Genomic DNA, 51130 nt, shown 5'->3' with positions numbered 1-51130 from the left:
AAGTTTTGCAGAAAATGGTTGTGTTCGGAAAGAAAGTATGGTATGATATATAGATGTTAAGTGTATGCGGTTTTGAAGGTATATCTAGCGTAGGGGATTGGTCAAATGGTATGATAGGGGTCTCCAAAACCTTTGGTGGGAGTTCGATTCTCTCATCCCCTGTATTAGGAAAGAGTGAAGATACAAAATCTTCACTCTTTTTTCGTATTGTTTAAAAGAAAAGTCTAACAGAACAGGATTTACAGAATTTTAAGATATTTTTGTAAAGCAGGACTGTTTTTTATGGTGTAAATAAGGTACAATAGAGCCACAGAACATATTCAAAAATAATGAAAAATGAAACATGAGAAGGGAGTGGGTGTAACGTGAGCAGAGAAAAAAATGGAAGCCGCGGCACGGTAAAAGCTGTCATTTATCTTCTGATCGTAGTAATCCTTGCTGGAATGGTTGTTTATCTGACGCAGTCGCTGCGGCGGGACCGGGAGCCGGAGATTACGGGGACGTTTATTGACAGTAAGCTGGAGGCGGCGGGGGAGCTGACGTCGGCGAAGATGATTTATAACGGGCTGATTCATTACTCGGACGGGTCGATTCCGTTTCTGACGCAGAAGGCGTTTAATATGACATACCGTGCAGAGGTACGTGCGGGCGTGAATCTCGCGAAGGCGAATACGGAGGTGACGGATTCAGAAGTAACAGTTACACTTCCGGCAGTGGAGATTTTTGATATTTCCATCGACAATGATTCCATCCAGTATTACGATGAGAAGGCAGCGCTTCTGAACTGGGAGCGGAAGGAAGATGCGATGGATGCAATCGCGAGTGCGAAGGAGGATGTAGAGCAGCAGACGAAAGAAATGGATGACCTGGAAACGATGGCACAGGAACAGGCGAAAACACTGATTACCGGAATGCTGTCCGAGACGGTCGGGGACAAGACATTGGTTATAAAATTTGAAGAATAGTACATAGACGGGATGTCGGCACTTCTTTTTGGGGGATAAAAAAAGGAGGGCCGGTATTTCTTCTGGCAGAAACACCGGCATTATGAAAAAGAAAAATCTATATAAATTGGAAAGAATATTAGGTTGGGACAACGGTTGAAAGATAGAGGAAGATGATTTGTTGTCCCTTTGTTTTGATACGTTTAGTATAGTTGTCATATGTGAGGAAAGTGTGAATGGAGTTTGAAGAAACTTTGAAAAGATTTGTGAATGGCGCGGGTGAACATCGGAACATCCCAACGCCCGGATATCGCCAAATTTGCATAGAATTAACTTGAAAGTGAACACTGCTTCATGGTACAATCGTTTGGCATGTGTGAAATATGAGTTACATTTGAGAGGACAAAAACTATGGACTATAAACTGCTGCTGGACACCGCGGTCATGGCGGGAGAAATCCTGCTGGAGAGCGGGGCGGAGACGTGGCGGGTGGAGGATACCATGCTGCGGATGCTGCGCATGTCCGGCCTGAAAACAGCGGATGTACTGGCGCTGACGACCGGCTTTGTGGTAACACTCGACGACCCGTCGATGGATTCCATGACTGTTATGCGCAGCGTAGAGAGCCGTGCAACGGATCTGAACCGGATCCATGCGGTCAATCAGCTTTCCCGCGATTTCTGCGAAGGAAATATCGACCTGGATGCGCTGTTCCACCGGGTGCGGGATATCTATCGTGCCAAGTCGGAAATTAAAAAAAATCTGCTCGCAATGATGGCGACGACCGCAGGCTTTGCAATCATGTTCGGAGCTGGGTTCTACGAAGTGCTGGCATCTGCACTTGCAGGTTTTATATCAGGAATCGGTGTTTACGGAGGAAAAAAAGCCGGGATGCAGTCGTTTCTTGTGAACTGTATCGGGTCATTTTTGCTGGCGGTCACATCTATTCTCTGTGTTTATTACCTGCCGGGGACCATGGATCTGAACGTCATTATCATTGCATCCATCATGCCCCTCGTACCGGGTGTGGCGATCACGAATGCAGTGTATGATACCCTGCACGGCGACTACATTTCCGGTGCGGCACGGATGCTGGAGGCGTTTGTAACCGCTGCGGCCATCGCAATCGGCGTGGGACTTGGCATGCTGTTGCTCCGTCCGCTGGTGCGGTAGAGAAAACCGATACGGAAAAAAAGATGAGGTTAAAGCAAAAATATGAGAATAGCAGGTGAAATCATCCTGAAATCCCTTGGAGCCTGGGTTGCAATCTGGGGATTTTCAAGACTGTTGAACGCACCAAAAAAGCTGGAATGCTACACGGCCGGTGTCGGTATGATCGGCTGGGCGGTCTATCTGATCGTGGAAGTATTCAACGACGGCATTCTGATGAAAAACTTTCTTGCCGCCGTTGCCGTCGCTCTGGTTTCCCAGGCAATGGCGCGCCATTTCAAAGCGCCGGTGATCCTTTTCGTGATCCCGGGCATTCTCCCGATGGTGCCGGGAGCCGGTATGTACCGCATCGTCTACTCGATCGTTATGGGACCGGAAAACATGGTTGGAACGTATCTTTTAGAGACAGCGACCGCGGCAGGCGCAATTGCCCTTGGAATTTTCCTCGGAGAAGCGCTGCAGAAGATATTTTTTTACGAAGTCCACAGGTGATTTACGAAAAAAAGTGAGAAATTTGCCAAAACCAAATTTTTTGCTTTTTTTTGTCGAATTTTATGATATACTTAACAGTGTATGTGCCCTTGGACAAAAGAAGAAATCTATAGGGGCATTTTTAACATCAGTAGACAAGAAGTCCCCCGCTTCTAAAGTGGTGGGATGAATTGTTAAAAGAAACATAACGGTAGTGGCGGGCGGAGAGAAATCGGTATCCTCCACTGACATGAGGTAAGTCACAGTCGAACTATTTTCGACATGTCAGACTCCGTGAAAATACCGACTGTGAGTTGAAACAAGGAAAAAAGAAGAGAAGTAAGTAAAGTGCAGACACAGAACTATGAGGAGCAAAAAATATGAAGTTTGAAGATGATGATTTAAAGGACGGTAAACTTTGGGCTGCCCTGCAAAAAGAGATTGACCGTGACCTGGCGGAAAAGGAGAGCGGTGAAACATTCCAGGAAGAACTGGCAGACATCGAAGACTCCATTGAATTTGAAAGCAAAGAAACAAAAAGCGAAGATCACATCCCGGATGAGACTGCAAATTTAAGTAATCTGCGAAGTGTCCTTGAGGCAACTGAGCGTGCAAAAGACGAAGAAGCGAAGCAGAAAATGAAGCAGAAAATGAAGCAGACCAAAGTGGAGCCTGTGACGCAGGACATCGAGATTCCGGAATTTACAGAAGAGGAAGAAGAAATCGAAGAGACGCCGGCTGAGACACCGAAGAAAGTCTCACGTGTAAGCCAGACAACCGAAAAACTGGAAGGTCTCGTTGATTTTGATGACGATCCGGCGGAGACAAAAACAGAATCGGAACCGGAAGAAGTGATGGTGGATGATGATCTGATCATCAACGATCCATTCGCAGATGAGGATGATCTGCTGGGAGAAGAGAAGACAGAGACCAAGGGTTCGGAGAAAGAAGTGCTTGGTGATCAGGTGGAAGCCGCAATGGAGCGCCTCGTCAGCGACACGGTAGGCCATATCCCAATGCCGGAAATAGACGATGAGGATGATGACTACGACGGTTATGAGGATGATGACGAAGAGTACATTCCGCATGGCGCAAAACCGCAGAAGAAAAAGGGAAAAGGCGGTGCGGTTATCGCCGTTGCAGCCGTTGCTGTTATTGCTGTGGGAGGCTTTTTCTATGGAAGCAAAATGTTCCATTACCAGAATTATTTTTTCAACGGAACAACCATCAACGGAGTAGACTGCTCGGATATGACGGCCAAAGAGGCAGAAACGAAAATCAAAGAGCAGGCTGCAAGCTATACCTTAAATGTAAAATTCAAAGACAATGATACGAAGAGTGTCAGCGGAAAAGACATCGACTACACCTACGCCGGAGACGGCAGCGTGGAGAGCGTGTTAAAGAAACAGAACAGTTTCCTCTGGTTCCTGGGAAATGGCGGAAAAGAGAAAGATTCCCAGGTCACCATGCAGTACAGTCAGGAAAAACTGGATGCGGTGATTGATGGATTTGACGAATTCCAGTCCGCAGACGGTGAGAATGCACCGGCCAGCGCCTACATTACCTTCCAGAACAATGAGTTTGAGATTGTGGATGCTGTTATGGGTGAGGGAATGGATCTTACCCTTGCAAAACAGTGCATCGAAAACGCGCTGATCAATGCGGATACCGAAGTGGATCTTGAAAAAGCAGGCGTTTACGACGGAACCTTGGTAACAGCAGATGACGAAACACTGAATGCACAGAAGGATCAGTTAAATGAACTGGTACGCGCAAGCATCACATACAGTATGCCGGATGGAACAACACAGGTTCTTGACGGAAATACCATGAAAGACTGGCTGGCGGTCGATGCGGATGGAAATTATTCCAAAGATGAAAACCAGTGGAATGAAAGAGTAAAAGAATATGTGGCAAATCTTGCGGCAGCGATTGATACCGATGGCAAGGATCACACCTTCCCGGCAACCGGTATCGAAGGCGGCGTGACCATCAGCCAGGAAGGCTACGGATGGAAAGTGGATCAGGAGCAGGAGATAGCAAAGATCGCAGAAGAAGTAGATGCTCACGCAGCAGATGCAAGAGAGCCGCAGTATGCGCAGAGAGAGTTTGCTGCTTCCACAGAGAACAACGGATTCGGCAAGACGTATGTTGAGGTTGATGCCAGCCGTCAGCATATCTGGCTCTACAAAGATGGAAATCTGGTTGTCGACGGTGACTGTGTAACCGGTCTGATGGAGCAGAGCAGCTACACGAAGCCGGGTATCTACACAACCGCAGCAAAAGAAAGCCAGAAAAAACTGCACGGAGAGCTTCAGGCAGACGGCAGCTATTCCTGGGAAAGAGATGTGGATTCCTGGATTCCGTTCAACGGAGAGATCGGTTTCTACGATGCTTCCTGGAGAAGCAGTTTCGGCGGAAACCTGTATCTGACTGCAGGATCGACGACAGGATCTGTTGCACTTCCGACTGCAGTGGCACAGGCATTATATGACAATGTCGATGACGGAACACCGGTTATCGTTTATTATTCCGAAGCTTATGAGGTAAGTGAAGATACGCTTACTGTGACACAGGCACCGGAAGCAGATGACGAAAATGTCGATGATACGACGAATACCACGACAGTAACGCCGACGAGAACGCCATCCTACACGTACGATGATTACACGCCGTCAACTCCATCAACCCCATCAACTCCATCAACCCCATCAACTCCATCGACCCCGTCTACGCCGGAACCGACCGCAGCACCGACCGAGATCCCGTCTACGCCGGAGCCGACCGTAGCACCGACCGAGACCCCGTCCACACCGGAACCGACCCAGGAGCCGAGCGCACCGGATCAGGGAGACCATACGGGTGACGATGATTATCCAGGTAAGGGCGAGAGCTGAGAAAAGAAGAAATAGAACATAAAAAATACGCATTCCGTTATCAAAACAGGAATGCGTATTTTTTATGAGAAAGAAACTGTTAAAAATTAATTTTCCGGTACGAACAGTGTGACAAGATCCATCGGGGAAGTGATGGTGTAGTCCGGGTTTTCGGTCTGACCAAAACCGTATGCGGCATGGACAAACGGGATTCCGGCCTCGTGTGTCGCCTTGTAGTCGCCGTCGGTATCGCCGACATAGACCGCGTGCTGCAGATGGTTCTGTTCGATGATTGTACGGATGTTGTCTGCCTTTGCCTTTCCGGTATCGCCAGGACAGAGATGGCCTTTGAAATAGTGACCGAGGCCTGTGGCTTCCAGAAAAACTTCGATATAGCCCGCCTGGCAGTTGCTTACGATATAAAGCGGGTAATGTCTGGAAAGAATAGAAAGTGCATCGACAAGTCCCGGATAAACAGGAGCCGGTGTCGCAAGAAGTGCCTCATGCTCTTTGGCACAGCATGCCTCGATCAGTTCTAACTGGCGCTCCTTTGGATATTCGTGGAAAATGACGGCGGCGATATCCGGGAGCAGGCGGCCGAACAGGCCTTTTAACACGGCTCCGGTGAGGTTTGGTGTCATATCAGTTTCTTTTTCCATAATCTGATTCCATGCGTCGGCAACAACGTCTGTGGAGTCCCACAGGGTGCCGTCCACATCAAAAATAATACTGTCGATCAAGAGTTTTTCCTCCATATCTTAAGGGTTTTGGTTATTCTTTTAAAGTATTTATTAATTTTAATCAAAAACACGTGAGAGCGCAATGTTTATTTTGCATTTTGGAGGAAAATGTGGCAAAATAAGAATGATATATTAACAGGAGATTACTATGCAGGACACAATCACAAAGCCATTATTGAAATGGTATGGCGAAAATAAAAGAGTGCTGCCGTGGAGAGAAAAAAAGAACCCGTATGAAATCTGGGTTTCCGAGATTATGCTCCAGCAGACGAGGGTGGAGGCGGTCAAGCCGTTTTATGAGCGGTTTATGCGTGAACTGCCCAATGTCGCAGCACTTGCGGTCTGTCCCGAGGAAAAGCTTTTGAAGATATGGGAAGGCCTTGGTTACTATAACCGTGTGCGGAATATGCAGAAGGCCGCACAGAAAATTATGGAAGTGTATGACGGTGTATTTCCGGCAGATTACGAAGCCTTAAAAGGACTTCCGGGAATTGGAAATTACACAGCGGGAGCCGTTGCATCGATCGCGTTTTGCATTCCGGTGCCGGCGGTGGACGGAAATGTGCTTCGTGTGATGGCACGCCTCCGGGAGGACGGTGAGGACATTTTAAAGCAGTCCGTGAAAAACCGCGTGGAAGCGGAATTGACCGAAATCATGCCGGCAGAAGATCCGGGAGCCTTCAATCAGGCGATGATGGATCTCGGCGCAATGGTCTGTCTGCCGAACGGCGCACCAAAATGTGAAGTCTGTCCGCTTTTTGACCAGTGTCTGGCGGGACAGCATCAGACCTGGACGGAATATCCGTTTAAAAAGAGCGCAAGGCCGCGCAGAATCGAAGACAGAACTGTTCTGTTATTTCTGGACGGTGCGCACACAGCAGTGCGGAAACGGCCGAAAAAAGGACTTCTGGCGGGACTTTACGAGTTCCCGAACTTCGATGGCGTGCTCTCCGAACAGGAAGCACTTGAAGAGGCAGAAAAATTCGGCGTGACGCCGCTTCATATTCAGGCATTGCCGCCGTACAAGCACATTTTTTCCCATGTCGAGTGGCATATCACAGGATACGCCATTAAAATTGCAGGAAACGATGTGGAGCAGGAAGGGGAAGAAAAAGCCGGATTGATTTTTGCGGATGCGAAAACTGCGGCTGAAAGATATGCCATTCCGTCTGCGTTTGCGGAATACGCAAAATACACAGATCTGGAACGTGCCTGAAACGGCAGAAGAGCAAAAAAGAGCAGGGAGAAAAAAGATGAAGATTTTATCAATTGCAGTACCATGCTATAATTCAGAAGCATATATGGAGAAATGTATCGATTCGCTGCTGGTCGGCGGAGAAGAAGTAGAAATTCTGATCGTGGACGATGGTTCCAAGGACGGAACCACAGAGATTGCAGACCGCTATCAGGAAAAATATCCGACGATTGTAAAAGCGATTCATCAGGAAAACAAGGGCCACGGCGGAGCAGTCAACACGGGTGTGGAAAATGCGACGGGTCTGTACTTTAAGGTTGTGGACAGTGATGACTGGGTAAACCCAGAGGCATACCAGAAGATTTTAAATGTTCTGGCAGAAGTCGTACGCGGACCGAAAACACTCGACCTTCTGATCAGTAACTATGTGTATGAAAAAGAGGGCGCCAAGAGAAAACGTGTGATGCGCTATGCGAAATCGCTGCCGGAAGGCCGCTTTTTCGGATGGGATGAGGCGAAAGCTCTCGGCAAAACACATTATCTGCTGATGCATTCGCTGATTTACCGGACTTCTCTTTTAAGAGAGTGCGGCATGAAGCTGCCGGAGCACACCTTCTATGTGGATAATCTGGTTGCGTTTATTCCGCTTCCGTACGTCAAAACGATGTATTATCTCGATGTCAATTTCTACCGCTACTTTATCGGAAGAGCCGACCAGTCGGTTAACGAGAAAGTCATGATCGGCAGAATTGACCAGCAGATCCGTGTCAACAAGCTGATGATCGATTACCTTGGTGAACGGAAAGGGCTGTCGAAGCACCTGCGGAAATATATGATCAGCTATCTGACCATTATTATGACGGTTTCTTCCGTGATGATGATGCGCTCTGGAACGGAAGAAAATCTCGAGAAAAAGAACGATCTGTGGAGATACCTGAAACAGGAGGATGCAGCCGATTACTTCCGCATCCGCCACGGCATTTTCGGAACTGTTATGAGCAGCAAATCAAAACCGGGACAGAAAATTGCAGTCTATGCCTACAAGGTAGCGCAGAAACTGTATGGATTTAACTAGAAAGTAACGAAGCGGAGGAACGAACAATGCGAGTAGGAATGGGTTACGATGTGCATAAACTGGTGGAAAACCGGAAACTGATTCTGGGCGGTGTGGAAATCCCGTATGAATATGGCCTTCTGGGACATTCCGATGCGGATGTGCTGGTCCATGCCATTATGGATGCGCTTCTCGGCGCTGCAGCACTGCGGGACATCGGACGCCATTTTCCGGACAATGATCCGGCGTATGAGGGCGCAGACAGCATCGAACTGCTGAAAAAAGTGGGTGAGATGCTCGAGGAGCGGATGTATCTGATTGAAAATATCGATGCAACCGTTATTGCACAGAAGCCGAAGCTCCTGCCATACATCGACACGATGGTGAAAAATGTGGCGGAGGCGCTTCATCTCGAAGAGGATCAGGTCAATATCAAGGCAACGACCGAGGAAGGACTTGGCTTTACCGGAAAGAAAGAGGGAATTTCCGCACAGGCGATCTGCTGCATTTCCAAGGCACTCGACCTGATGCCGGACGACCGGATCGCAGGCGGATGCAGCGGCTGCCCGGGATGCGCAAAGAACGCAGAAGAATAAAAGAGAAATGCGATTGCACAAGGCCGGAAGATGTGGTAGACTGGAAGAAGAATAAGGGAGTAGTCGGCGGCATACGTGACGCTATAAGGCCAACAACCGAAGAAAAAGCATTTCTTCTGGCTTTGTATGAAATGACAAGACTTATCTGTATCAACAAATATGGTGCGGATAGGTCTTTTTCTATATAGAAAGAGACCGGTGTACCAGTGGGAACTTATCACAGGAACGCAAAAAGCGTTTTCAGAAGAAAGGACGGATGGAAATGAAAGAGTATCTGGAAAAAAGTTCGAAGATTCTTGATGAGTTACAGACAACGGAGCAGGGACTTTCCGAGGCGGAAGCTGCGCGGCGGCTTTCCGAACACGGACCGAACCGGCTGGCGGCGGGAAAAAAGAAGAGCAATCTGCAGCGGTTTTTCGAAGAACTGAAAGACCCGATGATCCTGATCCTGCTCGCCGCAGCGCTGATTTCCGGCATCACATCGGCGTATGAAGGCGAATCGTACGCTGATGTGGTCATTATTCTCGCCGTTGTCATCATTAATGCGGTGCTCGGTGTTCTGCAGGAGAGCAAGGCAGAGAAAGCGATTGAAGCTCTGCAGGAGATCGCGGCAGCCACGTCGAAGGTGATGCGCGGCGGGAAAATGGAAGTGAAAAAGAGCGAGGAGCTCGTACCCGGTGATATTGTAATTCTCGAAGCGGGCGATGCTGTTCCGGCGGATGGCCGTATTTTAGAGAGTGCCAGCATGAAAATCGAGGAAGCAGCGCTGACCGGAGAATCTGTCCCGGTCAATAAAACAGCGGATGTTCTGAACGCCGGCGCAGCCAGCGAGGTTCCGCTCGGGGACCGGAAAAACATGGTCTATATGGGAAGCACCGTTGTCTATGGCCGCGGCCGCGCTGTTATCACCGGAACGGGTATGAAAACCGAGATGGGAAAAATCGCCCATGTTCTGACGCAGTCGGCGGATGAGAGCACACCGCTGCAGAAGCGGCTGAACCAGCTCAGCAAAATCTTAAGCGTGATGGTGCTCGCCATCTGTGCCGTGATTTTCGTTGTCGGCATTTTAAAAGAGGGCGTGACGCCGCAGAACATCTTAAATACCTTTATGGTAGCCGTCAGCCTTGCCGTAGCGGCAATTCCGGAAGGACTTGCAGCAGTTGTCACAATCGTGCTTTCCATCGGTGTGACCAAAATGTCAAAGCGGAATGCGGTGATCCGGAAACTGACGGCCGTCGAGACGCTCGGCTGTACACAGGTGATCTGCTCGGATAAGACAGGAACGCTGACCCAGAATAAGATGACCGTGGTAAAACATGAGGGAAGCGATATAAAACGTCTCGTATCCGTCATGGCACTCTGCTCCGATGCGGAGCCGGACGAAAACGGCGAGGCAGTCGGAGAACCGACGGAATGTGCGTTGGTCAACGATGCGCAGAAAGAGGGATGCCCGAAGAAGAGCCTGTCCGTCCAGTATCCGCGTGTCGGGGAAGCGCCGTTTGATTCGATGCGGAAACGCATGACAACGATCCACCGCGCAAACGACGGAACGTATTTTTCCTGCACAAAAGGCGCACCGGATGAGATTCTGAAGCGGTGCACCTCCGTTTGGCGTGACGGCAGAAAACAGCCGATGACAGAAGCATTCCGGCAGGAAATCCTGTCGCAGAACAAGGCGATGGCAGACCAGGCACTCCGCGTGCTGGCGGCAGCAGGAAGAGCGTGGAACCAGATGCCGTCCTCCCAGGAGCCGGACTTTCTGGAGCAGGATCTCTGCTTTTTAGGACTTTGCGGTATGATTGATCCGGTGCGGCCGGAAGTAGTCGATGCGATCCGGGAATGCCGCGGGGCAGGCATCCGTCCGGTGATGATTACGGGTGACCACAAAGACACAGCGGTTGCTATTGCAAAAGAGCTGGGTATTCTGGAGGCGGGCTGGAAAGCGGTAACGGGAGCCGAGATTGACCAGTTAAGCGATGAGGAGCTTGACCGGAGAATCGAGGAATATGCTGTTTACGCACGCGTCCAGCCGGAGCATAAAGTGCGGATCGTCGATGCGTGGAAGCGGAAAGGCAGAATCACCGCGATGACAGGAGACGGAGTCAACGATGCGCCGTCGATCAAGCGTGCGGATATTGGCATCGGAATGGGCATCACGGGAACGGATGTGACGAAAAACGTGGCAGATATGGTGCTCGCGGACGACAACTTTGCGACGATCATCGCGGCGGTTGAGGAAGGAAGACGAATCTACGATAATATCCGTAAGGCAATTCAGTTCCTTCTGGCATCGAACCTTGCCGAGGTGCTGTCGATTTTCTGCGCGACGCTGATGGGCTTTACGATTTTAAATCCGGTGCATCTGCTCTGGATCAACCTGATTACGGACTGCTTCCCGGCGCTGGCGCTCGGTATGGAGGACGGTGAGGCAGACATCATGAAACGCCCGCCGAGAAATGCGGATGACGGTATTTTTGCGGACGGCCTCGGCTTTGATGTTGCGTTTCAGGGCATCGTGATTACGGTGCTGACGCTGGCGTCCTACTTCATCGGCCATTATCTGGAAGCCGGCCGCTGGGAAATCGTCAACAGCCCGGACGGCATGTCAATGGCGTTTCTGACACTCTCCATGGTGGAAATTTTCCATTCCTTCAATATGAGATCACGGAAAGGTTCTATTTTCCATATGAAGCATCAGAACAAGTATCTGTGGGGCGCGATGGCACTCTCATTTGTCCTCACATCCGCCGTCATTTACATCCCGGTACTGTCGAGTGCGTTCGGTTTTGAGCGGATCAGCGCGTTGGAATATGATGTGGCGATCGGCCTTGGACTGCTTGTCATTCCGGCGGTCGAAATCAGCAAGTGGATCCGGCGGAAATTTGCTTGACAAACGAGAAAAATTTGCATAAACTAGAACAAACGGAAACAGAAAAAGGCTTGGAACGGAAAAAGTAGAAAATCAGAATTGTTTCACAGAGAATGGCAGACAAATGGGGCTGGAAGCTGCCTGAAATGAGGATTTTTGAAGTGCGTCCGGAAGCAGGCCGGGTGAAGCGGAAAAAGTGGGTAGTCCGGCACGGGTCCTGCACGTTATGCAGAAGAAAAGAAGAGGGCATGCATGCCCTTAAAGTAAAGTGGAACCACGGAGCTATTTCGTCTTTATCGGAGATGAAACAGCTCCGTTTTTGAATATTACTGTTATGCAGAATGATGGTAAGAAATAAAAATCCGGAAAAGTCCCAGCAGGAGGCAAGGAGAGGAAAGATGAGTTTTTTCGCGTATTTTAAAGAGGAATTTCAGGTGATTCAGGAGCGGGATCCGGCGATACATTCTCCCATGGAAGTCTTGCTGTATCCTTCATTTCGTGTTATGCTGAAGTACAGACGGGCGCACAAGCTATATCTGAAAGGCCATTACTTTCTGGCCAGATGGATTTCACAGCGGGCAGCGAGAAAAACCGGTATCGAAATCCATCCGGGTGCGACGATCGGAAAGGGACTGTTTATCGACCATGGAGCAGGCGTTATCATCGGAGAGACGACCGTCATCGGAGACAACGTGACGCTGTATCAGGGCGTGACGCTTGGCGGTAATGGTAAGGAGACCGGGAAACGTCATCCGACGCTGAAGGACAATGTTATGGTCAGCGCCGGTGCGAAGATCATCGGATCGTTTACGATCGGGGAAAACTCCAAAATCGGAGCCGGATCGGTTGTGATCGAGGAGGTTCCGCCGAACTGTACCGTCGTCGGCGTGCCGGGGCACATTGTGAAGCAGAATGATGTGCGGATTCCGAGAAAAAGCATGGATCACATTCATCTGCCGGACCCGATTTTCGAGGATATCAAAGTACTGCAGCAGGAGAATACGGAGCTTACGAACCGTGTGCTCGAGCTGGAGGGCGAGCTGCGTCAGATGAGGAAAAAAGAAAGGACAGAACAGAAGTGACGGAAGTGGGCAAAGAGACAGAAAACGAGGAGCTTTTTCCAGAGGCGGTTTTCGGGGAGAAGGATTATCTTTCGGAGGTATTCGGACTGGAACAGCATGACATCCGCATGTATTCGCCGCTTACGCTGGCCTACATCGGGGATGCTGCGTATGAGATCGTCATCCGCACGATTCTGGTGCGGAAAGCAAATATGCAGGTCAACAAGCTGCACCGCCATGCAGCAGGGCTTGTAAAGGCGGAGAAACAGTCGGCGATGATTGAAATTCTGGAGCCGCTGTTTACCGAAGAGGAAAAACAGATTTATAAAAGAGGCAGAAATGCGAAATCCTATACCAAGGCAAAAAATGCGTCCACGATCGACTACCGCCGGGCAACCGGGTTTGAGGCCGTGATGGGGTATCTGTACCTGAAAGGGGATTACAAGCGGATGATCGACCTGATCCGGGCAGGACTTGGCGAAGTGTGAGAGCAGATAAGATTCAGAAAATAAAAAAGAAGCGGCAGGGCAGTGGGGTTTTTGAAAAAGCAAAAGTTCCCACTGCTTTTGGGACCGCGGAACAGGAATGATATGAGAGAAAACAACAGAAACGACAAGAGAAACTTTGAGAGAAGAGACGGAAAAAAACGTGACTTTAAGGGGAAACGAGATTACCGTGACAGAGACAGAAAACAGGAAGTACAGCAGGCGGATGAGGAGTTTACAGGCGGCATGGTAGAGGGAAGAAACGCTGTCATCGAGGCGTTCCGCTCCGGCAAGACCGTGGACAAGCTGTTCGTCCTTGCAAGCAGCCAGGACGGCCCGATCCGCACGATCATCCGTGAGGCGAAAAAACACGATACCATCATCAATTATGTAGAAAAAGAACGTCTTGACGAGCTGTCCACCACCGGAAAGCATCAGGGTGTCATTGCACAGGTGGCTTCCTACAGTTATGCAACCGTTGAGGACATCCTCGCGCGCGCAGAGGAGAAAGGGGAGCCTCCATTTATCCTTCTGCTGGACGGCATTGAGGATCCGCATAACCTCGGTGCGATCATCCGTACCGCAAACCTGGCAGGCGCACATGGTGTCATCGTGCCGAAGCACCGCGCAGTCGGCCTGACAGCAACCGTTGCCAAAACGTCGGCAGGTGCATTAAATTACACACCGGTGGCAAAGGTGACGAATCTGGTGCAGACCATGGAAATGCTGAAGGAAAAGGGCATCTGGTTTGTATGCGCGGACATGAACGGACAGAGAATGTATGATCTCGACCTCAAAGGACCGATCGGCCTTGTAATCGGAAATGAGGGAGAGGGTGTCAGCCGTCTGGTGAGAGAAAACTGCGACTTCACAGCCACAATTCCGATGAAAGGCGATATCGACTCTCTGAACGCTTCCGTGGCAGCCGGCGTGCTCGCTTATGAGATTGTAAGACAGAGAAGCTGCTAGAAATTGCGGAAAATCACATTACGCTCCGGCGGAAGAAAGATGAAGGATACAAGAGATATGATGGTGAAAGATTACGATACCTGTACGGATGAGGAGCTGATTGCGCGTCTGCGGGCAGGAGAACGCGAGATTACCGATTATCTGATCGACAAATACAAATCGCTGGTGCGGACCAGGGCGAGGGCGCTGTACCTGGTGGGCGGAGATCACGAGGATCTGATCCAGGAGGGCATGCTCGGACTTTTTAAGGCAGTGCGTGACTACAAACCGGGGAAGGAGGCATCGTTTGCCACCTTCGCCGGCCTGTGCATCGACCGTCAGATGTATTCGGCAGTGGCATCGTCCCAGCGCCAGAAGCATCAGCCGCTGAACAGCTTCGTCTCGTTAAGTGAACCGGTTTCCGAGCAGGAGCTGCGCCTGGTGGACGAGGAGACACCGGAGGAGATCATGATCAGCCGGGAAAACGTAATCGGCATGCATGAGCGGATCAAAGAACGGCTCAGCAAATTTGAGTACCAGGTGCTGGAATTGTATCTGAAAGGGTACGATTATACGCAGATTGCAGAAAAACTTGGAAAGCAGCCGAAGGCAATCGACAATGCACTGCAGAGAATCCGCAGTAAAGTGCGGGAGGTCTGTTCGTGAGATGGAAAAACGACCGAAAAAATTACGGTGAATTGTCAAAAGCGCAGGAAAATCTGTGAACAAATAAAAATTTTCAAATTTGTAGAAAAAACTGTTGACAATTCACTATAGTTTTGATAGAATACCAAATGTAGCAAGGAGCTAACAAAAAAACAAAACAACTTGCGAATGCTGATGTGGCTCAGTCGGTAGAGCGTCGCCTTGGTAAGGCGGAGGTCACGGGTTCGATTCCCGTCATCAGCTTACTTAAGAAAGATCCCGGGAAACCGGGATTTTTTCATTATATAAAAACAACGGGAGACAGATCGGAAAAAACGAGGTGAAAAGAATGGAGTCAAAACGTAAGGTACTGCAGAAGCTGTTCCTTTCCACGCTGTATCTGAGCGCGTTTACGTTCGGAGGCGGGTATGTGATTGTGACGCTGATGAAGAAAAAGTTCGTGGATGAGTACCACTGGATTGAGGAAAATGAGATGCTGGACCTGGTAGCGATTGCACAGTCGTCGCCGGGGCCGATTGCGGTAAACGGAGCGATTGTCGTCGGGTATAAGCTGGCGGGGCTGATCGGTGTGCTGGTTTCCATTATTGGAACGATTATTCCGCCGTTTCTGGTTATCTCTGTGATTTCGGTCTGCTACCAGGCGTTTCGGGATAATTTTTTTGTGAGTCAGATGCTGGAAGGGATGCAGGCAGGTGTCGGAGCAGTGATTGCATCTGTGACGTATGAGATGGGGACTGGTGTTGTAAAAGAAAAGGATCCATTTTCCTTGGTGATTCTTGTCTGTGCATTTGCTGCAGCCTGCTTTTTCAAGGTCAACGTGATTTACATTGTACTGGTCTGCGGTGCCATCGGTGCGGTGCGGACGATTCTGGCGAAACGGAGGAATGGGAAATGATTTATTTTCAGCTGTTTTTAAGCTTTTTCCAGATCGGCCTGTTCAGCTTCGGCGGAGGCTATGCCGCAATGCCGCTGATCCAGGGACAGGTAGTGCAGGGGCATGGCTGGCTTTCGATGTCGGAGTTTACCGATCTCATCACTCTTTCCCAGATGACACCAGGCCCGATCGCAGTCAATTCGGCCACTTTTGTCGGAAGTAAAATCGCCGGCATTCCAGGTGCACTCGCAGCAACCTTCGGATGCATTCTGCCGTCGTGCATTCTCGTTACGCTGCTGGCAAAGCTCTATCTGAAATATCGCGAAATGGCAATGCTCCAGGGCATCCTTCATTCCCTCCGCCCGGCGGTTGTGGCCATGATTGGTTCGGCAGGAATCTCGATCCTGGTCACGGCGTTCTGGGGCAGCGAAGGCGGAACGGTCATCCGGCTGGCCCAGACGAACTGGAGTCTTGTCGCGATTTTTATCATCTGCCTTGTTCTATTACGGAAAGGCAAAAAGAATCCCATCTTTGTGATGGTACTGGCCGGTGTGCTGAAGGTGATCCTGTCATTACTTGAGAAATTGATTTGACAAAGTCCACAGGAACAGGATCTTATCGAGCTGCTGACGTCCGAAAAGACAAGGCGCGATGTGATCCGGGCGGATGAAATCAAGGTCAAGAAGGAGGACTGGAGAAGACACCGGATGTGCGTGATACGGTAGCACTGCTGTATGGCCCTTACGTACTGGCAGCGCTGACGGAAGAAAAAGATTTCCTGCACCTGCCATTAACGGAAGAAACACTGGATGCGCAGGTGGAAAAGAAAGACGGTCTGCACTTTTCGGTTGATGGCATTTCCTTTGTGCCGCTTTGCAGCATTGACAAGGAGAAATACCAGGTTTATGTGAAAGTTCCGGGAAAATTTGAGAAGATGATGGGAAAAACAAAATAAAATCCTGTTGAAGCAATTGGAACTGCGGCGATTTATGTCAAAAAAAGCCAGAAAAAAGATAAAAAGGATCTTTCTTTCTAAACATGAATCGTGTATAATAAGCATTACTGTTCGGGGCCTGCCTGGAGAAATCCAGAAGGGCTCCGATTTATGTCATTTATTTTATACAACAAGAAAAGGGGGAAACCATGCAGAAACACAGAAAATTTATTGGGGACAAACGGTTTTACCTGATGGTGCTTGGCGTTGCGATGCCGATTATGATTCAGAACGGTATCACCAACTTTGTCAGCCTTCTCGACAACATCATGGTAGGACAGGTCGGCACCGAGCAGATGTCCGGTGTTGCGATCGTCAATCAGCTTCTTTTTATCTATAACCTCTGTATCTTTGGAGGCGTGTCTGGCGCAGGAATCTTCACTGCGCAGTATTTCGGACAGGGCAACGACGAGGGTGTGCGAAACACCTTCCGCTTCAAGCTCTGGATCGGCGTGATCCTGACGGCAGCGGCAATCACTATTTTCCTTGGTGCGCACGAGCCTCTGATTCGTCTCTACCTGACAGGAGATCAGGGAAGCCAGGACATGAATGCGACATTAGCCTATGGCATTTCTTATATGAAGGTCATGCTGGTAGGACTTCCGCCGTTCCTGTTTGTGCAGCTTTATGCCAGCACGCTGCGCGAATGCGGCGAGACAATGCTTCCGATGAAGGCCGGTATTACCGCTGTCTTCGTTAATCTGGTTTTTAACTACATTTTAATCTACGGAAAATTCGGTGCACCGCAGCTCGGCGTTGTCGGCGCGGCAGTCGCAACGGTGCTGTCCCGTTACGTGGAGATGGCGATCGTGCTGATCCGCACGCACGGAAACAAAGAAAAATATCGTTTTACGAAGCATCTGTACCGCACGATCCGTGTTCCGGCGGCTTTGACGAAACAGATCCTCATCAAAGGAACACCGCTGATGCTGAACGAAACGTTCTGGGCAGGCGGCGTTGCGATCCTGATGCAGTGTTACTCCGTGCGTGGACTGAATGTCGTAGCCGCGATGAATATCTCCAACACGATCTCGAACCTGTTCAACGTCGTTTTCATCGCACTCGGCGATTCCGTTGCCATCATCGTCGGACAGCTCCTCGGAGCCGGAAGGATGGAAGAGGCAAAGGATACCGATACGAAGCTGATCACGTTTTCCGTATTACTCTGCATTGTGATCGGCGCGCTGATGGCGCTCGTGGCTCCGCTCTTCCCACGCCTCTACAACACGACGGACGAAGTACGCCACATGGCGGCAATCTTCATCGTGGAAGTGGCCATGTTCATGCCAGTCAATGCATTCCTGCATGCAAGCTACTTTACCCTGCGCTCCGGTGGAAAAACGATCATCACGTTCCTGTTCGACAGCGTCTTCATCTGGGTTGTCAGTGTGCCGGTGGCTTTCTGCCTGAGCCGTTTTACCGGATTTTCGATCTACGCAATCTACTTTATGGTTATGTCGGTTGACCTGATCAAGTGCGTGATTGGATTTGTCCTTGTCAAGAAAGGAGTCTGGCTGCAGAATATTGTGGCGGAGTAAAGAAAAAAATCTGTCTGTTTTCCAGTCTGAAAAGGATGGGAGGCGGGCAGATTTTTTGCTTTATAAAAAACTTTGTTGAATTTTACTGTAAAGCAAAAAAAGCCCTCCGGGCAGGATCGGACTGCGGCTGAGAGAAAGAAAAAGAGTATTTTTGATAAAATTTCGCAAATGAAGCAGCCGTTTTTGGCGGAAAAGTAGAAATTTTTTCATTAATCAAAACACCGGTTGAAATTTAGAGAACGCTTGTTATAATAGGGGTGCAGCGAACAGACATCCCGTGTGACGCGTGAATCTCTCTTCCTATTATTAATGAGACGCAGTCACACATGAAATGGAGGAAAAAAGCGATGGATTACGCAAAAGAATCATTAAAAATGCACTATGAATTACGCGGAAAGCTTGAGGTCACTTCCCGGGCGGCCGTAGATACAAAAGATGCCTTGAGTCTTGCCTATACACCGGGTGTGGCGGCGCCGTGCCTGGAAATTCAGAAAGATGTCAACAAGAGCTACGAGCTGACCAGAAGATGGAACACGGTAGCTGTTGTTACAGATGGAACCGCAGTTCTCGGACTTGGAGATATCGGCCCGGAGGCCGGCATGCCGGTCATGGAAGGAAAATGCGTGCTGTTTAAAGAATTCGGTGGTGTCGATGCAATCCCGCTCTGCGTGCGCAGCAAGGATGTGGATGATATTGTCAATACCGTGCGTCTTCTCGCAGGAAGCTTCGGCGGTGTCAACCTGGAGGACATCTCCGCACCGAGATGTTTTGAGATCGAGAAGAAATTAAAGGAATGCTGTGATATTCCGATTTTCCACGATGATCAGCATGGAACAGCCGTGATCACACTGGCCGGTGTCATCAATGCGCTGAAACTGGTTGGAAAGAAACTGGATGAAGTCAAAATTGTTACCTCAGGAGCCGGTGCAGCCGGAATCGCCATTATCCGCCTGCTGATTTCGATGGGTCTCAAAAACGTCATCATGACAGACCGCAAAGGTGCGATTTACGAGGGACGCGACGGCCTCAACCCGATCAAAGAGGAGATGGCGAAGATCACAAACTACAACCATGAGAAGGGCACGCTTGCAGAGGTAATCAAAGGAGCCGATATTTTTATTGGCGTTTCTGCGCCGGGTACGCTCACTCCCGATATGGTACGTACGATGGCAAAAGATCCGATCATCTTTGCCTGCGCAAATCCGACGCCGGAGATTTTCCCGGACGAGGCGAAAGCAGCAGGAGCAGCCGTTGTCAGCACAGGAAGAAGCGATTACCCGAACCAGGTCAACAACGTACTCTGCTTCCCGGGCATCTTCCGCGGAGCGCTCGATGTGAGAGCATCTGATATCAACGATGAAATGAAGGTCGCAGCAGCTTACGCAATCGCAGGCCTGGTAAGCGATGAAGAGCTGAACGCAGACTACATCCTCCCGGCAGCCTTTGATCCGCGTGTCAAAGATGCGGTGGCAGCAGCCGTTGCAGAGGCAGCAAGAAAGAGCGGCGTAGCGAGAATTTAAACAGAGTTTGATACAAAAGAAAACGACAGAAAAAGGCTTCCCGGACAGCAAGGAAATCCGGGAAGCCTTTTTGCGTATCGTTAAGAAATTATGAAAGAAAGCAGCAGTTACATTCAGCCAGCCAGATCGTCTTCTGCCGGCAGTTCCGGTCCGGTCAGAGCGTACGGATCGAGAATGTCGTCGAGCTGTTTCTGTGTCAGCAGTTCGTCTTTCAGAACCAGAGAAGTAACACTCTCGCCCGTCTTCAGCGATTTCTTTGCAATCGAGGCCGCTTTCTGGTATCCGATATACGGGCAGAGCGCCGTTGTGATGCCGACACTCTTCGAAACGAGATCCTCGCACCGTTTCTCATTTGCGGTAATGCCGAGAATACAGTTCTTCACAAGCGTATTCACAGCGCCTGTCATCGAGGTGATGGAAGAGAACAGGGAGTAGAAGACAACCGGCTCAAACGCGTTCAACTCCATCTGGCCAGCCTCAGCCGCCATCGTGATTGTGGTGTCGTTTCCGATGACATGGAAGGCAACCTGTGTCACAACCTCCGGGATCACCGGGTTGATCTTGCCCGGCATAATCGAGGATCCGTTCTGCATCGGCGGCAGGTTGATCTCGCCGAATCCGGTTCGCGGTCCGCTGGACAGCAGGCGCAGGTCGTTGCACATCTTGGAGAGGTTGACGGCGCAGGTCTTTAACGTGTTGGAGATCGTCACAAATCCGTCGAGGTTCTCCGTCGCGTCAAACAGATCGTCCGCCTGCATCAGCGGATAGCCTGTCACAGCAGCGAGGGTCGGCACGATGTGGTGGAGATAGTAATCGGAAGCATTGATCGTCGTACCGATGGCTGTTCCGCCGAGGTTCAGGGTGAACAGCTCTTTTCTGGCGCGTTCGATCCGGCGGATATCACGCTCGATCATCGTTGCGTAAGCGTGGAAGCTCTGGCCGAGACGCATCGGAACAGCGTCCTCAAGCTGGGTTCTTCCCATCTTTAAAATGTGGTCAAATTCCTGGGACTTATCGAGCAGTGCTGCGTGGAGTGACTCGAGCGCATGCAGAAGATCCGGGAGCAGATCGAGCACGGTCAGTTTTCCTGCACTTGGGATAACGTCGTTTGTGGACTGTGCCATGTTGACGTGGTCATTCGGGTGGACAATGGTATAATCACCCTTGGCGCCGCCCAGGATTTCGATGGCGCGGTTTGCGATGACTTCGTTTGCGTTCATATTAGCACTCGTTCCGGCGCCGCCCTGGATGCCGTCAACGATGAACTGGTCTTTTAATTTGCCGGCAATGATTTCATCACAGGCATAGATAATGGCAGCCGCTTTTTCCTCCGGCAGTCTCTGTGCTTCGCGGTTGGAGATGGCAGCTGCCTTTTTAATTTTCGCCAGATTCTGGATCATGACCGGGTGGATCGGCGTTCCCGTGATGGGGAAATTCCGTTTTGCCCGCAGGGACTGTACCCCGTAGTAGGCGTCGGAGGGGACTTCAAGGGAACCAATGGAATCTGCTTCAATTCTTGTTTTCATAATAATCTCCTTCTTTCTGCACGCATTGAGTTGTGTATATTGTCTGAAACAATTCTTGCTTTGCCTTTCGATACCGGAAGAATAACACCAGGGCAGAAATTTGTAAATACCGCCGCCGAAGAACTGTGGAATTTTATTTATTTTTGCATTTGATTTTAAATACCAAGGGAAAGAGGCACTTTTACTTATTTTTCGAAAGCAGTTTCCGCGAGGACACGTTTTCGTAGACAAAAAACGGCGAACGTGATATGCTGAACAGTATAAAAGTGAAAAAACAGGAGAGCAGCGTATGAAACATGAAAAAAGCAAGAACGATGCGATGCGCCATGAGCTCGATCACATCGATGCAAAAATCCTGAATCTTCTTCGGGAAAACGCCAGGATGCCGCTGAAAGAAATCGCGGAACACGTATTTTTATCCTCCCCGGCAGTTTCCGCCAGAATTGAGCGGCTGGAGAAGGAAGGCTACATTACAGGATATCAGGTCAAATTAAATCCGGCGCTTTTGGGATATCCGATCAAAGCGTTCATCAACCTCGAGGTTGAGCCGGTTCAGAAAAAAGAATTTTATCCCTATATTGAAAAGGTCCACAATGTCGTGGAATGTAATTGCGTTACCGGTGATTACTCCATGCTCATTGAGGGCCTTTTTGTTAGTACCATTGAGCTCGACCAGTTTATCGGCGAGCTGCAGCATTTTGGACGGACGCGGACGCAGATCGTGTTCTCGACCTCCGTGGAGCACCGCCAGGTGACCGCACACGAGGCAGAAGAATAGGCACCGGTCCGCTCCGGCGGCTTTGTGTACCGAAAAAAATGCTTTGCAGGAGAATGCTTTTGTGTTATAGTGATAGAATACACAGAGCATTTTGCGCCCTTTTCGGGGCAGTGCTCCAAACGAAAAGATTCGAGGGAGGCCTGACCTTATTATGGAAGAAAAAGAAGTTGTTTCCAAAAATTTTATCGAGCTTGCGATTGACAAAGATCTGGCAGAGGGCGTTTACGACCATGTCTGCACACGATTCCCGCCGGAGCCAAACGGCTATCTTCATATCGGACATGCAAAATCCATCCTGTTAAACTACGGTTTATCACAGGAGTACAACGGAGAGTTCCACATGCGTTTCGATGATACAAACCCGACGAAAGAGAAAACCGAGTTTGTTGATTCCATCAAAGCCGATATCCAGTGGCTTGGTGCAGACTGGAAAGATCATCTGTACTACGCATCCGATTATTTCCCACAGATGTATGAGGCAGCCGTAAAACTGATCAAAAAAGGAAAAGCATTCGTCTGCGATCTGTCCGCAGAGGAGATCCGTGAGTACCGCGGAACCTTAACCGAGCCTGGAAAAGAGAGCCCGTACCGCAATCGTTCCGTAGAGGAAAACCTGGACCTGTTCGAGCGCATGAAAAACGGCGAATTCGAGGACGGAAGCAAAGTACTCCGTGCGAAAATCGATATGGCATCACCGAACATCAACATGAGAGACCCGGTTATCTACCGTGTAGCCCATATGCATCACCACAGAACCGGCGATACCTGGTGCATCTACCCGATGTACGACTTCGCGCATCCGATCGAGGACGCCATCGAAGGCATTACCCATTCTATCTGTACGCTGGAGTTTGAGGACCACCGTCCGCTGTACGACTGGGTTGTACGCGAGCTGGAATATCCGATGCCGCCGCGCCAGATTGAGTTTGCAAAGCTGTATCTGACTAACGTGGTTACCGGAAAACGTTACATCAAAAAGCTGGTAGAGGACGGCGTGGTAGACGGCTGGGATGACCCGCGTCTCGTATCCATCGCAGCACTCCGCCGCAGAGGCTTTACACCGGAGTCCATCAAGAAATTCGTAGATCTGTGCGGTGTATCAAAAGCAAACAGCTCCGTTGACTATGCGATGCTGGAGTACTGCATCCGCGAGGATCTGAAGCTGAAAAAAGCCCGTACCATGGCAGTCTTAAATCCGGTGAAACTTGTCATCGACAACTATCCGGAAGACCAGATTGAGATGCTGGAAGTACAGAATAACCTCGAGAATCCGGAGCTTGGCAGCCGTCAGGTACCGTTCGGAAGAGAACTGTACATCGAGCGCGAAGACTTCATGGAGGAGCCGGTCCGCAAATACTTCCGTATGTTCCCGGGCAATGAAGTCCGCCTGATGAACGCATACTTCGTCACCTGCACCGGATGCGAGAAAGACGAGAACGGAAATATTACCGTAATCCATGGAACGTACGATCCGGAGTCCAAGGGAGGAAATTCCCCGGACGGAAGAAAAGTAAAAGGAACAATCCACTGGGTAGCAGCAAAGACCGCCGTCAAAGCAGAGTGCCGTCTGTACGAAAACCTGATCGACGAGGAGAAGGGCGTTTACAACGAGGATGGTTCCATGAACCTGAATCCGAATTCCCTGACCGTATTAAAAGAGTGCTATCTGGAGCCGTCTTTAAAAGATGCGAAAGCATATGACAGCTTCCAGTTTGTCAGAAACGGATTCTTCTGTGTAGACGCAAAAGATTCCAAAGAGGATGCGCTGGTGTTCAACCGTATCGTATCCCTGAAGAGCTCTTTCAAGCTACCGGCAGCGAAATAAATAAGAATTTTGAAATGGAACAGAGCAGCCGCCTGGATGAAACCGACATCCCAAGCGGCTGTTCTTTTTGTCAGGGGAGATGGGAAGATGAATGAATTGACGATTTCGCTGGATCCGCATCGGAAGACACCGCTCTATGAGCAGATCTACGGTTTTATCCGCGAGGAAATCCGCGGCGGACGGATCCGTGCAGGGGAGCGGCTGCCGTCGGCGCGGGCGCTTTCGGGCTATCTGTCGGTGAGCCGGAGTACCGTGGATCTGGCGTATGAGCAGCTGGTATCCGAAGGGTATCTGGAGAGTGTGCCGTGCAAAGGCTACTTTGTCTGTGAGATTGAGGGGCTGTACCGCCTCGATGAAAAGAAAGAGGAGACAAAAGAGGATGATACCGCGGAACAGATGCCGTTCCGCTACGATTTTGCCGTGACCGGTACGGCGCCGGGCGGATTTCCGCAGAACAGCTGGAAGAAGATCTCGAAAGAAGTCCTGCTGGACGCAGATGACAGCCTGTTCCAGCTCGGGGATGCGAAGGGCGAGCACGGTCTTCGGGAGGCAATCCGCGACTATCTGCACCACGCACGCGGCGTGAACTGCCGCACGGAGCAGATCATCGTCGGAGCGGGAAATGATTATCTGCTGATGCTGCTTTCGGTGATCTTAGGGCGTGGCCATAAAGTGGCGATGGAAAATCCGACCTACATCAGTGCCTACCGCTGTTTTGCGAAGCTCGGCTATGCGATGTGTACGATTTCGATGGACGAAGCGGGCATGCGGCCGGCGGAGCTGGAAAAAAGCGGGGCGGATCTGGCGTACATCATGCCGTCGCACCAGTTCCCGATGGGCATGGTCATGCCGATGAAGCGGCGGATGCAGCTCCTTGTGTGGGCATCGAGGGAAAATGGGCGGTATCTGATTGAGGATGATTACGACAGTGAATTCCGCTACAAGGGCCGCCCGATCCCGGCACTGCAGGGCAATGACACAGAGGGAAAAGTGATCTATCTTGGAACGTTTTCGCGGGCGATTGCGCCGTCCATCCGCATCAGCTACATGGTGCTGCCGGAGACGCTGCTGCCTGCCTACGAGGAGAACGGAAGATGCTTTTCCGCGACAGTTTCGAAGACGGACCAGAAGATTCTGGAAGGGTTTATGCGGAGCGGCGCGTTCGAGCGCCATCTGAACCGGATGCGTGCACAGTATAAAGGGAAACACGACCTGCTGATCCGGCTTCTGAAGGAGTTTGGGCGGGAGTACACGGTGTCCGGCGAGAATGCGGGCGTCCATGTGCTGGTCCACCTGCCGAGAGGACTCTCCGAAGCGGAGGCGGTGCAGCGGGCAAAAGAGGATGGCGTGCGCGTGTACGGGCTGGAACGGTACTGCATCGGCGCTGCCGCAGATCCCGCACAGGGCGGCACAGTGCTGCTTGGGTACGCCGGGCTTTCTGAGGAGGAGATTGCAGAGGCAGCTGCGATTCTGAAAAAGTGCTGGAATGCGTGAAAAAAGATATGAAAAAAACGGATTGCTTCGTCAGTAACAAAAACTGACGGAACAATCCGTTTTTACTGTTTGATAGAGAGTTACAATGCGGACAGGATCAGCAGCCCAGCTCTTCGGTCAGCTCGCAGATCTCATCGATGATCGATCCAATCGTCTCGATCGTATCGAGAAGCGGTGCATCCGTCGAGATATCAACGCCGGCCATTTTTGCCAGCTCTTCCGGTGTCTTCGTGCTTCCGGCGGTCAGTACCTTTTTCCAGTCATCGACAGCGGTCTGGCCTTCGGTTTCGATGCGCCTGCAGACCTGTGTGGCAACGGTCAGTCCGGCGCTGTAGGTGTAGGAGTAAAGTCCCATATAGTAATGCGGCTGGCGCATCCAGGTGAGCGCTGCGTCATCGGAAATTTCCACATCATCGCCCCAGAACTTCTGCAGGGTCTCTTTCATAATGCTGCTTAACGTCTCAGCCTGTACGCTGTCGCCGGCATCGATGAGCTTGTAAACCTCGCGCTGGTAAGCAGCCTCCATCAGATGGGTGACGAAGTTATGATAATATGTGTTGCTGATCATACAGCTTAAAACCCAGCGGCGGAACCGTTTGTCCGGGGTCGTTTTCAGCAGATAATGAGCCATAAGAAGCTCGTTCATGGTAGACGGCGCCTCGACAAAATAAGAGGAAACCTCGGTATCGAGAATCGCCTGTGCGCCGTTGCAGAGACGGAAATGGCCGGCGTGGCCGAGTTCATGCGCCAGCGTGAAAACATCTGCCATGCGGTTATTCCAGCTTAAGAGAATAAAGGAACCTTTTCCGTACGGGCTGGCACAGAAGCCGCCGGTGGATTTTCCCTGGTTCTGTGCAAAGTCAACCCAGCGTTTTTTGTATGCCTCCTGAATCATGGAAACGTAATCATCACCGAGAATGGCAAGGCCTTTTTCGATGTACTGTTTTGATTCCTCGATCGTGACAGACGGATCGTACTCCGGGTCGACGGCGATTTTCAGATCGGCGAAGGTCATGCGGTCAAGGTTGTGAACCTTTTTCAGCAGGCGGGCATATTTGCGCATATGCGGAGCCAGGCGGGTGGTGATGAGATCGATCTGGCGGTTGTACAGCTCACGGCTGACCTGCTGCGGGAACAGCAGAGAATCGATGACGGAATTGAAGCCGCGCAGCGTGGCCATGGTCTTTTCTGTCTGCAGCTGGGCATTGTAAGCAGCTGCCGTTACATTTTCGTACTGTCTGATTTTTGCAGAAAAGGCGGAGAATGCACTGCGGCGGATATCGGTGTCTTTTTCGTATTCGTAATTATCTTCAAACAGGGAGTAGCCGAGCGGATATTCTTTTCCGTTTACGGTGAAAGAATCAAATTTCATATCGGCAAGCTTTGCCATGTTGTAGATCTGGTACGGAGCAGAGAAGGTCTGGGACAGAGCGGAAATGGCACGCTCGGTTTCCGGGCTCAGGCGGTGTGCCTTGTTGCGGAGAATCTCGGCGAGATAGCAGCGGTTCGTATCTGACTGCTGCATGGCCTCGTTCAAAACATCCTCGGACTGTTCGGAAAGCTCGCTCTCGATAAAGGTGAGACGGCTGAAAATCTCAGAGATCAGGCTGTTGATGCGGTCGTTGCGCGTCTGGTTTGCACTGTTGTAATAGTCGACAGAGACGGCGAGATCGCAGTAGTTGGCGGTCAGTGTGATCAGACGGTAGACCTCCTGGTAATCGTCGAGGCAGTGGTTGATCGTGGCTGCATCGGTGAGGTTTCCTTTGTAGGATGCTTCCATAGAAAGACTTAATTCTTTCATTTTCTGCGCATCAGCCAGCATGGCCTCCTCGGTTGGATAAATTAAAGACAGGTCCCAGGTAAGTTCTACAGGAACGTCATCGCGTTTTGCAAGTTCCATAACAATCTCCTTTCCATAAAAAAGGGGAGGTTTCCCTCCCCAGGAATTACTTCCTTATGTTTCTATATTCTGTTTTTGGGTTTTATTCTGTGGTTACTTCGCTTTCTTCCTGTGGAGAAACTTCACGATCCGCACAGCTTTCTTTTTCAGCGTCTTCTTCTTCGGACTCTGCGGTTTCGCTTTCAGCTTCTGTATCAGCTGTTTCGGAACCTTTATTGCAAGCTGCAGATTCCGGATCCGGTGCAGCATCCTCCGCACCTTTCGTTTTCGGAAGGGTCGTATAAGTACGTTCAGCAGGAGCAGGCTCTTCCTCTTCAAATTCGTCTTTAAAATCGTCAAAATCTGTTTCAAGATCTGCTTTTCCTTTCCGGATAAAATAGACTGCCGCACCGCAGGCTGCGCCGACAGCGGCAGAAGCCAGAGTAAGCAGAATACGTTTTGATTTTCGTGACATCTCGATTCAAGTCTCCTTTCAAATGCCGTCCTTTGAAACTATTGTAATACAGTTTCAACAAAAAAGAAAGTAAAATCTTACAGAATTCGGAAAAAGTGCCAAAGAAAACAAGAAAAAGAAGGTTTCCTGACACAGAAACAGAATCAGGCAAGGATAAACTTACGAAGAATCTCCGCCACGCCGCTGTGATTGCAGTCGTTTTCCGTGATATAATCGGCACTCGCCTTTACGGCATCGGTCGCATTTTTCATGGCGGCACCGACGGCAGCTGCCTCGATCATCGAAATATCATTTTCCTGATCTCCGGCAGCCACGGTGTTGGCAAGCGGAATCTGAAGAAGCTCGCAGAGTTTTTTCACGGCATGGCCCTTGGAAACGTGTTCCGGGACATGCTCGAGGTAATGCGGGCTGGAGTAGAACATCGAAATTTTTCCTTTTGCCCACGGCTCCATGGCAGCGCGGTAAGCGTCCATTTTTGTACGGTTGTGGAGATCAATCACGATCATCTTGCATGGTTCCTCGGCGAGGTGTTCCGGCAGAAGCGGATCTTCCACGACGGGAATGTGGATTGCCTGTGTGTAAACGCGCGTTTCCTCGCCTGCATGGCGGCAGAGAAGGGAGGTGTCGGAGTAGGTGTGGCAGTAGAGGCCTGCCTCCTGCGTTTTTTCAAAGATCACGCGTGCATATTCGAGCGGAATCGTGCGGCGGTACAGCGTTTTCTTTGCAGCACAGTCGTAAATCAGTCCGCCGTTGAAAGCGATGGCATAGCAGCCTTCGCGGTCAAGTCCGAGCTCTTTTAAGATCGGCAGAAAGCCGGAGAGCGGGCGGCCGGTGTTGAACACAATTTTGTGGCCGGCAGCAAGTGCCTCTGAAATGGCATCCATGTTTTCTTTTGTCACCTGCTTTTCGGAATTCAGCAGGGTATCATCCATATCGGTAAAAAATATTTTCACAGTCTGATTCATATTCTCTTTTTTTCCTTTCCAAGAATCTGAAAAACAGTTTCATTTTAGCATAAAGTGCCGGAAAAGAAAATATGGTTGCGCAGGGAAAAAATACAGGATATAATGATTGCGGACAAGAAGAGAGAGAAGAAAGAAAATCGAAGAACAAAAGAGACAAAGAAGGGAAGTCAGAATATGATAAAAGCTTGTATCTTTGACCTGGACGGTACCATCGCAGACACTGTAGAGTCGATTGCGCACGCAGTCAACCGCGTTCTGGAACATTTTGGACTTGTGCCGCGCCCGGTAGAAGCCTTCAACTTTTACGCCGGAGACGGTTTCGATCTGGCAGTGGAGCGCGCTTTAAAAGACGCCGGAGATGCAGAGCTCAACTATCTGCAGGAGGGCATCCGCCTTGGCCGCGCGTGGTTCAACGAGGACCCGCTGTATCACGTAAAACCGTATCCTAATATGCGGGAAACCCTGACCGCGCTGCGGGAAGAAGTTCCGATTGCCGTATGTTCCAACAAGCCGCACGAGGCGGCCATCCACGTCGTGGAGAGCGTGTACGGACCGGGCTTTTTCAACCGGATTCAGGGGCAGACCGCAGAAATCCCGAGAAAGCCGTCTCCGATCGGTGCGCTCGCGATTGCAGACGCACTCGGCGCCAGACCGGAAGAGTGCCTGTACTTTGGCGATACCAATACGGATATGCAGACCGGAAACGCCGCAGGCATGTTTACCGTTGGTGTGACGTGGGGATTCCGCCCGCGCCAGGAGCTGATCGACAACCATGCGATGGAGCTGCTCGACCGGCCGGAGGAAATCTTAACGCTTTTTCACAGAAAGAATCAGGAAAAATAAAACGAACAGAGGAGAAAACCAGAATGGGAGAATATACTGAAGAATGCATCAACACATTTTTAATGAATCAGGGCCAGTTATTCGACGAGCCGGTGGCTGAAAATTACGATGAGGCAGAGGCCTTTCTGGAGGACTGCCTTGCAGTCGTTGCCGACAATCTGGACGACGTGCGCGCCTACATGGAAGAAGAGGGCATGGACGTGGAAGAAATGTCGGATGCAGAATTAGAAGAGCAGAGCGAAGTCTTTGCCCTGCCGGACGGACAGTATCTGATCGTGATGGGATAAAAAACGAGAGGAAATTAAAAAAGAATGAAATATGATGTCATTATTATCGGCGCAGGCCCGTCAGGTATTTTCTGTGCCTATGAACTGCTGAAAGAAAAACCGGATCTGAAGGTGCTGATGATCGAAAAAGGACGTTCGATCGAGAGCCGTCAGTGTCCAAAGAGAAAAACGAAAAAATGCGTGAACTGCAAACCGTGCTCGATCACAACGGGATTTGCCGGAGCAGGCGCATTCTCCGACGGAAAGCTTTCTCTTTCCCCGGATGTCGGTGGAAATCTGCCGGAGATTTTAGGATATGAAAAGACGGTTGAGCTGATCCATGAGTCCGACCAGATCTATCTGGATTTCGGCGCAGACAAGAATGTTTACGGTGTCGATAAAGAAAAAGAGATCCGTGAGATCCGCCGCAGAGCGATCAACGCCAACCTGAAGCTGATCGAATGTCCAATCCGCCATCTCGGAACCGAGGAGGGATACAAGATTTACAGCCGCCTCGAGGATCACTTAAAAGAGATCGGCGTGGAGATGAAATTCAACACGATGGTCAATGATATTACGATCGAGGACGGCCGTGCGACAGCTGTAACACTTGAGGACGGAACGGTTTACGAGGCAGATGAGATTGTCTCCGCAGTAGGCCGCGAGGGAGCCGACTGGTTCTCACATATCTGCAACGGCCACGGCATCGAGACCGAGGTCGGAACCGTCGATATCGGTGTCCGCGTGGAAGTCCGCGACGAGGTCATGGAGTTCCTGAACAAGAACCTGTACGAGGCAAAACTCGTTTACTATACCCCGACTTTTGACGACAAAGTGCGTACCTTCTGTACGAACCCGTCCGGTGAGGTGGCAACTGAGTATTATGAAAACGGTCTGGCAGTTGTAAACGGTCACGCCTACAAATCCCAGGAGTTCAAGACAAACAACACGAACTTTGCCCTCCTGGTATCCAAGAACTTTACGAAACCATTTAAAACCCCGATCGAGTACGGCAAACAGATCGCACAGCTTTCCAACATGCTCTGCGACGGCAAGATCCTCGTTCAGACGTACGGCGATTTCAAACGCGGAAGAAGAACGACAGAAGAGCGTCTCTGCCGCAATAACCTGATCCCGACCTTAAAAGATGCCGTTCCGGGCGACCTTTCCCTGGTATTCCCGCACCGTATCATGGTCGACATTGCCGAGATGATCGAAGCCCTCGACAAAGTAACACCGGGTATCGCCAGCGATGAGACACTGCTGTACGGCGTAGAAGTCAAATTCTATTCCAACAAAGTTGTTGTAGACAAAGACTTCTGCACCAGCGTCAAAGGCCTCCGCGCCATCGGCGACGGCGCATCCGTAACCCGCGGCCTCCAGCAGGCAAGCGCAAACGGACTGTCGGTTGCGAGAAGCATTCTGAAAAGCATGAAATAAGAGAGAACGAAAAAAGATCCTTCGTCTGTGAAATGAGACGGAGGATCTTTTTTTGCGCCGGAAAGAGGGGGGTTTCAGATTATATGCCGTACAGCTTCCGGAACTGCTTCGGCGTTGTCCCGGTCTGCTGGCGGAAAACCGAGATAAAGTAGCTGACATCGCGGTAGCCGCAGAGGGCGGCGATGCCGTCGAGCGTAGTGTAGGGACGGCTGATGAGAAGCTCCTTGGCGCGGCTGATGCGCAGAACGCTGATGTACGAGCGGACAGAGCTGCCGACAAAACGCTGGAACAGGCGTGTCAGATACTGCGGCGTGATATGGAGCTGTTCCGCGAGATCATCCACATTGAGCGGGTCGGAAAGATGACTTTCGATTTCCTGCATTGCCGGGCGGACATACTGGAGATACAGCGGATGCTCCGTCCGGGAAAGGCCGGTGCGGAGCTGGGAAAGGCGTGTCAGGAACTCAAAGCATCCGACGGAGAGCGCAGCATCGTCGATGTCATTTTTCAGAAAATGTGAGTCGATTATGCGGTCAATCCATTCCTGAAACCACGCGCCCTCTGAGGCCGGAACGAAAAGATACGGCGAGACGGCACAGATTTTATAGAGATCATCGGAGAGCTTTCCGTCAAAGGTCAGAAAGGATGTAAACCACATCCCGCTGCCGTCGTTTTCGCGGTATTCATGCGGCACATGCGGAGCAATCAGAACACCGTCACCTGGTTTCAGCAAAAGTTTCTGGCCTTCGAGGGTCAGCAGCCCTTCGCCGCGTTCCGTCTGGATCCAGTGATATAAGGGGAATCCGTTCGGGCGCACAACGGGCTCCTGCAGCCAGCGGTTGCCGATGCTGTCAGCGGAGAGGGAAAAATCGGAGGCGGATGGTTTAAAGAAAATAGGCATAACAGTCAGTTCCTTTCTGAAAGAAAAGTCTAAAATAAGATTCCGGAATGAGTTTCGAAAATTCATACTTTTTAGACAAGCATATCATACTTTTCTCACAAAGACCAGTATATAATAGAGCCATCAAAACGAGATATCCAAACACAGGAGGAATCAAAAAAATGCAGCCAAAATTCAAAAAAATGTTATACGGAGGAGACTACAACCCAAACCAGTGGCCAAAAGAGATCTGGGATGAGGATATGAAACTTTTCCATCAGGCCGGCATCAACAGCACCACGATCAACGTATTTTCCTGGGCAAAAATCCAGCCGTCCGAGAATGAGTACGACTTTACAGAGCTCGATGAGATCGTAGACACCCTGACAAAAGAGGACGTCCAGATCGTCATGGCAACATCCACCGGCGCACTCCCGGCATGGATGGTACACCGTTATCCGGAAGTGGCAAGAACCGATTTCGAAGGACGCCATCACAAATTCGGTCATCGCCACAATGCCTGCCCGAACAGCCCGGTTTTCCAGAAATATGCAAAGCGCCTGGCAGAAAAACTGGCAGAGCGTTACGGCGACAACAAAAACATCGTCTGCTGGCACATCAGCAATGAGTACGGCGGCGAGTGCTACTGCGAGAACTGTGCAAAAGCGTTCCGCGTATGGCTGAAAGACAAATACAAAACACTCGATGAAGTCAACAAGGCATGGAACATGGAGTTCTGGGGCCACACCATCTACGACTGGGACGAGATTGTACCGCCGAACGATCTGGGAGACGGAATGCCATGGGGAAGCGGCACTGCATTTGCAGGAATGTCCCTCGACTACATGCGTTTCAACTCCGACGGCATGCTGAACAACTACAAAATGGAGCGTGACGCGATCCGCAAATACGACAAAGAAACACCGATCACCACAAACCTGATGGGAACGTACAAAGGTCTCGACTACTTCAAGTGGGCAAAAGAAATGGATATCGTATCCTGGGACAACTACCCGAGCTACAATACACCATGGAGCCACGTAGCTATGACCCACGACCTGATGCGCGGCCTCAAAGACGCACCGTTCATGCTGATGGAGCAGACTCCGAGCCAGCAGAACTGGCAGCCGTACAACTCCTTAAAGAAACCGGGCCAGATGCGCGCACAGAGCTATCAGACCGTTGCACACGGCGCAGACACGATTCAGTTCTTCCAGCTGAGAAGAAGCGTCGGCGGATGCGAGAAATTCCATGGTGCTGTTATCGCACACGCAGGAACCGCAGATACCCGTGTCTTCCGTGAGGTAACCCAGCTCGGAAAAGAACTGGAGAAAATCGGAAGCCGTGTGATGGGCTCCGAGAACCACGCAAAAGTCGGCATCATCTTCGACTGGGAAAACTACTGGGCACTGGAGTACACCAGCGGACCGAACCGCGATTTACGTTACGTAGACCAGATCGAGCAGATGTACAATTACTTCTATAACAAGAACATCGCTGTCGATATGATCCCGATCGACGCGGACTTCTCCAAATATGACCTCGTTGCAGCACCGGTTCTCTACATGGTAAAAGACGGTGTGGCAGAGAGCCTGGAGGCTTATGTACAGGCGGGCGGAACCCTCATCACCACCTACATGAGCGGTATCGTCGGACAGTCGGACAACGTTCATCTCGGCGGATACCCGGGACCGCTCAGAAAAATGGCAGGCGTATGGGTAGAAGAGATCGACGCTCTTGCACCGGAGCAGAGAAACAAGATCCGTTTCGCAGACGGAACCGAGGAAGAGTGCCGTCTCGTATGCGACCTGATGCACCTCGAAGGAGCTGAAGAAATCGCACAGTATGAGAGCGATTTCTATGCAGGCATGACTGCTGTTGCAAAAAATCAGTTCGGAAAAGGAACCGTATATTATGTCGGAACCGAACTTTCTGAGAGCGGCCTTGCAAAAGTTCTTGCTATGGCAGCAGACGGCGCAGCCATCCAGCCGGTGATTGGAGAAGCAACAGCACTCGAGATCACAAAACGCCAGGCAGACGGCGAGGATCTGTACTTTATCATCAACTTCAAAGATGAGGAGATTCCGCTTCCGGCAGTCTTCGACGGAAAAGAAGATATCCTGACCGGCGAGAAAGTACAGGGCGGCGAGATGCTGAAGAAATACGATCTGCAGATTGTCAGCGTTCCGAGAGCATAATATAAAACATATTATATAGCAGAAAGATAACAAAAAAGACACAGCAGAAGGCAGAAAGATACTTCCAGCTGTGTCTTTTTGATGCTGTGAATTTATGCGGGTGCTTAGTGGGAAAACGAAGCCCGTGCGACGATGTTCTCCATCTCGCCCCATTTCTCCTCCATATCCGCTACAAGCGCGATCTGTGTCCGCGCCCGTACGAGGTTGTGCTCCGGGTAAGCGGTTTTGAAGTAGGTATCGCCCATCAGGTAATCGGCGAGAAAACGGATGCCGCATTCGAGGGTCATTAATTTTGCACCCATCGGCAGCATTTCGACTTCCGCGCGGGTCAAAGAGCCTGCGCAGCCTGCGAGAAAGCCCTTTGTATAGCTCTCAAAGAGAGGAAGGGAAAGAGACACCTTCGAGACATCCTGTTCGTCCTCAGCAGCCGTATTCGCGCCGAAGCGGATGGAATCGCCGAAGTCAAAGATCGACAGTCCCGGCATAATGGTGTCCAGGTCGATGACGCAGATGCCCTCGCCGGTTTTGTCATCAATCATAATGTTGTTCAGCTTCGTATCGTTGTGCGTTACGCGGAGCGGCAGCTCGCCCGAGGCCTTCATGCGCTCGGCTACGCCGTAATCGTCTGCGTGGTCGAGGAAAAACGCCATCTCATCCGAAACGTTTTTCAGCCGTCCTTTCGGATCCGCCTGCGCCGCCTGTAAAAGCGCCTGGTAGCGGAGCGGTGTGTTGTGGAAATCCGGGATCGTCTCGAAAAGAGAGGCGGACGGAAAATCGGAGAGCATCTGCTGGAAGCGGCCGAAAGCATTACCGGTCTCGTAAAACAGCTTTGGATCTGTCACGGCATCATAGCAGGACGCATCGGAAATAAAGAGAAATGCGCGCCAGAATTCGCCGCGCTCATCGACGAAAAACCAGGCATCGTCTGTCGTTGGAATCAGGTTCAGCGTCTCGCGGAATGGATCTCCTCCTGCGGCTGTGATTTTTTTCCGCAGAAATGATGTTACCTGTGCAATATTCTGCATCAGCTCCGTTGGATTGTGGAAAACGGTGCGGTTCATGCGCTGCAGAATCGATTTGCGGAGGACGCCGTTTTCGGTGGAGCGCACCAGAAACGTATCGTTGATATGGCCGTTCCCGTGCGGCGTCCAGTCTGTAATCGTTCCCGGGAAAGCAAATGCGTGGACAATGGAAGAGAGTTCTTCCTGTGTGTATGTAATCATCATGGGTATAAACTCCTTATTTTAATTAGAAAAACCTGATTAAGTAAAGCACACGCAGGGCGAAAAGTCAAGAAAAGGGCGCGAAACGATTGACAACGAGCGGCATTTCTGACTATAATAGACAGTAATTTAAGAAAAAACAAAACCTAAAATGCAGTGACAGGGAGGAGTACCTGGCGGCGCAAAGCAAAGAGAGGAGATGGCTGGTGAGAATCTCCGTGAGCGTGCCTGCGGAAGTAGCCCTCGAGCAGTGGACTGAACAGAAAAAGCGGACAGCAATGTTTTCCAAGTAGGCTCCAACGTAGTTCCCACGTTACCGGGATGCCGTATCGGATGAAAAAAGTTAAATCCTGTACGGAATGAGCAGAAGTGTATTCTTCTGGAATTCAGGTGGTACCGTGGATGGAAACATTCTCCCTGAACGTAAGGCACAGCAAAGGTGTTTTATGTTCGGGGATTTTTTATGCAGCAAATTTAGAACAGGAGGTTTTCATATGAAACAGATTACAGGAAACAAACTTCTGGTAAAGGCTCTGAAGGAGGAGGGTGTCGAGTATCTCTTCGGTTATCCGGGAGCCTGCACCATCGATATCAGTGATGAACTTTACAAACAGGATGAAATCAAAATCGTTCTGCCGCGCCACGAGCAGGCGCTGGTGCATGAGGCGGATGCCTATGCGAGAACGACAGGAAAAGTCGGCGTATGCCTCGTTACCAGCGGCCCTGGTGCAACCAACCTGGTCACCGGTCTTGCAACGGCAAACTACGACAGCGTTCCGCTTGTCTGCTTCACCGGACAGGTAGCCCGCCACCTCATCGGAAACGATGCATTCCAGGAGGTTGATATCGTCGGCATCACCCGCAGCATCACGAAATACGGCGTGACGGTAAGAAACCGTGAAGATCTCGGACGCATCATCAAAGAAGCCTTTTACATCGCCCGCACCGGAAAACCGGGCCCGGTGCTCATTGATCTTCCAAAAGATGTCATGGCAGAGCTCGGCAGCGCAGAGTATCCGAAGAACGTCAACATCCGCGGCTACAAACCGAACACCAGCGTACACATCGGCCAGTTAAAACGTGCGCTGAAAATGCTCGCAAAAGCAAAACGCCCGCTGTTTCTTGCCGGAGGCGGCGTCAACATCGCACATGCGCAGGAAGTGTTCCGCGAAGTGGTCGAGAAAACACAGGTGCCGGTTGTCACAACCGTTATGGGACGCGGCGCGATCTCCACGAAACACCCGCTGTTCATCGGAAACCTTGGCATGCACGGCGCGTATGCGGCGAATATGGCAGTCAGCGAGTGCGATCTGCTGTTCTCGATCGGAACACGTTTCAATGACCGTATCACCGGAAAGCTGCATGAATTTGCCCCGCACGCGCAGATTGTCCACATCGACATCGACACAGCTTCGATCTCCCGAAACATCCACGTCGATATTCCGATCGTAGCCGATGCAAAAGAGGCGATCACGAAGATAGCAGAGTACGTAGAGCCATGCTCCACATCGAAATGGCTTGCCCAGATTGATGCCTGGAAGAACGAGCATCCGTTGACGATGCGCCCGAACGGCGTGATGGGACCGCTCGATATTTTCAACGCGATCAACGAGCAGTTTGACGATGCGATTATCGTCACCGACGTCGGACAGCACCAGATGCTGACAAGTCAGTACGTCGACATTACCGAAAACCGCCAGATCATCATGTCCGGCGGCCTTGGAACGATGGGATACGGCCTTCCGGGCGCGATCGGAGCAAAAATCGGCAACCCGGACAAACCGGTCATCGCGATTTCCGGTGACGGCGGTATGCAGATGAATATTCAGGAGCTGGCGACTGCCGTTCTCGAGGAGCTGCCGGTCATCCTGTGTATCTTCAATAATGAATACCTCGGCATGGTACGCCAGTGGCAGAAGCTGTTTTACGGCAAACGGTACAGCATGACAAACCTGCGCGCCGGTGCACTTTCCCGCAGAACAGACGGAGAAGAGTACCCGGAATACACGCCGAATTTTATCAAATTGGCTGAGAGTTACGGCGCAAAAGGCATCCGCGTCATGAAGAAAGAGGATATCGCCGCAGCGTTTGAAGAGGCGAAGAAAAACACCAAGACTCCGACGATCATCGAATTTATCATCGATCCGGAGGAGATGGTTTACCCGATGATCAAGCCGGGCGGAACGCTCGAAGATATGATTATGGACTGTTAGGAGGAGAGCGCGATGAATAAGGGAATGAAAAAAAGATGGATTTCACTGTACGTAGAAAACCAGGTTGGTGTCCTTTCCAAGATTTCCGGGCTTTTTTCCGCAAAAAGCTATAACCTGGACAGCCTGACCGTCGGAACGACCGAGGACCCGACCGTATCGCGTATGACGATCGCCACGGTCAGTGACGATGAGACGTTTGAGCAGATCAAAAAACAGCTGAACCGCATGGTCGAGGTCATCAAAGTCATCGACTTCACCGACGTGTTTGTGCGCATGAAAGAGATTCTGTATATCAAGGTATTCAACTGCAGCGCAGCTGACAAAGTCGAGCTGTTCCAGATCGCTGAGACGTTCAAGGCGAAGGTCATCGACTACGGAAAAGACAGCCTGCTGCTCGAGTTTGTCCAGACGGCGACGAAAAACGATGCAGTTGTGAAGCTGATGAAAGAGGAATTCAGCAAGATCGAAGTCGTGCGCGGCGGAAGCGTCGGTATCGAGTCGATCAATGTGATGGAGCGGTAAAAGAGAGGACGTTTTTGCGTGAACGAAAAGAGTATTACCACAATTACGTTAAAAAAGATTAATAAGAAAAGTGTGTATCAGTACATCTATGAGCACCGCCAGACGGCGAAGCAGCAGATTGTGCAGGATCTGACGATGGGGCTTTCGATGCACAGCGGAACGCTCGAGCATATCTGCATCGACCCGGAAGGGCCGGAGTGCTACTGCGCTTCTTTTTATTGAAGAGTTTCTGCAGTCGGAATTTTAATTTTTAGTTATAGAATTTCAGGGATAGAAAATCCGGGAACGGAAAGTTTTACATTGCTTTCCATTCCCGGATTTTTTCTGCTTTTTATCAGTGTTCGTTTTTAGATAAACATCGCATAAATCGACGCTCCGACCACAGTCAGAATACCTGCAACTGCAATCGAAAGGCTGCTCATCGCGCCCTCGACATCGCCCATCTCCATGGCCTTCGCCGTACCGATCGCATGGGAGGCCGATCCGATACTGATGCCCTTTGCAATCGGCTCCTCAATGTGAAACAGCTTGCAGAGCGTCTCCGCCAGCATATTTCCCAGCACACCCGTGATGATGATAACGGCAACCGTGATCGTCACCGCACCGCCGAGCTCTTCCGAAACACCCATGCCGATGGCCGTTGTGATGGATTTCGGCAGCAGTGTTACATACATTTTATGATTCAGATTGAAGATCAGCGCCAGCGCGAGAACCACGGTAAGGCTCGTCAGCACGCCGGAGAGAATACCGGCGAGGATGGCTTTGATATTCTTTTTCAATGCCTCCATCTGCTCATACAGCGGAATCGCAAGGCAGACCGTTGCAGGAGTCAGCAGATAGCTCAAGTATTTTGCACCGTCATTATAATTCTGATAATCGATATCGAAAACAGCAAGGAATACAATGACGACTGCAATGGAAATCAGCAGCGGATTGAAAATCGGAAGCCCAAATTTTTTCTTTAACAGCATGCCGAGCTCATACGCCAGAAGGCTGATGACAACGCCGAAAAATGCAGATTCACAGAACATATTTGTCATTTTGCGTCCCCTCCTTTGTGTTTCTTTTCCAGCCGGATGACCGCCTGTGTCACGCGTCCGGACACAACCATAACGACGATGGTGCTGACGAGCGTAATCACGAGAACCGGAACGAGAACGGCTTTTAATTCACCCCAGGATTCCATCAGGCCGACGCCCGCCGGAATGAACATGACCGGCATGATCTCAATCATAAACTTGCCTGCGTCCTCGACGGCATCAAGTTTTAATGCCCCCGTCATCAGAAGCGCCAGCATCAGCACAAGACCGTAGATACTTGCCGGAATCGGAAGCGGCAGCACGGCGTGCAGGATTTCTCCGACGAACGAAACCGCCATAATTACAAGGAACTGTCTTAATAATTTCACTTTTTCTGTTGTCCTTTCTCCCCATAACCCACATAACATCACTCCTTCTCAATGTCACGACCCCGATTATACTACCCGCATAAAAGAATTTCAACCGTAAATGTTACTGCAATTTTGGCGATTTTTGCCAAAAAAAGCAAAAAAATGCCCGCCAATCAAACGAAAAAGTGAAATCGGTGGGCATTTTAACATGATTTTTTGAGTTGATCCGATACGGAACTTTTTAAGCATTGCTTTCGGCATTTTTCCGATCCGGCAGAACGAAGATAAAGATCAGCGAACTGACAAGCAGCATGCCCGGATAGAAGAGGTTTGCCATGATTTCAAAGGCGGAGAGCTCATATCCCAGTTCATGCACCGCGGAAATCGCCACGAGCATCTGCGCGCCGTACGGCAGGATGCCCTGTGAGATGCAGGAGAAGGTATCGAGGAGCGATGCCGTTTTCCGTGGGGTGATGCCGTAGTCCTCGGACATCTGCTTTGCGATCGGGTTTGCCATGACGATCGCGACGGTGTTGTTTGCGGTCGCAATGTCGAGCAGCGCGACGAGAATGCCGACACCGAGCTGGCCGCCCTTTTTTCCGCAGAAGATTTTATGAATGGCACGAAGCAGGACAGTAAAGCCGCCGTTTTCCCGGATCAGCGCGCACATCGCAGCGACAAGAATCGCAACCATACATGTCTCAAACATACCCGAAGTGCCGCTTCCCATGCTGGAGAGCATATCCAAGAGCGTCGTCTGTCCCGTACCGAGCATGATAACGGCACCGGAAGCAATACCGATAAGGAGTACGACAAACACCTGAATGCCCGCGATGCCGCCGATCAGCACGAGCAGGTACGGAACCATCTGCAGCAGATGGTATTCGTGGACGATCGGTGTGCCCGGCGCCTGTCGGAAGGAGATTACAAGGATCAGCGCCAGCGTGGCAAGAGCAGCCGGGAGAGCGATCCAGAAGTTTTCGCGGAACTTGTCTTTCATCTCGCAGCCCTGTCCGTTGCAGGCGGCGATTGTCGTGTCGGAGATGAAGGAGAGGTTGTCGCCGAACATGGATCCGCCCATGACGGAGGCGACGCAGAGCGCCAGCGAAAAGCCGGAGGTCTCGGCAACAGCAGCGGCGATCGGCACGAGAAGCGTGATCGTTCCGACGGAGGTTCCCATGGCCGTGGAGACGAAGCAGGCAACGACAAAGAGCACAGCGACGGCATATTTTGCCGGAATCCAGGAGAGCATGAAATAGGCAACGCTCTCTGCACTGCTCCTTCCGACAACGCCGACAAACGTGCCTGCGGCGAGGAAGATCAGCAGCATTGTGATGATGTTTTTGTCCCCGATGCCCTGTCCCATGAGGGCGAGCTTTTCTTCAAACGGGACACTGCGGTTCTGCAGACAGGCGACGAGGATCGCTGCCAGAAACGCGACGACGATGGGGATGTTGTAGAAGCCCATCGGAATTTTTAAAATATACTCGGAATAAATGCCGAGCCCCAGATAAAACACCAGAAAAACGGCGATCGGGAGCAGGGCGGATGGCTTTCCTTTTTTCATAGAAATAAATACCAGACCTTTCGTGTGATTTTCCTTATTTTTTAATAGGGCGAATAGAATTATTCTATCATCTGGATCAGAAATCGTAAAGTAAAAAAGCAGGAAAAAACACGCCGGACATCTGGTAAATTCCAGAAATCCGGCGTGTTTTATAAGAGGTGCGTTTTACTGTGCCTATGCTTTATCATTTTGCAAGGAGCATCATAATCTGATTGCTTCTGCTTACGAATTTTGTCATCTCGTCCGGAGAGAGCGGTTTGTGGCTGATCATTGCCAGATCATACAGCTGCTCGCAGAACAGGGATGTGTTGTCGTTCTCGCCATTCTTCAGAATGTACTGAACGAGCGGATGTTTTGCATTCAGGATCAGGGTTTCCTGTCCGCCGAACATGGACGGATCCATGCCGGTCATGCCATACATCTTCATCATATCCTGCATCCGGCGGCTCTCCTCGGAAAGCGTTACCATGGAGGATACATTTTCGTCTTTCAGGTTCTCAACTTTGACGGTCAGGTCTTTCTTGTCGAGGACTTTGCGGAAGAGATCGGTCAGAGTATTTGTAGCGTCGGTCAGATCTTCACCGGACTCGTCTTTCATATCGTTGGTCAGATCTGCATCGATGCGCTGGAAAGTTACATGCTCGTTGTAACGCTCTGCATGGGTGATGAAAGCGGAGTCGATGTTGTGTTTCAGGATGACAGCATCCATGCCCTGACTGCGGAACATGTTGATATACTGGCTCTGCTGAACTTCGTCGGTGACGTAGTAAACAGTCGTTTTTTCCGGCTCTTTCTTCTCGTCAGCGTTTTCCGTATTTTCGGTATTCTCCGTAGTTTCAGCCTTCTCTTCGGTGTTCTCTGCAGGAGCTTCTTCTTTCTTATTCTCGTTGATGCAGTCCTCAAGAGTCAGATATTTTCCGTCGATGTTCTTGAATAGAATATAGTCCATCATCTTCTTGGAGAATTTCTCGTCCTTGATGCATCCGTATTTGATGAATGGGTTGATATCATCCCAGTATTTCTCGTAATTCTCACGGTCGGTTTTGCACATGCCGGAGAGCTTGTCAGCGAATTTCTTGGAGATGTACTCGGAGATCTTCTTGACAAATCCGTCGTTCTGCAGTGCGCTTCGGGATACGTTCAGCGGCAGATCCGGGCAGTCGATGACGCCTTTTAAGAGCATCAGGTATTCCGGAATGACTTCTTTGATGTTGTCGGCAATAAATACCTGGTTGTTGTACAGCTTGATGGTTCCCTCGATGGAATCGTACTCGGTGTTGATACGCGGGAAGTAGAGGATACCTTTGAGGTTGAACGGATAGTCCATGTTCAGGTGGATCCAGAACAGCGGCTCGCGGTAGTCGTTGAAGACTTTGCGGTAGAATTCTTTATAATCCTCATCGCTGCACTCGTTTGGATGTTTGGTCCACAGCGGGTGGATATCACTGATGGAAACCGGGCGTTTGTTGATTTTTACTTTCTCTTTGGCCGGGGAAACTTCAACCTGCTCTTTCGTTCCGTCTTCTTTTTCTTTCTCTTCGTATTTTGCGTCCTCGTGGATGTGCTCTACGACAACGTCGTCGTCTTTTAATTCGCTTTCATCGATGGTCTCGTATTCCTGCGGCGCATTTGCTTTGGACAGGAAAATTTCAACCGGCATGAAGGAGCAGTATTTTTCCAGAACTTCGCGGACACGGTATTCGTTTGCGAATTCCAGGCAGTCCTCGTTCAGGAACAGAGTGATTTCGGTACCAACAGTTGTCTTGCTGCCCTCGGACATATCGTACTCGGTGCTTCCGTCACAGGTCCAGTGAACCGGTGTGGAGCCTTCTTTGTAGGAAAGAGTATCGATGTGCACTTCGTCGGCTACCATGAAAGCAGAGTAGAAACCAAGACCGAAGTGGCCGATCATCTGATCTGAATTCGTTTTGTCTTTGTATTTCTCCAGAAATTCGGTAGCGCCGGAGAAGGCGATCTGGGTAATATATTCTTCGACTTCGTCTGCGGTCATACCGATACCGTTATCGATGAATTTTAAGGTTTTCTCATCCGGGTTTACAATCACCTGAATGGCTGCTTTGTAGTCATCCGGCAGAGTATATTCGCCCATGCCGTCGAGTTTTTTCAGTTTGGTGATGGCATCGCAGCCGTTGGAAACGAGCTCACGGACAAAGATATCGTGGTCGGAATACATCCATTTTTTGATAATCGGGAAAATATTGTCGCTGTTGATTGAAAGATTTCCATGTTTCGCACTCATGAGAAACACACTCCTTTTCTTATAAAAATATTTTGATCCAGCAAAGCGGGAATATCATGCTTTTTTAGATGTCTGCAGCTTTTTTACTGCTCTGATAGTTATAGTAATACTGGCACAGGGAAAAGTCAAGGGGAAATTAGCACTCGAGAAAAAAGAGTGCTAACAGAACGACGGAAAGTATTGAATTTACTGGTATTACGGTACTTTCTAAACTTTTTGTAAAGTCTGATCAGAAGGGCTGCGCAGTTGTTTCTGGAGAATGGATATGCTACAATGAAAAAGCATAGAAGCGTTTCGAACAGAAAGATTCCGAGGGTACATAAAAGAAAAAATGGAGGAAATACATGACAAATGCGACAAAGGCGGCGCTGGAAGCGTCGTTAAAAAAGCTGCTTTTGAAAAAGCCGCTGGACAAAATTACGATCAACGATCTGACGACAGACTGCGGCATCAGCCGGATGGCGTTTTATTATCATTTTAAGGATATCTACGATCTTGTCGAATGGTCGTGCCTGGAGGATGCGACGCAGGCGCTGCAGGGGAAGAAAACGTATGAGACATGGCAGGAAGGCCTGCAGCAGATTTTTGAGGCAGTGCTCGAGAATAAACCATTTATTATGAATGTCTATCACTCTGTAAGCCGGGAGCAGATCGAAACATATCTCTTTCATCTGACGCACGATCTGCTGTACGGTGTCGTACAGGAAAAAGCAAAGGGAACCGGCATCTCCGAGGCGGATCAGAGTTTTATCGCAGATTTCTATAAGTATAGCTTTACCGGTGTCATGCTCGACTGGATCAAAGACGGAATGAAAGTGGATTACCATATGATTGCGGAAAAAATGCACCGCACGATGGAAGGAAATGTCGTCAATTCCATCCGAAATTTTGAAAAAAGAAATAAAATATAGTTACACTTTACAAAACAGGGCGGATGATAAAAATTTAATCATCCGCCCTGTTTTGTAAATGGAAAAGCGGGGAAAAATGAAGTAAGATTCAAATTGTCAACAGACAATGGCAACACAAATAGAAACTTGTAAAACAAAGAAAGCAGCATAACCTATACGAACCGGAAATTCGAAAAAACATTCCGGCAGTCGTATTTAGAAAAGAAAGGATGAACGTCTATGTCAAAAAAAGGATTAAAATTCGGAATCGCATCAGCAGCAGTCATCGGAGCTGGAGCAGCAGTGCTGCAGGCAAAAAACAAGAGTGAAGCAAAAAAAGCAGCGGAGACAACCACTGTAACATCAGAACCAAAGAATGATTACCGCAACACCGAGCGCGGAAAAGATAAGAAAAACAGCAAAGGCATTTATTACACCAACGGAAACTACGAAGCCTTCGCAAGACCGGAAAAACCGGAAGGCGTCGATGAGAAGAGCGCATACCTCGTAGGAAGCGGCCTCGCAGCCCTCGCAGCAGCGTGCTTCCTTGTAAGAGACGGCCAGATGAAAGGCGATCACATCCACATTCTGGAAGCCATGGACATCGCCGGCGGTGCCTGCGACGGTATCTACGATCCGACCCGCGGCTACATCATGAGAGGCGGCCGTGAGATGGAAAACCACTTCGAGTGCCTGTGGGATCTGTTCCACAGCATCCCGTCAATTGAGACACCTGGTGTATCCGTTCTTGATGAGTATTACTGGCTGAACAAAAAAGACCCGAACTACTCCCTGTGCCGTGCAACGAAGAACCGCGGCGAGGATGCCCATACCGACGGAAAGTTCAACCTGAGCCAGAAAGGCTGCATGGAGATCATGAAACTCTTCATGACAAGAGACGAGGATCTGTACGACAAGACGATCGAGGATGTTTTCGATGATGAAGTCTTCAATTCCACCTTCTGGCTGTACTGGAGAACGATGTTCGCATTTGAAAACTGGCATAGTGCACTGGAGATGAAGCTGTACTTCCAGCGGTTCATTCACCACATCGGCGGACTGCCGGACTTCTCCGCACTGAAATTCACGAAGTACAACCAGTATGAATCCCTGATTCTTCCGATGAAGAAATACCTCGAGGATGCCGGCGTAGACTTCCAGTTCAATACCGAAGTAACCAACGTTATCTTTGAAATCAACGATGGAAAGAAAGTAGCAAAAGCCATTGAGTGCAAGGTAAACGGTGTCGAGAAAGGCATCGTTCTCACCGAGAATGACCTCGTCTTCGTTACCAACGGAAGCTGCACCGAAGGCACGATCTACGGCGATCAGAACCATGCACCGAACGGTGATGCAGAGGTCCGCACGAGCGGCTGCTGGAGCCTGTGGAAAAACATTGCAAAACAGGATCCGTCCTTTGGACATCCGGAGAAATTCTGCTCCGATATTGCAAAGACAAACTGGGAATCCGCAACAATTACCACTCTCGACAATAAGATCATTCCGTATATCACCAATATCTGCAAACGTGATCCGAGAACCGGAAAGGTTGTTACCGGCGGTATCGTAAGCTGCCAGGATTCCAAGTGGCTTTTAAGCTGGACCATCAACCGTCAGGGACAGTTCAAAGAGCAGGATAAAGATAAGGTATGTGTATGGGTTTACAGCCTGTTCACCGACGTACCTGGCGACTATGTGAAGAAACCGATGAAAGAGTGCACTGGTAAAGAGATCACCGAAGAGTGGCTGTACCACCTCGGCGTGCCGGTTGACCAGATTCCGGAGCTGGCAGAGAACAGCGCTGTCTGCGTACCGACCATGATGCCGTATATCACCGCATTCTTTATGCCACGAAGAAAGGGCGACCGCCCGGATGTCATCCCGGATGGCTGCGTCAACTTCGCATTCCTCGGACAGTTCGCTGAGACACCAAGAGATACCATCTTCACGACAGAGTATTCCGTTCGTACCGCAATGGAAGCTGTTTACGGACTCCTCGGCGTAGACCGCGGCGTGCCGGAAGTATGGGGCAGCGTTTACGATATCCGCGATCTGCTGGACAGCTCCGTGAAACTGATGGATGGAAAATCTCCGCTGGAAATCGAGCTTCCTGGACCGCTCAACCTGCTGAAAAAACCTCTGCTGAAACTGGTAGATGGAAATGTAGTTGGAGATCTCTTAAAAGAGCATGGAATTATCAAAGAGGATATGGTGAAATAAGAAATAGAAAATAAGTAAGAAATGCAATAAGACCTGCGCTTTCAAACGGCGCAGGTCTTATTGCGTTTCTATGCATGCTCTCAAACAATTAAGCAGAGTTCTTCGTGAAAAACAGCGCGGCACAGACGGCGGCGATGCCTCCAGCGAGCTTTGCAACGAGAAGCGGCACGACAAAATCAGGATCGGTGCCGAACGTAAATCCCATATGTGCGGCGATGGTCGATGCGGCGGAGACGAGGAAAGCTGCGTTTACAATCTTTCCGCGCTCGTCCATTTTTTCCATCATTGTGATCGCCGGAACAGGGCTGACAATGCCCATCAGAAGGCCGGCGGCACTGCTGTCGTTCATGCCGGTTCTTCTTCCAATAAAAGAGAGCGGCTTTTTGAGCACCAGCTGTAAAAGCTCCGCCGTCGGAAGGCTGCCGAGCAGTACAATGCCGATGGACGAGACGACCGCCATCGCGTCCTCCAGCGGCGCAAGGTCCGGGAGCAGCGAAAAGCCGGTCATATAGCAGAACGCACCCGCGATGAGGCCGATCGTCGTCAGAAGCCGGATCACATCTGCAAATACCGTGAACGCGCGCACGGTCTGCTCCGGAAAACGCCAGATGCCGAACATCAGCAGAAAGCAGAAGAGGAGCACCGGGAGCGACTGAAGTACGATCTGCAGAAAAGAGAGCCCTGAGAGCAGTCCGCCGACGATCATCGTGACGGGAAGCGTGCCCGTGCCGATCAGCATGCCGCGGGAGAAAAAGAGGCGGTCGCCGCTTTTCAGCATTCCCATGCCGACCGGAATCGTAAAGGTGATGGTACAGCCAAGCGTCGCCGCAATCACAAGTCCTGCGTAGCGCACCATCTCCTGCGATGCCGAAAGCTCTCCGGCGAGCTGGTAGCCGCCCATGTCAATGGCGAGAATGCCGGCGAGAAGTCCCGCATCCAGCCCCAAAAAGTTCCAGATGGGAACGAGGGCGAAACGGAGAAAGCGGGAGAGCAGCGGGGTGAGGCAGATGATGCCCGACATGGAAAGTGCCGTCGGTCCAAGCAGCGTAAAGCCCTCCTCAAACCGTTTTCCAAGTCCGAAGCGATTGCCAGCGATCCGGTCGACACCGCCGAGTACCGCGCCGACGGCCATGATCCACATAATAATCTGATTCATAAAAAGAGAACCTTTCTAAATAAGTATTTTGTCTTTATATCTGTTCTTCAAATGCAATTTCATTTTTCAGCAGAAACTGGCGGACTTCCTCATCGAAGACGCGGTCGAGCGACTTGTCCATCGTAAAGATTTTGAGGGAAGTTCCGGTGGTAAGTAAGAGTTTTCCGTCCTTATACTGAAAATTCAGAAAGCATCCAAACACGTTCTCTATTTCCAGTGGCAGCGCATGGTCCGCGATCATTTTTTCGCACGCCGCCTGCGGAAGCTGAAACACAAATTTGAACTGCAGGGGTGTCCGTTTTCCTTTGATGACGGAATAGCAGAACGGTTTCACATCTTTCCAGAGAAGCCGCGTCCGCCCTTTTTCTTTTAAGAGCTGCGCGTCGTCGGGATCGAAAAAGTCCGTGTGAAGACTGCCGTCGATGGAGAACGTCGTAAACGTTGTGATCGACGCCTCAGAGACGGGAAAGCGGTCAAATGTCTCGAGACGGAGCAGGGTGTTCATAAAATTCTTTAACTGTGTAATCTGCAGGATAATCATCCGTAGTTAAAACCAGCCTTTCTTTTTAAAATACCAAATTTCAACAGCAACAATGAGAATACAGACGCCGATCAGGATGAAGTACGCATACGGGGCAGAAAGCTCAGGCATATGCGTAAAATTCATGCCGTACCAGCCGGCGATCAGGGAAAGCGGGAAAAAGATCGTCGAGACGACCGTCAGAATCCGCATCGTATCGTTCTGACGCAGGTCGATCTGCGCCTGCTGCATCTCGCGGATCTGCAGGGCGTACTCCCGCAGCATCTGGGTGTGGTCGTACAAACGGTCCACGCGGTTTCCAAGGCGCGAAAACTGACGGGCGCATTCCGGGGGAAGAAAGTGATTTTCGTCCTCGGAGAGTATTTCGCACATGTCGAGAAGCTGCTGGTAATAGGCATGGAACACGAGCAGCTCCCGACGAATCGTGATCAGGGTCCGCTGCAGCTCTTTTGGCAGAGTGTCGAGAAGAGACTCCTCGATTGTCGCGAGGCGCTTCTCAAAATTCTGCAGATAGAGCATATCCTCCTGGATCAGCGATTCCAGAAACGAGAAAAACAGGTGGAAGACATCGGAAGTATCGAGCGGTTCTTCCGGGAAGAGGAGGCTCTGCAAAGCCGGAAGTGTCTGTTCGCCGGCTGCCAGAATAAGCTGCCCCCGGTCGAGATAAAACGCAAGCGAGAATGCAAGGTGAAGCGGATGCGTCTTGTCCGGGACGGCAAGCGATCCGACCAGGCAGTCAGGCAGCAGCTCTGCGCGGCAGTATTCGATGCGCTCCGGCTGCAGACTGCGCCGGAAAAGAGAAAATCCGGGCAGCGCCGCGCAGGCTTTGGAAGCTTCCGAAAACGAAAGCAGGGAAAGCCGGACCGAATCCGAAAAAGTCCATTCCATACGTACCACCTCCTGAAAATAAGCAATGGAAAAATATCCATAAACAAAAAAGCCGTATGACCGTAGTATACCGCAAAAAGGGGAGTGCGACAAGAAAAGGAAAAACTTTTAACGGAAAAACTTTTATTGGGAAAAAACTTTTTGCAATGGAGCACTAAGTATGTTATGATAAAATGTAGTTATCAAAACCACATGACAAAATATCAAAAAATTCACTGTGTCGAATTCGTCCCTAGTTCAGGAAGGTTTGAAAAAGAGCGGTGATTGGAAATACGAAACGTCCGCAGTGAGAAAAAGCGGAATCAAGTTTGGAGGGACAAAATATATGAGTTTTCACATTGTTGCAGACAGCTGCTGTGAACTGACAGCAGATATGAAAAAAAGCGGAAATATTGAAATTGCACCGCTGACCCTGGAAGTCGGCGGAGAATCCATTCTGGATGACGAGACATTTGACCAGAAATATTTTTTAAAGAGAGTAGCGGAATGCCCGGAGTGCCCGAAATCCGCCTGCCCGTCGCCGGATTATTTCCGGAAATCTTTTCTGAACGGAGCAGAACGGTGCTACGCGGTCACACTTTCCGCACAGCTCAGCGGTTCCTATAACAGCGCAGTGCTCGGTGCAAACCTGGCGCAGGAGGAGAACGAGGATCTGAAGATTCACGTATTCAATTCCAGAAGCGCATCGATAGGAGAGACCCTGATCGTGAAAAAAATCGTGGAGTGCGAGGAAGCCGGCATGAGCTTTGAGCGCGTCGTAGAGACAGTAGAACTCTATATCAGCACACAGAACACCTATTTCGTGCTGGAAAATCTCGAAACTCTGCGGAAAAACGGCCGCCTTTCCAAAACAAAAGCACTTGTTGCATCCGCGCTTAAGATCAAACCGGTTATGGGAGCCACATCGGAGGGCGATATCGTACAGCTCGATCAGGCGCGCGGCATCAACAAAGCACTGATGAAAATGGTCGATGCCATTGTAAATGACGCACAGCATGTAGAAAACAAAACGCTTGCCATCTCTCATTGCAACTGCCCGGAGCGCGCCGAGATGGTAAAAGAAGCCCTTCTGGAGCGCCTTGCGGTACAGGATGTCTTCGTACTCGATACCCAGGGCGTCAGCAGTATGTATGCAAATGACGGCGGAATTATCATTGCATTATAACTTTTCTCTTCCCTTTTTGTTGAAAATGTAGTATAATTTTCAACATGTTTGAAAGTGCCGCCGAGCACTTTTTAGAAATCAAAGGAGAAGTAGAACCATGAGTCAGGAAAAAGTTGACCGCTATAAAAAGGAAAAAGCGAACCGTGAGAAAATCATGAGACGTGAAAGATGGATCACGAGACTGGAAGTTACCGCTTTCGTCGTTGTTCTGGCTACCCTGATCGGCTGGTTCTCCGTTGCTGTTTACCAGAACTCGGTAGCAGAGAAAAAGGCGAACCGCACGACAGAAACCACAACGATGAACGTGACGGATATTCAGAATTATCTGAGCGAGACCAACACATCCAGCGACAGCTCTGATGCTTCCGATACATCTTCGGACAGCACAGCAGATACGGCAAGTGACAGCACAGCAGATTCCATCAGCGAAAGTACAGCGGAATAAGCAGAATTGTTAAAGAAAGTAAAAGCGCTTACCACAGACGGGAAAATCCCGGAGTGATAAGCGCTTTTGTTATAGAGATT

45 protein-coding genes, 2 tRNA genes and 2 other annotated features are annotated in these 51130 nt (G+C 50.2%); of the genes, 33 read left to right on the top strand and 14 right to left on the bottom strand.

Annotated elements, in window-relative coordinates; genetic code table 11:
• The first annotated feature begins 91 nt into the window (after positions 1-91).
• From DWY63_RS16455 to DWY63_RS16435, 5 genes are all read left to right on the top strand, one after another.
• Positions 92-162 (top strand) — tRNA-Trp (locus tag DWY63_RS16455).
• Between the two features lie 203 nt (positions 163-365).
• Entirely contained in the window at positions 366-965 is a 600-nt protein-coding gene (locus DWY63_RS16450) for a DUF4230 domain-containing protein (RefSeq protein ID WP_117802646.1), read from the top strand.
• A gap of 390 nt (positions 966-1355) precedes the next feature.
• Positions 1356-2117, top strand: coding sequence for a threonine/serine exporter family protein (locus DWY63_RS16445; RefSeq protein ID WP_117802645.1), 762 nt, complete (start codon positions 1356-1358; stop codon positions 2115-2117).
• Positions 2118-2159: 42 nt separating this feature from the next.
• The gene (locus DWY63_RS16440; protein ID WP_055221310.1) at positions 2160-2606 is read left to right on the top strand and encodes a threonine/serine exporter family protein; all 447 of its coding nucleotides are present in this window, start codon (positions 2160-2162) and stop codon (positions 2604-2606) included.
• Between the two features lie 359 nt (positions 2607-2965).
• On the top strand, positions 2966-5482 hold the full coding sequence (locus tag DWY63_RS16435; RefSeq protein WP_117802644.1) for a L,D-transpeptidase family protein: 2517 nt from the start codon (positions 2966-2968) through the stop codon (positions 5480-5482).
• Between the two features lie 86 nt (positions 5483-5568).
• Here the strand turns inward: DWY63_RS16435 and DWY63_RS16430 are convergent, their stop codons facing one another.
• On the bottom strand, positions 5569-6201 hold the full coding sequence (locus DWY63_RS16430; protein WP_242991146.1) for an HAD family hydrolase: 633 nt from the start codon (positions 6199-6201) through the stop codon (positions 5569-5571).
• A 148-nt stretch (positions 6202-6349) separates the two neighbouring features.
• Between DWY63_RS16430 and mutY the strand changes: the two genes are divergently transcribed.
• From mutY to DWY63_RS16355, 14 genes are all read left to right on the top strand, one after another.
• Positions 6350-7417 (top strand): A/G-specific adenine glycosylase, encoded by a 1068-nt coding sequence (gene mutY, locus DWY63_RS16425; protein WP_117802643.1) that lies wholly within the window; start codon positions 6350-6352, stop codon positions 7415-7417.
• Between the two features lie 37 nt (positions 7418-7454).
• A complete protein-coding gene (locus tag DWY63_RS16420) occupies positions 7455-8471 on the top strand; it encodes a glycosyltransferase family 2 protein (RefSeq protein ID WP_117802642.1) in 1017 nt (338 codons plus the stop codon).
• A gap of 26 nt (positions 8472-8497) precedes the next feature.
• The gene (gene ispF, locus DWY63_RS16415) at positions 8498-9046 is read left to right on the top strand and encodes a 2-C-methyl-D-erythritol 2,4-cyclodiphosphate synthase (RefSeq protein WP_022463066.1); all 549 of its coding nucleotides are present in this window, start codon (positions 8498-8500) and stop codon (positions 9044-9046) included.
• 262 nt (positions 9047-9308) lie between these two features.
• Positions 9309-11936: a cation-translocating P-type ATPase gene (locus tag DWY63_RS16410; RefSeq protein WP_117802651.1), complete on the top strand. Its 2628-nt coding sequence runs from the start codon at positions 9309-9311 to the stop codon at positions 11934-11936.
• Between the two features lie 42 nt (positions 11937-11978).
• Positions 11979-12213, top strand: a binding site (T-box leader).
• A 100-nt stretch (positions 12214-12313) separates the two neighbouring features.
• Positions 12314-12997: a serine O-acetyltransferase EpsC gene (gene epsC, locus DWY63_RS16400; RefSeq protein ID WP_117802650.1), complete on the top strand. Its 684-nt coding sequence runs from the start codon at positions 12314-12316 to the stop codon at positions 12995-12997.
• 107 nt (positions 12998-13104) lie between these two features.
• Complete coding sequence (locus tag DWY63_RS16395) at positions 13105-13464, top strand: Mini-ribonuclease 3 (RefSeq protein ID WP_055221333.1); 360 nt, start codon at positions 13105-13107, stop codon at positions 13462-13464.
• A 243-nt stretch (positions 13465-13707) separates the two neighbouring features.
• The gene (rlmB, locus tag DWY63_RS16390) at positions 13708-14430 is read left to right on the top strand and encodes a 23S rRNA (guanosine(2251)-2'-O)-methyltransferase RlmB (RefSeq protein ID WP_055221331.1); all 723 of its coding nucleotides are present in this window, start codon (positions 13708-13710) and stop codon (positions 14428-14430) included.
• A 39-nt stretch (positions 14431-14469) separates the two neighbouring features.
• Positions 14470-15075: an RNA polymerase sporulation sigma factor SigH gene (gene sigH / locus DWY63_RS16385; RefSeq protein ID WP_226906387.1), complete on the top strand. Its 606-nt coding sequence runs from the start codon at positions 14470-14472 to the stop codon at positions 15073-15075.
• 170 nt (positions 15076-15245) lie between these two features.
• Positions 15246-15318, top strand: a tRNA-Thr gene (locus DWY63_RS16380).
• Positions 15319-15403: 85 nt separating this feature from the next.
• Positions 15404-15970, top strand: coding sequence for a chromate transporter (locus DWY63_RS16375; protein WP_055227135.1), 567 nt, complete (start codon positions 15404-15406; stop codon positions 15968-15970).
• Positions 15967-16542 (top strand): chromate transporter, encoded by a 576-nt coding sequence (locus DWY63_RS16370; protein ID WP_117802640.1) that lies wholly within the window; start codon positions 15967-15969, stop codon positions 16540-16542. Before DWY63_RS16375 ends, DWY63_RS16370 begins: the two co-directional genes overlap by 4 nt.
• 116 nt (positions 16543-16658) lie before the next feature.
• Positions 16659-16904 carry a hypothetical protein gene (locus DWY63_RS16365; RefSeq protein WP_117802639.1) on the top strand — a complete coding sequence of 82 codons (246 nt, stop codon included), beginning with the start codon at positions 16659-16661 and terminating at the stop codon, positions 16902-16904.
• Positions 16905-17092: 188 nt separating this feature from the next.
• Entirely contained in the window at positions 17093-18481 is a 1389-nt protein-coding gene (locus DWY63_RS16360) for an MATE family efflux transporter (RefSeq protein ID WP_117802638.1), read from the top strand.
• Positions 18482-18828: 347 nt separating this feature from the next.
• Positions 18829-20001 carry an NAD(P)-dependent malic enzyme gene (locus DWY63_RS16355; protein WP_055267479.1) on the top strand — a complete coding sequence of 391 codons (1173 nt, stop codon included), beginning with the start codon at positions 18829-18831 and terminating at the stop codon, positions 19999-20001.
• 113 nt (positions 20002-20114) lie between these two features.
• On the opposite strand, the gene DWY63_RS16350 is transcribed toward DWY63_RS16355, so the two are convergent.
• Positions 20115-21527: an aspartate ammonia-lyase gene (locus DWY63_RS16350; protein WP_117760561.1), complete on the bottom strand. Its 1413-nt coding sequence runs from the start codon at positions 21525-21527 to the stop codon at positions 20115-20117.
• 289 nt (positions 21528-21816) lie between these two features.
• Between DWY63_RS16350 and DWY63_RS16345 the strand changes: the two genes are divergently transcribed.
• From DWY63_RS16345 to pdxR, 3 genes are all read left to right on the top strand, one after another.
• Positions 21817-22305, top strand: coding sequence for an Lrp/AsnC family transcriptional regulator (locus tag DWY63_RS16345; protein ID WP_022463079.1), 489 nt, complete (start codon positions 21817-21819; stop codon positions 22303-22305).
• Between the two features lie 151 nt (positions 22306-22456).
• The gene (locus tag DWY63_RS16340; protein WP_022463080.1) at positions 22457-24130 is read left to right on the top strand and encodes a glutamine--tRNA ligase/YqeY domain fusion protein; all 1674 of its coding nucleotides are present in this window, start codon (positions 22457-22459) and stop codon (positions 24128-24130) included.
• An 87-nt stretch (positions 24131-24217) separates the two neighbouring features.
• Positions 24218-25624: a MocR-like pyridoxine biosynthesis transcription factor PdxR gene (pdxR, locus tag DWY63_RS16335; protein ID WP_117760560.1), complete on the top strand. Its 1407-nt coding sequence runs from the start codon at positions 24218-24220 to the stop codon at positions 25622-25624.
• A 97-nt stretch (positions 25625-25721) separates the two neighbouring features.
• Here the strand turns inward: pdxR and pepF are convergent, their stop codons facing one another.
• The 3 genes from pepF to DWY63_RS16320 form a co-directional block, all read right to left on the bottom strand.
• Positions 25722-27524, bottom strand: coding sequence for an oligoendopeptidase F (gene pepF, locus DWY63_RS16330; protein WP_199607239.1), 1803 nt, complete (start codon positions 27522-27524; stop codon positions 25722-25724).
• A gap of 82 nt (positions 27525-27606) precedes the next feature.
• Positions 27607-27978 carry a hypothetical protein gene (locus DWY63_RS16325; protein ID WP_055267483.1) on the bottom strand — a complete coding sequence of 124 codons (372 nt, stop codon included), beginning with the start codon at positions 27976-27978 and terminating at the stop codon, positions 27607-27609.
• Positions 27979-28121: 143 nt separating this feature from the next.
• Complete coding sequence (locus DWY63_RS16320) at positions 28122-28943, bottom strand: Cof-type HAD-IIB family hydrolase (RefSeq protein ID WP_117802636.1); 822 nt, start codon at positions 28941-28943, stop codon at positions 28122-28124.
• A 174-nt stretch (positions 28944-29117) separates the two neighbouring features.
• Here DWY63_RS16320 and DWY63_RS16315 point away from each other — a divergent pair, with 174 nt between their 5' ends.
• The 3 genes from DWY63_RS16315 to DWY63_RS16305 are packed head-to-tail and all read left to right on the top strand — an operon-like array spanning position 29118 to position 31492.
• Positions 29118-29786 (top strand): HAD family hydrolase, encoded by a 669-nt coding sequence (locus DWY63_RS16315; RefSeq protein WP_055221324.1) that lies wholly within the window; start codon positions 29118-29120, stop codon positions 29784-29786.
• Between the two features lie 23 nt (positions 29787-29809).
• Positions 29810-30073: a hypothetical protein gene (locus tag DWY63_RS16310; protein WP_055221292.1), complete on the top strand. Its 264-nt coding sequence runs from the start codon at positions 29810-29812 to the stop codon at positions 30071-30073.
• Between the two features lie 24 nt (positions 30074-30097).
• Positions 30098-31492, top strand: a complete 1395-nt coding sequence (locus tag DWY63_RS16305; RefSeq protein ID WP_022463087.1) for an NAD(P)/FAD-dependent oxidoreductase — start codon at positions 30098-30100, stop codon at positions 31490-31492.
• A 79-nt stretch (positions 31493-31571) separates the two neighbouring features.
• Here the strand turns inward: DWY63_RS16305 and DWY63_RS16300 are convergent, their stop codons facing one another.
• Complete coding sequence (locus DWY63_RS16300; RefSeq protein ID WP_055267489.1) at positions 31572-32393, bottom strand: AraC family transcriptional regulator; 822 nt, start codon at positions 32391-32393, stop codon at positions 31572-31574.
• 161 nt (positions 32394-32554) lie between these two features.
• On the opposite strand from DWY63_RS16300, the gene DWY63_RS16295 reads away from it, so the two are divergent.
• Entirely contained in the window at positions 32555-34570 is a 2016-nt protein-coding gene (locus DWY63_RS16295) for a beta-galactosidase (protein ID WP_117760556.1), read from the top strand.
• A gap of 104 nt (positions 34571-34674) precedes the next feature.
• Here DWY63_RS16295 and DWY63_RS16290 read toward each other — a convergent pair whose 3' ends face one another.
• The gene (locus DWY63_RS16290) at positions 34675-35796 is read right to left on the bottom strand and encodes a phosphotransferase enzyme family protein (protein WP_022463090.1); all 1122 of its coding nucleotides are present in this window, start codon (positions 35794-35796) and stop codon (positions 34675-34677) included.
• Between the two features lie 144 nt (positions 35797-35940).
• Positions 35941-36216: a binding site (T-box leader), on the top strand.
• A 71-nt stretch (positions 36217-36287) separates the two neighbouring features.
• On the opposite strand from DWY63_RS16290, the gene ilvB reads away from it, so the two are divergent.
• Genes ilvB through DWY63_RS18230 form a run of 3 tightly spaced genes read left to right on the top strand, consistent with a single transcriptional unit; the run spans position 36288 to position 38750 of the window.
• Entirely contained in the window at positions 36288-38006 is a 1719-nt protein-coding gene (gene ilvB / locus DWY63_RS16285) for a biosynthetic-type acetolactate synthase large subunit (RefSeq protein WP_117509739.1), read from the top strand.
• A 12-nt stretch (positions 38007-38018) separates the two neighbouring features.
• Positions 38019-38528: an acetolactate synthase small subunit gene (ilvN, locus tag DWY63_RS16280; RefSeq protein WP_117509738.1), complete on the top strand. Its 510-nt coding sequence runs from the start codon at positions 38019-38021 to the stop codon at positions 38526-38528.
• Positions 38529-38546: 18 nt separating this feature from the next.
• Entirely contained in the window at positions 38547-38750 is a 204-nt protein-coding gene (locus DWY63_RS18230) for a hypothetical protein (RefSeq protein WP_055227113.1), read from the top strand.
• A gap of 125 nt (positions 38751-38875) precedes the next feature.
• On the opposite strand, the gene DWY63_RS16270 is transcribed toward DWY63_RS18230, so the two are convergent.
• From DWY63_RS16270 to htpG, 4 genes are all read right to left on the bottom strand, one after another.
• Positions 38876-39568, bottom strand: coding sequence for an LrgB family protein (locus DWY63_RS16270; protein ID WP_117760554.1), 693 nt, complete (start codon positions 39566-39568; stop codon positions 38876-38878).
• Positions 39565-39936 carry a CidA/LrgA family protein gene (locus DWY63_RS16265; protein ID WP_055221279.1) on the bottom strand — a complete coding sequence of 124 codons (372 nt, stop codon included), beginning with the start codon at positions 39934-39936 and terminating at the stop codon, positions 39565-39567. Before DWY63_RS16265 ends, DWY63_RS16270 begins: the two co-directional genes overlap by 4 nt.
• A gap of 223 nt (positions 39937-40159) precedes the next feature.
• Complete coding sequence (locus DWY63_RS16260) at positions 40160-41485, bottom strand: Na+/H+ antiporter NhaC family protein (protein WP_117802635.1); 1326 nt, start codon at positions 41483-41485, stop codon at positions 40160-40162.
• A 184-nt stretch (positions 41486-41669) separates the two neighbouring features.
• Positions 41670-43745 carry a molecular chaperone HtpG gene (htpG, locus tag DWY63_RS16255; RefSeq protein ID WP_117802634.1) on the bottom strand — a complete coding sequence of 692 codons (2076 nt, stop codon included), beginning with the start codon at positions 43743-43745 and terminating at the stop codon, positions 41670-41672.
• A 344-nt stretch (positions 43746-44089) separates the two neighbouring features.
• On the opposite strand from htpG, the gene DWY63_RS16250 reads away from it, so the two are divergent.
• Entirely contained in the window at positions 44090-44656 is a 567-nt protein-coding gene (locus DWY63_RS16250) for a TetR-like C-terminal domain-containing protein (protein ID WP_022461989.1), read from the top strand.
• Positions 44657-44875: 219 nt separating this feature from the next.
• A complete protein-coding gene (locus DWY63_RS16245) occupies positions 44876-46855 on the top strand; it encodes an oleate hydratase (RefSeq protein WP_117509736.1) in 1980 nt (659 codons plus the stop codon).
• Between the two features lie 88 nt (positions 46856-46943).
• Here the strand turns inward: DWY63_RS16245 and DWY63_RS16240 are convergent, their stop codons facing one another.
• The 3 genes from DWY63_RS16240 to DWY63_RS16230 are packed head-to-tail and all read right to left on the bottom strand — an operon-like array spanning position 46944 to position 49440.
• A complete protein-coding gene (locus tag DWY63_RS16240) occupies positions 46944-48011 on the bottom strand; it encodes an ethanolamine utilization protein EutH (RefSeq protein ID WP_117802633.1) in 1068 nt (355 codons plus the stop codon).
• Positions 48012-48045: 34 nt separating this feature from the next.
• Positions 48046-48552, bottom strand: coding sequence for a DUF5721 family protein (locus DWY63_RS16235; RefSeq protein ID WP_117802632.1), 507 nt, complete (start codon positions 48550-48552; stop codon positions 48046-48048).
• A gap of 6 nt (positions 48553-48558) precedes the next feature.
• On the bottom strand, positions 48559-49440 hold the full coding sequence (locus DWY63_RS16230; protein ID WP_117802631.1) for a magnesium transporter CorA family protein: 882 nt from the start codon (positions 49438-49440) through the stop codon (positions 48559-48561).
• A 325-nt stretch (positions 49441-49765) separates the two neighbouring features.
• Between DWY63_RS16230 and DWY63_RS16225 the strand changes: the two genes are divergently transcribed.
• Together DWY63_RS16225 and DWY63_RS16220 are read left to right on the top strand one after the other, a co-directional pair.
• The gene (locus DWY63_RS16225; RefSeq protein WP_117802649.1) at positions 49766-50605 is read left to right on the top strand and encodes a DegV family protein; all 840 of its coding nucleotides are present in this window, start codon (positions 49766-49768) and stop codon (positions 50603-50605) included.
• A 97-nt stretch (positions 50606-50702) separates the two neighbouring features.
• Positions 50703-51050 carry a hypothetical protein gene (locus DWY63_RS16220; protein ID WP_117802630.1) on the top strand — a complete coding sequence of 116 codons (348 nt, stop codon included), beginning with the start codon at positions 50703-50705 and terminating at the stop codon, positions 51048-51050.
• Positions 51051-51130: the final 80 nt, after the last annotated feature.

This window comes from Blautia sp. AF26-2 (assembly GCF_003460955.1).
Taxonomy (GTDB): Bacteria; Bacillota; Clostridia; order Lachnospirales; family Lachnospiraceae; genus Fusicatenibacter; species Fusicatenibacter saccharivorans.
Note: the sequence above shows the minus strand (reverse complement) of the source record. Positions and strands in the feature narration are given on the sequence as shown.

Bases quoted from the DNA above. Each gene is read 5' to 3' on its own strand.
- DWY63_RS16345 (WP_022463079.1), top strand. From the start codon at position 21,817: ATGAAACATGAAAAAAGCAAGAACGATGCGATGCGCCATGAGCTCGAT.
- DWY63_RS16395 (WP_055221333.1), top strand. From the start codon at position 13,105: ATGTATTCGCCGCTTACGCTGGCCTACATCGGGGATGCTGCGTATGAG.
- DWY63_RS16310 (WP_055221292.1), top strand. From the start codon at position 29,810: ATGGGAGAATATACTGAAGAATGCATCAACACATTTTTAATGAATCAG.
- DWY63_RS16320 (WP_117802636.1), bottom strand. From the start codon at position 28,943: ATGAATCAGACTGTGAAAATATTTTTTACCGATATGGATGATACCCTG.
- DWY63_RS16435 (WP_117802644.1), top strand. From the start codon at position 2,966: ATGAAGTTTGAAGATGATGATTTAAAGGACGGTAAACTTTGGGCTGCC.
- DWY63_RS16360 (WP_117802638.1), top strand. From the start codon at position 17,093: ATGCAGAAACACAGAAAATTTATTGGGGACAAACGGTTTTACCTGATG.
- DWY63_RS16250 (WP_022461989.1), top strand. From the start codon at position 44,090: ATGACAAATGCGACAAAGGCGGCGCTGGAAGCGTCGTTAAAAAAGCTG.
- DWY63_RS16260 (WP_117802635.1), bottom strand. From the start codon at position 41,485: ATGAAAAAAGGAAAGCCATCCGCCCTGCTCCCGATCGCCGTTTTTCTG.
- DWY63_RS16340 (WP_022463080.1), top strand. From the start codon at position 22,457: ATGGAAGAAAAAGAAGTTGTTTCCAAAAATTTTATCGAGCTTGCGATT.
- pepF (WP_199607239.1), bottom strand. From the start codon at position 27,524: ATGGAACTTGCAAAACGCGATGACGTTCCTGTAGAACTTACCTGGGAC.
- DWY63_RS16350 (WP_117760561.1), bottom strand. From the start codon at position 21,527: ATGAAAACAAGAATTGAAGCAGATTCCATTGGTTCCCTTGAAGTCCCC.
- mutY (WP_117802643.1), top strand. From the start codon at position 6,350: ATGCAGGACACAATCACAAAGCCATTATTGAAATGGTATGGCGAAAAT.
- DWY63_RS16300 (WP_055267489.1), bottom strand. From the start codon at position 32,393: ATGCCTATTTTCTTTAAACCATCCGCCTCCGATTTTTCCCTCTCCGCT.
- pdxR (WP_117760560.1), top strand. From the start codon at position 24,218: ATGAATGAATTGACGATTTCGCTGGATCCGCATCGGAAGACACCGCTC.
- DWY63_RS16240 (WP_117802633.1), bottom strand. From the start codon at position 48,011: ATGAATCAGATTATTATGTGGATCATGGCCGTCGGCGCGGTACTCGGC.
- htpG (WP_117802634.1), bottom strand. From the start codon at position 43,745: ATGAGTGCGAAACATGGAAATCTTTCAATCAACAGCGACAATATTTTC.
- rlmB (WP_055221331.1), top strand. From the start codon at position 13,708: ATGGTAGAGGGAAGAAACGCTGTCATCGAGGCGTTCCGCTCCGGCAAG.
- DWY63_RS16245 (WP_117509736.1), top strand. From the start codon at position 44,876: ATGTCAAAAAAAGGATTAAAATTCGGAATCGCATCAGCAGCAGTCATC.
- DWY63_RS16420 (WP_117802642.1), top strand. From the start codon at position 7,455: ATGAAGATTTTATCAATTGCAGTACCATGCTATAATTCAGAAGCATAT.
- DWY63_RS16375 (WP_055227135.1), top strand. From the start codon at position 15,404: ATGGAGTCAAAACGTAAGGTACTGCAGAAGCTGTTCCTTTCCACGCTG.
- sigH (WP_226906387.1), top strand. From the start codon at position 14,470: ATGAAGGATACAAGAGATATGATGGTGAAAGATTACGATACCTGTACG.
- DWY63_RS16305 (WP_022463087.1), top strand. From the start codon at position 30,098: ATGAAATATGATGTCATTATTATCGGCGCAGGCCCGTCAGGTATTTTC.
- DWY63_RS16220 (WP_117802630.1), top strand. From the start codon at position 50,703: ATGAGTCAGGAAAAAGTTGACCGCTATAAAAAGGAAAAAGCGAACCGT.
- DWY63_RS16370 (WP_117802640.1), top strand. From the start codon at position 15,967: ATGATTTATTTTCAGCTGTTTTTAAGCTTTTTCCAGATCGGCCTGTTC.
- DWY63_RS16270 (WP_117760554.1), bottom strand. From the start codon at position 39,568: ATGACAAATATGTTCTGTGAATCTGCATTTTTCGGCGTTGTCATCAGC.
- DWY63_RS16235 (WP_117802632.1), bottom strand. From the start codon at position 48,552: ATGATTATCCTGCAGATTACACAGTTAAAGAATTTTATGAACACCCTG.
- epsC (WP_117802650.1), top strand. From the start codon at position 12,314: ATGAGTTTTTTCGCGTATTTTAAAGAGGAATTTCAGGTGATTCAGGAG.
- DWY63_RS16225 (WP_117802649.1), top strand. From the start codon at position 49,766: ATGAGTTTTCACATTGTTGCAGACAGCTGCTGTGAACTGACAGCAGAT.
- DWY63_RS16355 (WP_055267479.1), top strand. From the start codon at position 18,829: ATGGATTACGCAAAAGAATCATTAAAAATGCACTATGAATTACGCGGA.
- DWY63_RS16290 (WP_022463090.1), bottom strand. From the start codon at position 35,796: ATGATGATTACATACACACAGGAAGAACTCTCTTCCATTGTCCACGCA.
- ilvB (WP_117509739.1), top strand. From the start codon at position 36,288: ATGAAACAGATTACAGGAAACAAACTTCTGGTAAAGGCTCTGAAGGAG.
- DWY63_RS16315 (WP_055221324.1), top strand. From the start codon at position 29,118: ATGATAAAAGCTTGTATCTTTGACCTGGACGGTACCATCGCAGACACT.
- DWY63_RS16445 (WP_117802645.1), top strand. From the start codon at position 1,356: ATGGACTATAAACTGCTGCTGGACACCGCGGTCATGGCGGGAGAAATC.
- DWY63_RS16295 (WP_117760556.1), top strand. From the start codon at position 32,555: ATGCAGCCAAAATTCAAAAAAATGTTATACGGAGGAGACTACAACCCA.
- DWY63_RS16440 (WP_055221310.1), top strand. From the start codon at position 2,160: ATGAGAATAGCAGGTGAAATCATCCTGAAATCCCTTGGAGCCTGGGTT.
- ispF (WP_022463066.1), top strand. From the start codon at position 8,498: ATGCGAGTAGGAATGGGTTACGATGTGCATAAACTGGTGGAAAACCGG.
- DWY63_RS16230 (WP_117802631.1), bottom strand. From the start codon at position 49,440: ATGGAATGGACTTTTTCGGATTCGGTCCGGCTTTCCCTGCTTTCGTTT.
- ilvN (WP_117509738.1), top strand. From the start codon at position 38,019: ATGAATAAGGGAATGAAAAAAAGATGGATTTCACTGTACGTAGAAAAC.
- DWY63_RS16325 (WP_055267483.1), bottom strand. From the start codon at position 27,978: ATGTCACGAAAATCAAAACGTATTCTGCTTACTCTGGCTTCTGCCGCT.
- DWY63_RS16410 (WP_117802651.1), top strand. From the start codon at position 9,309: ATGAAAGAGTATCTGGAAAAAAGTTCGAAGATTCTTGATGAGTTACAG.